This is a genomic window from Saccharothrix sp. NPDC042600 (assembly GCF_040647305.1).
Taxonomy (GTDB): Bacteria; Actinomycetota; Actinomycetes; order Mycobacteriales; family Pseudonocardiaceae; genus Actinosynnema; species Actinosynnema mutabilis.
In genome coordinates this window covers 1-55784 of the sequence record NZ_JBEZBW010000053.1, presented here as the reverse complement: position 1 = coordinate 55784, position 55784 = coordinate 1, and the positions used below count along the sequence as shown (strand labels likewise).

Here is a 55784-nt window from a genome sequence, read left to right as displayed (position 1 = left end):
GTCGGTGCGGCAGAGCTGGCGTTGACGCCGGACCGCACCCTGCTGACCGACCCGGCGGCGACCCTGCCGATCACCATCGATCCGCATCGCCGCTCGTCGCCCGCGTCAGCCTCCGACCGTCGGCAGGTCGGCCAGGAGGCGGTAGGAGTCGAGCAAGGCGGCGCGGTCGTACGTGCTCGTGGTCACCAGGACCTCGTCCGCCCCCGTCCGCGCCCGCAGCCCGTCCAACGCCTTCGCGACCTCCGTGGGCGTGCCGAAGACGTGGCCCCGCAGGGCCTCCTCGAAGTACCGGCGTTCCCGCGGGCGCATCGCCAACGACAGGATGTCCTCGGGCGCCCGCAACGCCGGGAACTCCCCGCGGGTCCGCGAGTACGCCATCGACCAGGCCTCCGGAACCAGCAACCGCCAGGCGTCCTCCGTCGTCGGAGCCACCGCGACGGCCAACGACACCACCACGTACGGCTCGGCAGCCCAAGCCGAAGGCCGGAAAGAGGACCGGTAATCGGCGATCGCCGACACCATCGCCTCCTCCCCGCGGAACCCCCCGATCACCAACGGCAACCCCGACCGGGCCGCCACCCCCGCCCCCGCCCCGGTCGCCAGCACGAACGCGGGCACCGCACGCCCCGGCGCCGGATAAGCCCGCACCCCCGCCGTGTCGGCGAAGTACGACAGCAGCTCACCCACCTGCTCCTCGAACCCGTCGGCGTCCACCGGCCCCAACGCCCGCCGCACCGGCTCGGTGAACCCCACCGACCGCCCCAACCCCATGTCGATCCGCCCCGGGAACAGCGAATCCAGCACCCCGAACTGCTCGGCCACCACCAACGGCCGGTGGTTGGGCAACATCACCCCGCCGGTCCCCACCCGGATCCGGGACGTCGCCGCAGCGACCGCCGCCGCCAGCACCGTCGGCGCCGACCCGGCCACCCCCGGCACCCCGTGGTGCTCGGACACCCAGAACCGGTGGTACCCCAACGCCTCCACCGCCCGCGCGAACGCGACCGTCTCCCGCAACGCCTCGGCGTGCCCCACACCCGTCCGCGTCCGCGACCTGTCCAGCACCGAGAGCTTCACACCAAGGACAACACCCCCGCCGGCCGCGCGATTTCACAACCGGCTCGTGTCCACCGCCACCCCCAACCGCACCGCCCCGTAGGTCTCGAACAACCGCCGCGACACCAGCCCGTGCTGCGCCGCCACGTGCGCGTCCCGCAGGCACCGCTGCAACGGCGAGTCCGCGAACACCGCGCTGCCGCCACCCAGGTCGAACGCCAACCGCGTCACCGAAGCCGCCTCCGCCGCCGCGTGCGAACAGGCCAACCGCAGCCGCGCCCGGTCACCCACCCCCACCGGCACGCCCGCCACCGCGTCGGCCCACCGCGCGGCCGTCTCCGCGTGCAGGAACGCCCGCGCCGCGGACAACCGCGCCTCCGCCGTCGCCAGGTCGATCTGCGCCGACGCCTGCGCGGCCGGCACCGTCGAGGTGTACTGCGGGGTCTTGACCACCGCCAACGCCGCCGCCTCCTCGACCGCCCGCGCCGCGATGCCCAACCCGACCGCCGCCACCCCCAACGCCAGGAACGCGATGAACGGGAACCGCGCCAGCGGCGCGTCCACCTCGGCGGCGGCCGGCCACACGGACCGCCGCAGCGGCACGAACTCCCCGGACACCTCCCACTCGTGCGACGCGGTGGCCCGCAACCCGGCCGCGTCCCAGGTGTCGTGCACGGTCACCGCCGACCGGGGGAACAGCACGAACCGCGGACCGTCCGGCGTCACCGCGCCGCCGGCCACCCAGGTGCACAGCGGCACCGCGCTGCCCCACCCCCACCGGCCGGTGACCCGGTAGCCGCCGTCCGCCGCCACCGCGCGCCCCACCGGCGCGGCCGTCCCGGCGACCACCGACGTGGGCGACCCGAACACCTCCGCGGCGCCGTCCGCCGGCAGGTACCAGGCCAGCGCCGACGTCGCGCTGGTCGTCATCGCCGTCCACCCGGTGGACCCGTCGGCCCGCGCCAGGCCCTCCACCGCCACCAGCCACGACGGCAGGTCCATCTCCCCGCCGCCGAGCGAGGCGGGCGCGAGCATGCGCGTCGCACCCGCCTCGACCAGGGCCGCCACCACCGGCGGGGTCACCACCCGGTCCCGTTCGGCGGTCGCGGCCTCGGCGCGGATCAGTTCGTCCATCCACCGATCATGCCGCAACGGTCCACTTCTGGTTGGCGCCGCCGGTGCACGTCCACAGCTGCAACCTGGTCCCGTTGGCGGACGAGGCGTTCTGCGCGTCCAGGCACTTGTTCGCCGGGATGTTCACGATGTCGTTCGCCCCGCTGACCGCCCACTGCTGCGCCCCGGTCCCGTTGCAGTCCCACAACTGCACGAGCGTGCCGTCCGCCGTGCCGGCCGCCGCCGCGTCCAGGCACTTGCCCAGGGCGCGGATCGTGCCGTCACCGGGACGCGTCCACTGCTGCGCCGCCGTCCCGTTGCAGTCCCACAGCTGGACCGGCGTGCCGTTCGCGGTGTTCGCGCCCGCCACGTCCACGCACTTCCCGCCCACGCCCGTGATCCGGCCGCTCGTGCCACTGTCCGGAGTGGACACTCGCACGTAGTCGATCACGAACTGCTGCGGGAACACCGTGGACGCGTCGGGGTAGCCGGGCCACTCGCCGCCGACGGCGAGGTTGAGGATGATGAAGAACGGCTTGTTGAACACCCACTGCCGCCCGCCCAGGTCGGCGGGCGTCCGCCGCTGGTACACGTGGCCGTCCACGGACCACGCGATGCCCTGCGGCGTCCAGTCGACGGCGAAGGTGTGGAAGCCGTCGGCGAAGTTCGGGCCGTTGTAGGCCATGCCGATGCCGCCGGCACCGGAATAACCGGGGCCGTGGATCGTCCCGTACACCGTGTTCTGCTGGTGCCCCAGGAACTCCATGATGTCGATCTCGCCGCTGTTGGGCCAGCCGACGCTGCCGATGTCCTGGCCGAGCATCCAGAACGCGGGCCAGATGCCCTTGCCGCGCGGCATCTTCATGCGCGCCTCGACCCGGCCGTAGGTGGTGGTGAACTTGCCGGAGGTGTTGATCCGCGCGGAGGTGTACTGGCAGCGGCCGTACCAGCAGTTGTAGTTGCCCGGGTTCTCCTTGCGGGCGGTGATCACCAGGTTGCCCGCGCCGTCGAGCGCCGCGTTGGACGCCGAGGTCGTGTAGTACTGGTGCTCCCGGTTGTTCCCGCCGTTGTCGCCGACCTCGGTGTTCCACTTGGCGCCGTCGACGCGCGTGCCCGCCGGGCCGTTGAACTCGTCGGCGAACGTGACGGCCAGCGGCGCGGGCCCCGCGGCGGGCGCGGCGTGCGCCGCGGGCGCGGCGAGCCCTCCCAGGGCCAACGCGACCGCGCTGACCAGCACTCGTGTCCTCATCGACACCGGTCCCTTCCGTGAAAAAGGCGGCCTTTCGGTGCAGCGGCGTGGCCCGAAGTTACTGCATCGCCTTTAATCAAGTCACGATGAAAGTACGGGCGCTTTACTGTCGCTAGGCCGGGACACCCACCGGCACCCGACGAGGAGGTCGAGACCCGATGGCCATGCTCCGCAGCTACGTGTCCGGTCAGTGGCACACGCCGTCCGTCGAGGGCGTCCCGCTGCACGACGCGGTGACCGGCGAGGAGATCGCCCGCATATCGTCGGCGGGCGTCGACATGGCGGCGGCCCTCGACCACGGCCGGCGGGTCGGCGGTCCCGCGCTGCGCGAGCTGACCTTCCACCAGCGCGCCGCCCTGCTCAAGGCCCTCGCCTCGCACCTGCGCGAGCACCGCGACGAGCTGTACGCGCTGTCCGCCCGGTCCGGCGCGACCAGGACGGACTCGCTGATCGACGTGGACGGCGGCATCGGTGTGCTGTTCGGCTACGCCGGCAAGGCCAAGCGCGAGCTGCCCAACGCGTCGGTCTACGTGGACGGCGGCGTCGAACCGCTCAGCCGGGGCGGCACGTTCCTGGGCCAGCACATCGCCACCCCGCTGCGCGGCGTCGCCGTGCAGATCAACGCCTTCAACTTCCCCATGTGGGGCCCGCTGGAGAAGTTCGCGCCCGCGTTCATCGCCGGCGTCCCGTCGCTGATCAAGCCCGCCTCGCAGACCGCGTACATCACCGAGAAGCTGGTGTCGCTGATGCTGGACTCGGGCCTGCTGCCCGAGGGCTCGGTGCAGTTGGTCTGCGGCAGCGCGGGCGACCTGCTCGACCACCTCACCGAGCAGGACCTGGTCGGCTTCACCGGCTCCGCGTCCACGGCCCAACACCTGCGCACGCACCCGGCGGTGGTCCGGTCGTCCGTGCGGTTCAACGCCGAGGCCGACTCGCTGAACTGCTCGATCCTCGGTCCGGACGCCGAGCCGGGGACGCCGGAGTTCGACCTGTTCGTCAAGCAGTTGGTCAGCGAGATGACCGTGAAGGCGGGCCAGAAGTGCACGGCCATCCGCCGCGCCCTGGTGCCCGCCGGCCTGCTGGACGCCGTCGCCGAGGCCGCCCGGGAGCGGCTGGCGAAGGTCGTGATCGGCAACCCGGCGAACGAGTCCGTGCGCATGGGCGCGCTGGCGGGACTGGAGCAGCGGGAGGAGGTGCGGCGGTCGCTCAAGGCGTTGCTGGAGGCCGGCGACGTCGTGTACGGGTCGCTGGACCGGGTCGACGTGGTGGACGCCGACGCGGAACGCGGTGCGTTCATGTCGCCCGTGCTGCTCAAGGCCGACCCCGACCGCGCGCAGCCGCACGAGGTGGAGGCGTTCGGGCCGGTGTCCACGTTGCTGCCCTACGACGGTGTGGAGCAGGCCGTCGAGCTGGCGGCGCGGGGGACGGGCAGCCTGGTCGGGTCCGTGGTGACGTACGACGCGGACTTCGCGCGCGACGTCGTGCTGGGCGTCGCGCCGTGGCACGGGCGGCTGCTGGTGCTGGACCGGGACGACGCGAAGGAGTCCACGGGCCACGGCTCGCCGCTGCCGGCGCTGGTGCACGGTGGTCCGGGACGGGCCGGTGGCGGTGAGGAGATGGGCGGCATTCGTGGCGTGCTGCACCACATGCAGCGGACGGCCGTCCAGGGCAGCCCGCGGGTGCTGACCGCGGTGACGGGGCGGTGGGTCGCCGGTGCCGAGCGGAACACCGAGGGTGAGCACCCGTTCCGGAAGTCGTTGGCGGAGTTGCGGATCGGCGACACGGTGGTGGCCGGGCCGCGCACGGTGACGTTGGAGGACATCGAGCACTTCGCGTCGTTCACCGGGGACACGTTCTACGCGCACATGGATGAGGAAGCGGCGGCGGCGAACCCGTTCTTCGGGGGGCGCGTGGCGCACGGGTACCTGGTGGTGTCGTTCGCGGCGGGGTTGTTCGTGTCGCCGGAACCGGGGCCGGTGTTGGCGAACTACGGGTTGGAGAACCTGCGGTTCCTGACGCCGACGTTCCCGGGGGACGAGCTGACGGTGACCCTGACGGCGAAGCAGATCACGCCGCGCGAGGACCAGGAGTACGGCGAAGTGCGTTGGGACGCCGACCTGGTGAACCAGAAGGGCGAGTCGGTGGCCAAGTACGACGTCCTGACCCTGGTAGCAAAAACCCGCTGACCCCAGCCGCCCGAGCCTGTCGGCTCAGGGCACATCACTCCGCCACGCTCGCTTGGTGCTCGTAGGATCGTCGGATTGCTCAACAATCCGACGATTCTACGAGCACTTCGCCGCGCTGGCCCGAGCCCGGCGCTACCCGTCCGCCGCGCCTGGTCCGCTCGCCCGTGCCCGCTCCGCCTGGCCGTCGGACTCGCCTGAGCGGTGCGGTCAGACCGAGTAGCCCACGATCGCCGGGTCCAGCCAGTCGCTGGACACGATGGTCGCCCCCTTGCCCGCGAGCAGGCGGACGCGGGCCTGGGCGTCGGCCACGGACGGGGTGCGGGCGTCGATGGCCGGTGCCACGGAGTGGGCGTCGGTCATGACCACCAGGTAGTGGCCACCCAGGTAAGAGTCCCCAGGGTGGCTCGCGTAAGCGCTCGCGCTGCCGTCGAACGCCACGAACCACGGTGCCCGCGCCCCACCTCGATCACCGACCCGCGGATCCGACTGCGACGCCCCGTTGATCGCGGGGAACGCCAGCGCCGACGACAGGGTGCCGCTGTTCCGCGCGGCGATCAGGCGGTCCGCGTACTCCAGGTCCGTGTCGTAGTTGTCGAACGGGTTCTGGGCCTCGAACGTCCCGACCTCCACCAGGATCAAGAACTTCCCGGTCAACGCCGCACGGCTCGGCCACGCGCCGGCGCGGGCGGCGGCGTCCAGGGTCGGGTGGGTGCCGATCAGGTGGGCCGGGCCGAAGACGGATCCGGCGCCCAGGTGCTCGGCCACCAGGCGGTCGAACTCGTCGGGGCCGTAGCCGCCCCGGTCGTCGAAGCCGTTCTTGAACTCGACCTTGAGCACGACCGGCGGGTGGTTCGGGTTGCGGTCGTGCCAGAGGCGGATGTTGCGCAGGCAGCCCGCCAGGTTCTGGTTGCGCGAACCCGTGCGCAACTCCTCGTACGTGGTCGCGCGGGCGCAGTTGTTGGTGTTGCCCGGGTCGTGGCCGACCTGGAAGTCGCGGCTGAAGAGGAAGTTGGTCCAGACGTCGATCTCGACCATGCCCGGTTTCTTGTCGAGCACGTCGACCAGGTACGGGGCGGCCTGCTGGGTGTAGGCGTTGTGGACACCGACAGCGGTCCCGCCGGTGGCGGTCCCGGTCGAAGCCGGTTCGGCGACGGCCGTGCCGGCGAAAGCCGATCCGGACAGCACGGGCAGGAGCAGGGTCACTGCGGCTATCAGACGCTTCATGGTGGTGGCTCCTCGATCGTCTCGACGACGAGCCTAGGGACATGAAGAATATTCGCGATGTCCGCCGGATGGACGAAGCGCCGATTTGTTCCGACCATCTCTCTCGGCGAAACGGGGAACACCTCCCGACTCCGTCAGGTTGGCGAGAGGGAACGTCACCTGACAAGAGGAGCACCTGAGGTGTCCGAGACTTTCTCGCTCGGTGGGGACCTGACCGTCAACCGCCTGGGCTACGGGGCCATGCGGCTGACCGGCGAGGGCATCTGGGGGTACCCGGCCGACCGCGACAACGCGATCGCGGTGCTGCGCCGGGCCGTCGAGCTCGGGATCGACTTCATCGACACGGCCGACTCGTACGGCCCGCACGTCAACGAGGAGTTGATCAAGGAGGCGCTGCACCCGTACGCCGACGGCCTGGTCGTGGCCACCAAGGCGGGTCTGCTGCGCACCGGCCCGGGTGAGTGGCCGATCCTGGGCAAGCCCGAGTACCTGCGCGCGTCCGCCGAGGCCAGCCTGCGCCGGCTGGGCGTCGAGCGCATCGACCTGTTCCAGCTGCACCGGATCGACCCCGACTACCCGCTGGAGGACCAGGTCGGCGAGCTGCGCAAGCTCCAGGAGGAGGGCAAGATCCGGCACATCGGACTGTCCGAAGTGGACGTCGAGCAGCTCAAGGCGGCACAGGCCGTCGCGCCGATCGTCAGCGTCCAGAACCTCTACAACCTGGCGAACCGGCAGCACGAGGCCGTGCTCGACTACACGACCGAGCACGGCATCGCGTTCATCCCGTGGTTCCCGGTGGCCAGCGGCGAGATCGCCCGACCCGGCGGCGTCCTGGACACGGCCGCGCGCGAGCACGGCGCCACCCCGGCGCAGCTCGCGCTGGCGTGGCTGCTGCGGCGCGCGCCGAACGTGCTGCCGATCCCGGGCACCTCCTCGATCGCGCACCTGGAGGAGAACACCGCCGCGCGGACGATCGAGCTGACCGACGAGGAGTTCGAGAAGCTCTCCGCGCTGGCCTGACCCGACACGGCCGGTCGGGTGCGGTCGGTCAGGCGGGTTTGCCGGTCAGGCGGCGCTCGACGCGGTCGCGCAGGTTCTCCGGGAGGTGGTCGCCCGCGTCGAGCAGGCGCGGCAACAGGGCCGGTTCCAGCGTGACGGCGCGGAAGGTGAGCCCGATCGTGACGTCGTGGCCGGGGCGGTCGAGCAGGACCGCCTCGTCCCCGGCGGCGACCAGCCCCGGTTCGAGGACGCGGAAGTACGCGCCGGGCGTCGCCTTCGCGGTGAACGCCTTCACCCAGCCGTCCCGCTCCATGATCCGCGCGAACGTCGAGCACGGGATGCGCGGCCCGGTGACCTGCAGGACCGCCGTGCCCACGCGCCACCGTTCGCCGAGGACCGCGCCGGTCAGGTCCACGCCCTCGGTGGTCAGGTTCTCGCCGAACAGGCCCGGCGCGAGGTCGCGGCCCAGCTCGGCGGACCACACGTCGAGGTCCTCGCGGGCGTAGGCGTAGACGGCCTTCAGCTCGCCGCCGTGGTTCTTGGTGTCGGCGACGAAGTCGCCCTCGACGCCGCTGCCGGACTCCGGCGCGTGGACGTGCACCGGGCCGGTGACGGGTCGCTTGGCGATGCCGGTGTGGTCGAGCGTGGCGGCGTTGAAGTCCATGCGGGTGCCGGTGTTGACCGAGAGCACGTGGGGCATGGTCGCCACGGTAGTCGAGCCGCCCGGGGAGCCGGGGCGTCGGTGGACTTTGGTGGTTCCCGCGCGGGGCCGGGGGCGGGTGCGCAAGGATGGGAGGCGTTCACCGTTCCGTGGGGGAGTCATGCGCAGGTCCCTGGTCCCGTTGCTGCTGTGCCTGGTCTTGTCGGCGGGCTGCACGACCAGGACAGCCCTGCCGACACCGACCCTCGGCCCGCCCGCGCCCGACGCGGGGACGCTGGTCAGGACGCTGGTCGACCGGTCGGCGGAGCAGTACTCGGTGCGGTTCGAGGCCGAGCAGACCATGTCGAGCCGGCGGATCCGCCAGGAGGGCGGCCTGGTCCGCTCGCGGGACGCCCGGCTGGTGTCGCTGCGCGAGGACTCGGTGGACGTCGTGGTGCTCGCGGACGCGGGCTACTCGCGGTCCGGTGGCGGTGGCTGGACGCGGCTGAGCCGGGTGGACCGCGCGCCGATCAAGTCCGGCGCGCCGGTCGAGGCGGTGGCCGACGAGGTGGACCCGCGGTCGGTGGTCGGCTCGCTGCGCGGGTCGCTGCTGGTCCAGACGGGCGAGGAGACGATCGACGGCACCCCCACCCGCCGCTACACGCTGCTGGTGGACCTGCGGGTGCAGGCGGACCAGACGACGGACCCGACGCGGCGGACCCAGCTGATGGCGGCCTACGAGTCGGGCTTCACGGCGACCGCGACGGTGTGGGTGGGGCCGGGCGACCTGCCGGTGCGCGTCGAGCAGACCCTGAAGACGCTGGAAGACAAGACCTTCCAACAGACCGAGCACACGTTCCGGGACTGGAACGCCGACATCCGGGTCACCGCGCCCGCCTCCTGAGCCCAGCGCCCGGGCCCCGCCAACCCCCGCCCGGCCACGACGCACCCCGCGCCCGGGCCTCGTGAACCCGCGCCCGGCGGCGACGAGCCCCGCGCCCGGCGGCGACGAACTCGGCGCCCGGCGGCGACGAGCCCCGCGCCCGGCGGTCAGACCCGTGCCCCGCGCCGTGCCGTGGTTCCCGCGTTCCTTGTTCTACGGGACGCGCGGGGAGCCGGTTGGTCGCGGATCCTGTATGTCGCACGATCGGGTGATCATCCCCGGCCGGTCGCCACAGCCACCCTACCAGCGGTTTCCGGTCTCAGCAGGTGCGCTTGGCCCGGCTGATGTCCACCGGCTCGGCCGGTCGCCCGTCCACCGGGGCCGGGTTGTCCGGGGTCGGCGCGATGCCCTTCGCCGCGATCCGGTCCAGCGTCGCGAGCCCCGCCTCGTCGATCCGGCCGAAGACCGTGTAGTTCGGCCGCAGCACCGAGTCCGACGTCACCAGGAAGAACTGGCTGCCGTTGGTGTTCGGTCCCGCGTTGGCCATGGCCAGCGTGCCCCTCGGGTAGATCCGGCGCTGGCCGGTCGGGTCGCCGGGGGCCGGCTGGAGGTTGGTGGGCAGCTCGTCCTTGTACTTGTACCCCGGACCGCGCTCGCCGGTGCCGCTCGGGTCGCCGCACTGCAGGACCTTCAGCGTCGGGTACGCCGTGAGCCGGTGGCACGTCGTGTCGTCGTAGAACTTGTTGCGCACCAGGTGCAGGAAGCTCTGGACGGTGCACGGGGCCGCCGCCCGGGTCAGGGTCAGCCCGATGGGGCCCTGGGACGTGGCGAGGACCACCGACGCCGTGCCGTGCGACGGCGTGCGGCGCGGGTCCGGGGGCAGCTTCACGGGGCGGGCCGCCGGGTCGTCCGGAGTGGCCGTGTACGCGCACGGGCCGCGGGTGACGTCGGACGCCGCAGACGATTCCGCCGCAGACGACTCCGCCACGAAAGTCTCCGCCGCAGACGACTCAGCCGCGCCGGAGGCGGCGGCCGTGCCGGGAGCGCCGACCGCGAGAAGTGCCGTTGCCACCGCAAGTGCCAGGAAGGTCCTCACGCCCACCAGTCCTAGCGAACGGCGATCCCGCGCACTAGGGCCGGTCGGAGGGTGAGAGGTCGGCGGCCAGCGTGCTCAGCGACTCCCGGTCCGGCTGGCACGTCTTGGTGATCAGGCTGGCGACGTGCTTCTCCACCGTCCGCGGCGAGATGTGCAACCGGGTCGCGATCGCCTTGTTCCCCAACCGCCCCGCCAACAGCCGGAACACTTCGAACTCCCGCACGGTCACGCCCAGCGCCCGCAGCTCGCGCGGCACCTGCTCGACCCCGGTCCGCCGCTGCGGCACCGACGCCCCCACCTGCCGCAACAGGCCCCGGCACGCGCTGGCCACCGCCGTCGCCCCGCCGGCGTGGAAGTACTCCTCCGCCCCGCGCAGCCACGCCACCGGCTCGCCCCACCCGTCGCGCACCGCCGCCTCGGCCACCAAGCGCAACCCCAGGAACCGCGCCAGCGGGTAGATCGCCGCCGCCTCCCGCGCCTCCCGCACGGCCGCCGCGGCCTCCTCCTCCCGCCCGTCGCGCCCGAGCAGCACCGCCAGCGCGAACTGCCCGAACACCCGGTTCCACCGCATCCCGGCCGCCGCCGACCGCGTGATCTCCGCATAACCCGCCAGGTCGAGCGCACCGCTCAACGCCCCGAGCAGCAGGCGCAACCCGTGCGTCCCGGACAGGTGGAACGTCGTGGGCGTCTCGGCCTCGTAGGCCATCGCCCGCGCGACGTCCTGCTCCGCGAGGTCCCGGTCCTCCTCCAACAACGCGCAGAACGCCCGAGCCAGACCGAAGCACAACGGCCGTTCCTGCGACCCGATCCCGCCCAGCTCGTGGAACCGCGCGACCGCGCTGTCCACTTCGGACCGCTTGCCCTGGTGCGCGGCGGCGGTCGCCTGGGCCATCAGCACGTACAGCGTCATCGGCTTGAGCTGCAACCGCCGCGTGCCCTCGCCGCACACCGCGAGCTTCTCCTCGGCCACGGCGTACTCGCCGCGCAGCACCGCGTCCAGCCCGAGGATCGCGTCCACGTTGTACGCCACGGTGATCGCGCCGACCCGCAACGCCTCCTCACGCGCCTCGACCAGCTCGACCACCGACCCGTCGGCCAACCAGTCGATGCCCGCCAGCCGCACGGTCGCGTACGTCCGGTGGATCGGCAGCCGGTTCTCCTCCGCCAACTGCCGCGCCCGCAGGAAGTGCCCGGTCGCCTCGCCGAGGTCGCGGTCGCGCGCCAGGATCCCCAGCAGCTGCAACGCCTCGCACGCCACCTCCGGCAACGACGCCCGCGACGCGGCCTCGGCGGCCCGTCGCGCCAACGCCTCGGCGGCGGAGATCCGGTCGGGCCGCTGCGCCTCCAGCGCCAGGAACGCCGCCACCGCGTCCACCCGCGCCAGGCGCGAGTCGTCGGCGTCCGGACCCAGCAGGGCGCGGGCCGCGTCCACCTGCGCGCCGCCCTCCGCCAACCGCCCCGACAGCCACGCCACGCGCGCCAGGATCGTGTGCAGCTCGGCCCGCCGCACCGGCGGCAACCCGGCCGCGCTCAGCTCCGCCACGGTGTCGGCCAGCGCGAACGCCCGCTCGAACTGCCCCGCCTCGCCCAGCGCCGGCAGCAGCGACCGCAGCACGTCCGCCCGGATCGCCACGTCCACCCCGCTGGCCAGCAACCGGTGCGCGTGGTCGAGCAGCCGCACCGCCGACCCGGCCGCGCCGTCGGCCAACGCCCGCCGCCCCGCCTCCGCCAGCAACTGGCCCGCCTCCGCGGTCTGCCCCGCGTCCAGCCGCAGCGACGCCACCAGCGGGCACCACTCGCCGGGCAGCTCGGGGTGCAGCCGCAGCACGGCGTCCGCGGTGCGCCGCGCCAGGTCCGCCCGGTGCGTCGGCGTCAACTGCGCCAGCAGCGCCTCGGCGGTCAACGGGTGGCGGAACGCGTACCAGTCCGGCACCGGCTCGTCCGGCGTCACCAGCTGCGCCGCGACCCCGGCGTGCAGGTGCGACAGCAGCGCCCGGTCGTCCAGGCCGGTGACCTCGCGCAGCACCGACAGCGGGAACCGGTGCCCCAGCACGGCCGCCGCCGACAGCAGCTCACGGCCCTGCGGCCCCAGCCGGTCGGTGCGGTGCGCGATGGCCCGCACCAGCGCCGTCGGCACGTCGATGCGCAGCTCGCCCAGCACCTGCCAGCCGCCGGGCCCGCGCACCAGCGACCCGCCGCTGACCAGCCCGTGCAGCATCTCCTCGACCACGAACGGGATGCCGGCGCTGTCGGCCCACAACCGGTCGGCGACCGCGTCGGGCACCTCCCCCGCGGTCACCTCCAGGCAGGAGGCGACCATCTCGCGCACCATCGGCTCGGTCAGCCGGCGCAGCTCCAGCAACGTCCCCGCGGCCCGCTGCGCCGCCAGCCGGACCACGTCCAGCGCCGGGCCGGGGTCGGCGCGCATGGTCACCAGCAGCGCGACCGGCGCCTGGTCCAGGTTGTCCACCAGGTAGTCGATGACCGCGAGCGTCTCGGCGTCCGCGTCGTGCAGGTCCTCCAGCACCAGCAGGCACGGGTGGGTCCGCCCGACCAGCGCCAGCAGCCGCAGCACCGCCTCGGCCAGCACGACGATCGAGTGGTTCTCGCGCGGCTCGGCACCCCACTCGGGCACCAGCCGGCCCAGCGCCGACTGGTAGGGGCCCAGTTCCCGCAGGTCCGGCGCGTCCCCGCCGCGCAGCAGCGACATCAGCGCCTCGGCCAGCGGCCGGAACGGCACCAGCGGCCCGATCGTGGACCCCCGGCCGCGCAGCACCCGCATGCCGCGGTCGAACGCCGACCCGGCGGTCACCCGGGCCAGCCGGGTCTTGCCGATGCCGGGTTCGCCGACGAGGAACACCGCCCGCCCGCGACACGCCGCCGCGTCGGCGAGGGCCTGGTCCAACACCCGGAGTTCGTCGTCGCGGCCGACCACGACCGGCGCGCGGGTCTGCATGGCCCGACCTTAGTCAAGCGCACGCCGAACTGCCCGCACCCCCAGTGTCCGCGCGGGCAGTTCGGCTCCTTCGTGCGGTGTTACCCGTTGACGCGGGTCACCGGATGACGGGCGCGCTCACCGACGTGCTGTCGGCGAGGCTCGCGGCGACCACCGCGTACGCGCCCACGGCCAGGGTCAGGCCGGCCAGCGCGCGAGCCCGGGCGCCGGTCTTGTTCTTGCGGGTCAGCGCCATCTCCCCGGCGGGGTGGTCGCCGTCCTGGTCGTCGCGCCAGGTGGGGACCTCGTCGTGGTTGGCGTCGCTCATCGGGGGTTCTCCTTGGAGGGGTAGGGACTTGCGGTGGGGTCGAGCACCAGCACGGAGGGCGTCCGCTCGGGGAAGCCCAGGCGCAGCAGGCCGTAACCGATCCCCGACAAACCGGTCAACAGTCCCGCCGACGGCACCCCGCCCGGGGTGCCGCACCGCGCTCCGTACTGGTCCAACGCGCCGAGGACGAGCCCGGCGCGCCGGGTGAGCATCGCCGACGCGAGGTCGTGCCCGCGTTCGGCGAGGACGGACAGGGGTTCCAGCACGCCCAGCTCACCATGGCACAGGCTGAGGTCGCGCAGCGGTTCGTGCACCGCCAGCGCGTTGAGGCACCGGTCGAGGTGCAACGTGTGGGCGTCGACCGGCTGATCCGGGTGCGCCGAATGCGCGAGCACCGCGCCGGCCAGCCCGGAGCACCAGCTGTGGTCCGCTTCGCCCACGTCCAGGAGGCGTTGGCGCAGCGCGTGGTCCGCCCGCAGGTGGGACCGCCCGGCGACGGCGTAGCGCTGGTCGTGCGCCAGGCGCGCGTAGCGCAGCAGCGCCCAGCCGACCCCGGCCCGGCCGCGGGCGAACCCGTCGCCGGTCGGGGTAGCGGCGAGCAGGCGGTCGGCGTAGGAGCGGGCCAGCCGTTCGGCCGCCGGGAGGTCGCTTTCCGCGTGCACGGCGGTCATCGCGGCCAGTCCGCCGGCGCAGCCCTCCACGATGTTCGCGGGGTCTTCACCGAGCGCTTCCACGGCCGCCGCGATCTCGACGGCTTCGGTCAACCAGCCCGAGATCTCGGCGTCGTCGAGCAGGTTCGCCAGCCGTGCCAACGCGTAGCAGATGCCGCCCAGCCCGTGGAACGCGCCGCTGCCCACCGCGACCGCCAGTTCCGCGTCCGCCGCGAACGACCGCAGCAGCGCCGGCACCGGGGCGAGGGCGTCGCGGGCGTACTCGGTGTACCGGCCGGCGCCGGTGAGCGCGCCCAACTGGGCCAGGAACAGCGCCACGCCGGTGTAGCCGTTGGACAGGCCCGCGCCCATCGCCGAGACCGCCCAGTGCCGGTCGTCCACCAGTTCCAGGCCCACCCAGTTGACCCGGCGGCCGTCCGCCGTGGCGTGCGCGAGGACCTCGTCGGCGATCCCGCACGCGGCGACCAGGAGCCGTTGCGGGTCCGGGACGCCGGCGTCGAGCCGGGCCGGGACCGCCGCGCCCGAGCGGTGGTCCACCGGCCGCGGGCGGCTGGCCAGGGCGGCGGTGATCAGCCATTGCTGGTCGTGCCGGTCCACCTCGTCCAGCTCGGCGATCTTGCGCTCGACGGCCTCGATCCCGGTGGCGGGCAGCAGGTCCGCGATCCGCTCGCCGCACGCCGTCCACACGTCCCGGCTGCCCGGCCGGGTGGTGAACAGCGGCACGTCACCGGCCCACAGGTCGGTCAGCTCGTGCGGCACCAGCGCTTTCAGGACGGCCTCGTCGGACTCGTCCCACAGCAGGTCCATCGCGGCTTCCCGGTCCCGGGCGGCGCGCAACGCGTCCGGGTGGGTGGACTCGTCCAGGAGGGTCGCGTAGAGGTGGGTCATCCGCGGCACGAACCGCACCGGCAGGTCGGCGAACGCCCGCAGCAGGCCGCGGTCGCCGAGGAGTTCGTGGCGGTGGTCGTAGAGCGCGTCGTAGCCGCGGCGGAACCCGGCCAGCAGCGCGCCCTCGTAGTCCGCGGGCTCCGCCTCGGCCTCGCCGACGCGCGGCCGGTTCACCGCGGGCGGCAACGGCGCGGGCCGGCGCACGAGCCGCATCCGGTCCGTCCCCGGGTGCTGCCAGGTGACCCCGACCGCGGCCTGGTGCTCGTCCCCGCCGACCCCGCCGATGTCCAGCGCGCCGTGCTCGCCGAGCAGCACCCGCGGCAGCACGGCCGTCCGGTGCACCGACCGGGCCAACGCCCGCACGGCCGGGTCGCTCGGGATGCCGACGGTCGGGTGGAACAGGGTCTCGACGTCGATCAGCACCGGCTGGTCGCCGTGCGCGATCAGGTTCTCGTAGTGCATGTCCGTGCCGTCGACCGCGTACAGCAGGGCGAGCAGCGCCCCGAGCCGGTGGTAGAACCGCCCGACCCCTTCGACGTCCGCACAAGCCTTGTGCTCGACGAACTCCAACCACCCGTGCGTGTCCCGCGCGACCACGGCCGGCGTGCGCAGGTCCAACCCGGTGTGCCCGTCGAACCAGCCCAGCAGCCCGCCGAAGGCCTGGTGCAACCCGACCGGCCGGGGCTTGTAGACGACCTTGCGCCCGTCGGCGAACGTCACCACGGCCACCGCGCGCCCGCGCTGGTGCACGTCCCCTTTGCTCTCCACGACCGCGATCGGTCCCGGGTCGCGGTTGTCGAGCAGGGTGCGGACGATCTCCGTGCGGTCCTGGGAGAGCCGGTCCAGCAGCTCGCGGTGCGCGTGCGCGGCGTGCAGCCCGGCCTGGCCGAGCAGTCGGGCCAGCACGGGGTAGCGGCGCAGGACGTCGGCGAGATCGACGTTCTCCACGAAGTGCGCGAACCGGTCCTGCGGGGTGTCGCCTTCCAGGCGGCCGGCCAGCCGCGCGAGGTTCAGTTCGAGGACCAGCGTGCGGGCGGCGATCCGCGCGAGCCGGTGCCCGAGGTCCTTCGCGAACGAGCGGTCGGCGGCGAGCCGGGGATCCAACGCCACGGCCCCGCGCACCAGCGGCCGGAGCGCGAACGCGAAGGCGTCCAACCAGTCCCCACCGGGGAAGTTGGCATGGGCCGCGGTCGCGGTGGCGCGTTCCACGAACGCGGCCCATGCCGGCCGCCCGAGCGGGGCGACCAGTTCGGGGGCGGTCCCTCGCACACCACCTCGCCACCAGGAGGCGGGGAGCGCGTCTAAGGCGGAAGGGATCACCCTCCCAACCTGACACCCCCACCCCCACCCGCACATGGGGGCACACCCCCCAGATTCCTCCCGACCCAGCATCCACACCGCACCAATGCGGAAAGGCCGGTACAAGCAGCACCCCTTCCGACACGCAGCACCGCTCGACACGCAGCGCCGCTTCGACGCGCGCAACTCCGCTTCGACGCGCGCAGCGCGGAGCACAGGGGCCTGGTGAGGTCACACCCCAACCCGGGCTTCTTGCTTGTGTCATCTCCGTATGGCCTGCCCGAAGGGCTACCACACTTTTGGTCGGGTGCAGCCGAATTTTTTGTGAGGAACGAGCAAAAAATTTAGCGGCACCCGGCCAAAAGTGTGGTTGGCTCCGCCAGGCCATACGGAGATGACACAAGCAAGAAGCCCCCGCTCTTTCTTTTGCTTTTGTCATCTCCGGCGGCCTGCCCGCCGGCGAGGCTCTTTTAAGCTCTTAAACCCAACGCTCACGCTCTCAAGCCCTCGCTTCGCGGGTCTTCACGCAACGCGCTCCGCGCTCTCAAGCTCGGACGCGCTTCGCGCTCGAAAGATCAAAAGCGCCTCGCCGGCGGGCAGGCCCCCGGGGGTGGAAGGGCGTCGGTTCGTTCCCCGTACGGCCTGCCGGAGGCAACCACCCTTTGGGGTTCTTGGCAACCGGAAAAGCTGGTTGCCAAGAACCCCAAAGCGCGGTTGGGCTGCGCCCAGGCCGTACGGGGAACGAACCGAGGCCCTTCCTTGGGCTAAATAGCCCTGCAAAAGCGCGCGCCTTCGGCCGCGAAAAAACAACGCCTACGGCGTGTGGCCGTAGGCGTTGGGTTTGCCGCGTGCGCTAGCCGGCGGGTGGGGCCTCGCAGACGATCTTCGGCGACGGGTCGTACTTGACCGTGCGCGACTCCGACCGGGTCTGGCCCGTCCGACGGTCGGTGATGGTCCGGGTGTCCGTCACCGTGAAGCCCTGCGCGCCGTTGCTGGGCACGCACGGCTGGGTCGTCTTCTTGATCTCCTGCGGCTCGGTGAAGTTCGTCCGCTCGCTGGTCGAGCCGCTGACGTCGTAGTTCTTCGTCCCCCACAGCACGATCTTCAGCGAGGACGGGGTCCAGATGGTCTGGATCGCCACGCCGGTCTGGTCGGGGTTGGTGAACTTGATGTCGATCAGGCTGTTGCCCGCCCCGTCCATGAACACCGTGGCCTCGCGGCCCGCCGGGTAGCGGGAGATCCAGTAGCTGTGCTCCTTGTGGCCGGCGTCCTTCATGCCCGCGTGGTACGCCGCGTTGTAGAGCGTCGTCGCGAACTGGGAGATGCCGCCGCCGACCGCGCGGCCGGGAGCGCCGTTCTCGATGATGCCCGCCTCGACGTAGCCCTGGGCGGTGCCGCGGGGGCCGGTGAAGCCGTTGAGGGAGAAGGTCTCGCCGGGCTTCACGATCGCGCCGTTGACCTTCTGGGCCACCACGCGGATGTTCACGCCCGAGTCGGCCGCGAAGCCACCGGTCTGGAACTCGCCGATGACCTCCTTGATGCCCATCTGGTTGGCCTGCTCGGTGGTCACCTTGGCGGGCGACTTCTTGTACTCCGCCTTGATCTCCCGCTGGTCGGCGCGCTTGAGCACCTCCAGGTACGGGACCAGCGACTTCTCCCAGTCGATGGTCAGCCCGTCCACGGACGGCTTGACGGTGGGCCGGCCGCCCTCGAACACGATCTCGGCGTCCTTGCCCTCCTTCTCCGTGTCCTTGAGCTGCGGGCCGGCGGCCTCCACGACCTTGTTGTTGTCCACCTTGACGGTCAGGCTGCCGTCGTCGGCGGGCTCGAAGACCAGGGTGGCGAAGAGCTGTTCGGGCGTGAGCGTGGCGTCCTTGCCCTCGCCCTTGACCACGACCGGGGACGCGACGGCGGGCTTGGCGACCTCGTCCAGCGCCTTGCGCACGCCCTCCTTGGTCGTCTTGACCGGGGTGAGCGCGACCGGCAGCTCGACGGTGCCGCCGTCGGCCCAGTCGGCGAGGAGCTTCTCGCGGGCGCCGTCGGCGTCGAGCTTCTGGCCCTGCTTCGGGTCCACGGCGACGGCCGTGCCGCCCTCGAACTTGATGGTGCCCTCGGCCGGCTCGTGGTCGGTCTTGACGCGCAGGCCCTCGACCGCGGCGGACAGCTTGCCCTGGTCGCTGCGGGTGGCGAAGCCGACCTCGCGGGAGGTGAAGAACGACGTGACGCGGGTGATCGGGGACAGCGGCTGGTCGCCGGCCCGCTCGAAGGTGCCCGCCCAGTCCAGCTCCAGGCCCGCGGCCTTCGGATCCACCTCGGTGTCCACGTCACCCGCGCGCGCCTTGACCGGCTTCTCCAAGCGGGGGCCGATCTCGGCGCGCAGCTTCTGCTCGGCGTCCTGGTGGCTCATGCCGCCCACGTCGACGCCGGCCACGGTCACGCCGCGCGGCACGTTGCCGCTGGAGACCAGGATGTCCAGGCCGTAGAGCAGGACGAGCAGGCCGAACACGCCGGCCGCGACGAGCGCGACCTTCTTGCGGCTCTTGCGGCGCTGGTCGTCCTCGTCGGCCTGCGTCTCCTCGTCCACCATCACCGGGCCGAGGACGGTCGCCTCGGGCTCGCCGACCGGGGTGGCGAAGACCGTGGTCTGCTCGGACGGGGACGGGTTGCGCGGACCGTCCTGCGGGCCGCCGAACGCGCGGGTCTCGTCCATCGCGCCCCGCGGGCCGTTGAACGCGTGCGTCTCGTCGTACGCGCCCTGCGAGCCGGTGAAAGCGCGGGTCTCGTCGGACGCGGCCTGCGGGCCGGGGAAGGCGCGGGTCTCGTCGGCGGGCGGGGTCAGCTTGCGGGTGACCTCGTCGGGGTGGGGGTTGGGCACATCGTGGGTGACGCCGGCGGAGGCCTGGAGGTTGCCGCTGTCGATGTACTGGGTCGCCTCGGAGGGTGCGACGTCCCGCACGGTGCGCGCGGCGGGCTCGTCCGGCTCCTCCTGCGGCCAGGCGTCCTCCTCCTGGGGCCACTGCGCCTCACCGGCGGACGGCGCGGAGCCGTTCGTCGGGTGCTCCGAACCGGTGCCCGACGGGCGGACCGGCTGGAACGCCGTGGTCCGCTCAGCGTCGTACTCCGGTCGCTGGTTCTCCGGCACCGCTCCCCCTCTTGCCTCTCCGCAAGGTCCTGGGACTGCTTACCCGACCGCCGTCACACGACGATCACGGTCGGGCGGTTCTAGAGGTAAAGGCCCGTTCCGTGGTCCGACCGCTCGGTGGCGGTGGCGTGCACGTCCCGTTCGCGCATGACCAGGTAGGTCGCGCCCTGCACCTCGACCTCGAACTGGTCGTCCGGGTTGAACAGGACCCGGTCGCCGACCTTGACGTGCCGCACGTTCGTGCCGACCCCGAGCACCTCGCCCCAGGCCAGACGCTTGGCCATCTGCGCGGTCGCCGGGATCAGGATGCCGCCGCTGCTGCGGCGCTCACCGTCCTCCGGGGAGATCCGCACCATGACGCGGTCGTGCAGCATCTGGATCTCAAGCTTGACATCGGGCACCCGATGAGTCTACGTGGCGCGCTACACGCCCTCGTCCAGGCCGCCCATCATGAGCGGCAACCGGTGCGGGCCGTCCGCGCTGACCCGCACGGGGACGCCCCAGTCCTGGCGGGTGAGCTTGCACACGGGGTGCTCGACGGCGGGGTCGTCCGTGCAGCTCGCGGCCTGTGCGACGACGTGCAGGACGCCGTCGGTGAAGCCGTCCGCGATGCGCAGCGTCCGCTTGAGGTCGGTGCCGACGCCCGCGCCCTCGACCAGCAGCTCCGGCGGGGAGCTGGTGATCTCCAGGCGGGTCGACGGGCCGTAGCGGTCGTCGAGCTTCTGGCCGGTCGGCGGGGTGAAGACGACCGACAGCTCCAGCTCGCCGGGCGCGATGACCGTCGGCGGTCGCTTCACCTGGTGGGCCTCGCCGAGCACCTTCGTGCCGGGCGCGACGGGCCGCTCCAGGCGGTGGGCGGCGGAGGCGACGACGACCAGCTCACCGTCCACGAACAGCACGTCGCTGGGCTCGGCGATGTCCGTGGCGAGCGTGGACACCTCGCCGGTGGCGGGGTCGTAGCGGCGGACCGCGCCGTTGTAGGTGTCGGCGACCGCGATCGAGCCGTCGGGCAGGACGGCGACGCCCAGCGGGTGCTGGAGCAGGGCCTGGTCGGCCGCGCCGTCGCGGTGGCCGAAGTCGAACAGGCCCTTGCCGACGACGGTCGTGACCCGGCCGTCCTCCAGGTAGCGGAGGGCGGAGGTCTCGGAGTCGACGAGCCAGAGGCGGTCGCCCTGGGCGGCGAGGCCGGAGGTCTGGGCGAAGAACGCCTCCTGGAGCGGCGCGTCGCTCAGGCCCTCGACGGTGGTGCCGGCGAGGCGCTCCAGGCGGCGCTCGGCGGGCTTGAACAGGCCGAGGGTGTGGTTGCCCGCGAGCGCGATGGCGACGCCCCCGGCGGGCTCCCACCAGGCCACGTCCCACGGGCTGGTGAGGTGGATGGCGTCGGCCGGGCCGTCGGTCTCGCCGTCGCGCCACTGCTCGCCGGTGCCGGCGACGGTCGTGACCTCGCCGGTGTCGAGGTCGAGCCCGCGGAGCAGGTGGTTGACGGTGTCGGCGACGACGACGTGGTAGCCGACCAGCTCGGCCGTCGCGTCCGGCAGGAGGGCCAGGCCGGCGGGCTCGGAGAACGTGGGGGCGGTGCCGTCCCGCCGGCCGCGCTCGCCGGTGCCGATGCGGCGGACGACGGTCTCGCCGTCGGGTTCCAGCTCGACCAGGCTGTGGTGGGCGGAGTCGCTGACCAGCAGGTTCCCGTTGGGGAGGACGACCGCCTTGGCGGGGAAGCGCAGGGTCGTGTCGGCCGGGGCGGGCGGGACGTACGGGCCGTCGCCGCGGTGCAGCGTGCCCTTGGCCTCGTGCTCGGCGACGAGTTCCCGGACGACCGTGCGCAGCGCGTCGACGTGCCCCTCACCGGCGGCGACGTGCACGACGTAGCCCTCGGGATCGACCACGACGAGCGTCGGCCACGCCTTGACGGCGTAGTTCTGCCAGGTGGCCAGCTCGGGGTCGTCCAACACGGGGTGGTGCACCTCGTACCGCTCGACGGCGGCCTTCAGCGCGTCGGGGTCGGCTTCGTGGACGAACTTCGGCGAGTGGACGCCGATGGTGACCAGGACGTCGGCGAACTCGGCCTCCAGCGGGCGCAGCTCGTCCAGGACGTGGAGGCAGTTGATGCAGCAGAACGTCCAGAAGTCGAGCAGGACGACCTTGCCCCGCAGGTCGGCGAGCTTGATGTCCCGGTCACCGGTGTTGAGCCAGCCACGGCCGACCAGTTCGGGGGCGCGGACACGCGCGCGGCGGCGTTGAGCAGTCGTCACGTCCGAAGTCAACACTCCGGGACGGTCGCGCTGTTCCGGGGTCCACGATGTGGACGGGTCGCGCCGGGGTGTGCGGCCCGGCCGGCGCTTCGGATCACCGAACCGACTTCGGGCCCAGGACTTCGGCGCCCAGTTCGGTCACGCGGCGGCGGAGTTCGCGGTCGGCCGTGACGACCGCGCACGGGCGGTCGGGGGCGGTCGTTCGGACGACTTCCACGATCTTGTCGTCGCCCGAGTGCTCCGCCGCCACCACGCGGACCTCGGGGATCGATTCCACGTGGCGGGCCTTGCCCTCGACCACCAGGACGACCTCCAGCGGGCCCGGGTGGAAGGCGGGCAGGCCCCCTTCGGCGATCGCCGCCAGGGAGTCGCGCAGGCGGGTGGCCGCCCCCGCCCGGTCGCGCCACCAGCCGTCGGGGACCGAGCCCACGACGTTGGCCGCGTCGACCACCAGCAGCGGGAGCGTCATCGGGTCATGCTCTCAGGAAACCCTCAAGGAATTGTCAGACCCCGGTGGCACCATGGGTGGTGTCCATGGGGGACAAGACACATTCAGGGGGAAGCAGTGATGATCCGGCGCGCCCGCAGACAGGACGACACCTGGACCGGTTCGGCCACGTCCAAGTAGTCCGGGCACTCGGTCGGGGGACATGGGAAACCCCGCGGTGCTGCCAGGTCGGGGGTCCGACAGCATCGCGGGGTCACCAGGAACATCGAGACACGATCGTGGACTGTTACACCCTCTACCGGGTGTGACCCAGATCACGTTTCGATGTGCTCAAGATAGTCGAAGGCCCTGCCGCGCGGGAGGTGCGGCAGGGCCTTCGACGTTTCCCCCTTCGCCGATCGCGCGCGACAGCGGGGCGTGCACCCGGTGTCGATGTCGGGTGGCCGTCACGCGCGGAGGGCGGTTCAGCGGAGGGTGGTCACCTGGGCCTGGGCGATCGCCATGAGCTCGTGGCGCATGGCCGGGGTGGGCGCCTGGTCGATCGCGCGGGCAACGGCCTTCCGGTTGCGAGCCTCGACACGACGAGCGCGGAGCTTCGCAGTGAAGTTCACGGGGTTCATCCCTCTCAAAGTGCTTCTCGGTGTGTGCCTCAAGTATGCACCCTCGACCGCCTCAACGCACCCGATTGTCCGGTGAGATGGGGCACAGGCCGACGAATCTCCGGTGGCTACCTGTTCAGCACCTGCGATTCGCCTGACGGTCACCTGGTTCCACCGGACAGCCCGACGACGGCTCTCTAGCGTGACCGCTAGACGACTGGATGCGACCGGAGATCAGTCCTCACGCCCCAGCAGGAACCGCCCGAAGTGCGGCACGGTGAACGCGATCTGACCGCGTTCCGCGCTGTAGACCAGGCCTTTCTTGATGAGGCTGTCCCGCGCCGGCGACAGCGACGACGGCTTGCGCCCCAGGTGGTCGGCGACCTGCGCGGTGTTCACGCCCGCGTCCTTGCCGTCGGTCAGCTCCGCCATCGCGCGCAGGTACTCGCGCTCGGCCGGCGTCGCCCGCTCGTAGCGCGACCCGAAGAACCCCACGGCCAGCTCGGCGTCCGCCTCGGGCGCGGCGACGGCCACGTCCAGCGGGGTGATCGGGTCGGCCGGCGCGGCGTCCCACGCGGCCTTGCCGTAGGCCTGGATGAAGTACGGGTAGCCGCCGGACGCGTCGAACAGGGCGTCCAGCGCCTCGTCGAGGATGCCCGCCTGCTCCCGCTCGACCGGCGCGAGCACGGCCCGGTCGGCGTCCTCGCGCGACAGCCGGTCGATGCGCACGTACCGGAAGAGCCGCTCCGAGTACGACTTGGACGCCGACAGCACGGCCGGCAGGTGCGGCAGCCCGGCGCCGACCACCACCAGCGGCGCACCCGACTGGGACAGTTCGTGGCACGCCGCGCACAGCGCCGAGACGTCGTCCGGCCGCACGTCCTGCATCTCGTCGATGAGCAGCGCGACGCCGGTGCCCACGTCCTGCGCCAGCTCCGCGACCTCGGTGAACAGCTCCACCAGGTCGATCTCGATGTCGCCGGAGTCGGCCCGGCCCTGCGCCGCGGGCACGTCGATGCCCGGCTGCCACCGGTCGCGCAGCTTCGCGTCCTCGGGGTTGGCCTTCAGCGCGAACGCCTTGAGCACCCCCAGCACCGCCTCGACGCGGTCGGGCGCGCGGTGCCGCACGGCCAGGTCGCGGATCGCCCGGTGCAACGCGGCGGACAGCGGTCGCCGCAACCCGGCCTCCGGCCGCGCCTCGACCTTCCCCGCGCCCCACCCGCGCTTGAGCGCCATGGACCGCAGCTCGCCCAGCAACACCGTCTTGCCGACGCCCCGCAGCCCGGTGAGCACGAGACTGCGCTCCGGACGGCCGCGCGCGACCCGTTCGAGGACCACGTCGAACGCGCTCAGCTCCTTGTCCCGCCCCGCCAGCTCGGGCGGGCGCTGCCCCGCGCCGGGGGCGAACGGGTTGCGGACGGGGTCCATCCTCGGACGGTATCGAGCTGTCTACGAACGATCCAATACTCGACGCGTGTCGTGCTCTATTGCCCAATCTAGCGTTCGGGCTAGATCGACTTATCGTTGCGCATGATCCGGCATGCGGGTTGGGTGGGTGACGTGGCTGAAGTCGTGACCAAGGGCACCGGCAAGGTCGAGCGCACCGCCGACCGGGCCGAGGTGCAGGTGAACTTCGAGACCTCCGGCGCGACCCGCACGGAGGCGGTCGACCTGCTGACCCGGCGGGTGGCGTCGGTCGAGCCGCTGCTCACGCGGCCGGGCGTGGAGGTGCGGTCGCGGCAGCTCAACGTGCACGACAACTGGAACGGCCGGCGCAGGTCCGGCAGCCGGGCGTCGCAGTCGTACACGCTGCGCGTGGACGCCCTGGACCAGCTGGACGACCTGCTGGGCGCGCTGGTCGCCGCCGAACCGACGTGGCTCAACGGCCCGTCGTGGCAGCTCGCGGCGGACACCGAGGCCGTGCGCGAGGCGCAGAGGGAGGCCGTCCTCGACGCCCGCCGCCGCGCCGAGGGCTACGCCGAAGCCCTGGGCGCACGCCTGGGAACCCTGCTGCGCCTGGCCGACGGGGACAGCGAGGTGTGGGCGGCGGAGTCGATGCGCGCGATGGCGGCCTACGGCGGCGCACCGGGCGCGCCACCGCAGATGGACCAACTGAACCTGGAAGCCCAACAGATCACGGTGACCGTCCGCTGCACCGCGACCTGGTCACTGCTGGACTAGGGGCCGCCCGCCGCGCAAGCCGACGGCCCGTGCCCGCTCAGCGCTCGACGATCGCCGTCACGCCCTGGCCGCCCGCCGCGCAGATGGAGATCAGGCCGCGGCCCGAGCCCTTCTCGGCCAGGATCTTCGCCAGGGTCGCCACGATGCGCGCGCCGGTCGCCGCGAACGGGTGGCCGGCCGCCAGGGACGAGCCGTTCACGTTGAGCTTCGAGCGGTCGATCGGGCCGAGGGGGGCGTCCAGGCCCAGTTTGCCCTTGCAGAAGTCGGCGTCCTCCCACGCCTTGAGGGTGGCCAGGACCTGCGACGCGAAGGCCTCGTGGATCTCGTAGAAGTCGAAGTCCTGCAACGACAGCCCCGCGCGGGCGAGCATCCTCGGGACCGCGTAGGCCGGGGCCATCAGCAGGCCCTCGCCGCCGTGGACGTAGTCGACCGCCGCCGTCTCGGTGAACGTCAGGTACGCCAGCACCGGCAGGTTCCGGGACGCCGCCCACTCCTCGCTCGCCAGCAGCACCGCGGACGCGCCGTCGCTCAACGGGGTCGAGTTGCCGGCGGTCATGGTGGCGTCCTCGCCGCGGCCGAACACCGGCTTGAGCTTCGCCAGCTTCTCCACCGACGAGTCCGGGCGCAGGTTCTGGTCGCGGGTCAGGCCCTGGAACGGGGTCACCAGGTCGTCGAAGAAGCCCCGCTCGTACGCGGCGGCCAGGTTGTGGTGGCTCGCGGCGGCCAGGGCGTCCTGGTCCTCGCGGGCGATGCCCCACTCGCGGGCGGTGACGGCGGCGTGCTCGCCCATCGACAGGCCGGTGCGCGGTTCGCCGTTGCGGGGGATGTCCGGGACGACGTGCTTCGGGCGCAGCTTGGTGACGGCCTTGATCTTGTCGCCGGTCGACCGGGCGCGGTTGAACTCCAGCAACACCGAGCGCAGGTCCTCGTTCACGCCGATGGGCGCGTCGCTGGTGGTGTCCACACCGCCCGCGATGCCGACCTCGATCTGGCCCAGTGCGATCTTGTTCGCCACCGCGATCACGGCCTGCAACCCCGTGCCGCACGCCTGCTGCACGTCGTAGGCCGGGGTCTCGGCGGACAGGGCGCTGCCCAGCACGCACTCCCGCACCAGGTTGAAGTCGCGGCTGTGCTTGAGCACCGCGCCCGCGACCACCTCGCCGAGCCGCTCGCCCTGCAGCGCGAACCGGCTGACCAGGCCGTCCAGGGCCGCGGTGAACATGTCCTGGTTCGACGCCGTGGCGTAGGGGCCGTTGGAACGCGCGAAGGGGATTCGGTTGCCGCCCAGGATGGCAACCCTGCGGATGTCGGCCATGTCGTCCTCCCGGTACGGGTGTGTGTTGTCCATATTACCTACTCGTCAGTAGACTTACTACTGAGTAGGGAGTGTGATGTGCGCATGGATCGCTACCAGTCGTTCGCCAAGTCCGGCTTCGGGCGTCTCGTCGTCGGCAAGCTCGGCCTGCCCAACCCGTACCCCCTGCGCCGGCACACGCCCGGGAAGCCCGCGCTGGACGGCCCCGTGCTGCTCGGCGGCAGCGGGCGACTGGTCGAACCGGTCGCCGCGGTGTGCAAGTCCATCGGCCTCGACGTGACCTCCGAGGCGAAGGAGAGCGAGCGGTACGGCGCGCTCGTCTTCGACGCCACCGGCATCGGCGGCATCGAGGAGTTGCGCGAGCTGTACGAGTTCTTCCACCCGGTGATCCGGTCCCTCGGACCGTGCGGCCGGGTCGTCGTCCTCGGCACACCACCCGCCGAAGCGGCCTCGCGCATCGCGCAACGCGCCCTCGAAGGGTTCACCCGCAGCGTCGGCAAGGAGCTCAAGCGCGGCGGGACGGCCCAGCTCGTGTACGTCGCCGAGGGCGCGGAGGGCAACATCGAGTCCACGCTGCGGTTCCTCCTGTCCGGCCGCTCGGCGTACGTGTCCGGCCAGGTGGTGCGCATCGGCGCCGGCCCGCTGGAGGTCCCCGACGACTGGGAGCAGCCGCTCGCGGGCAAGGTCGCGCTGGTCACCGGGGCGTCCCGGGGCATCGGCGCGGCGATCGCGGAGGTCCTCGGGCGCGACGGCGCGCACGTCGTGTGCCTGGACGTGCCGGGCCAGGGCGACGAGCTGTCCGCCGTCGCCAACAAGGTCGGCGGGTCCACCATCCAGCTGGACATCACCTCGGCGGATGCCCCGAAGCGGATCGTCGAACACGTCACCCAGCGGCACGGCGGCGTGGACGTCGTCGTGCACAACGCGGGCATCACGCGCGACCGCACGCTCGGCCGCATGGACGCCGGTCGCTGGAACGCCGTCATCGAGGTCAACCTGGCCAGCCAGGAACGCGTCAACCAGGCCCTGTTCGACTCCGGCGCGCTGCGCCCCAACGGCCGGATCATCGGCGTCTCGTCCATCGCCGGCGTCGCGGGCAACGTCGGCCAGACCAACTACGCCACCACCAAGGCGGGCGTGATCGGCATGGTCGACGCGCTGTCGGAGACCGTCGCGGGCACCGGGGCCACGGTCAACGCCGTCGCGCCCGGGTTCATCGAGACCAAGATGACCGCCGCGGTGCCGCTGATGATCCGCGAGGCGGGCCGGCGGATGAACAGCCTGTCCCAGGGCGGCCTGCCGGTGGACGTGGCCGAGACGATCGCGTGGTTCGCGCACCCCGCGTCCTCCGGCGTGAACGGCAACGTCGTGCGGGTGTGCGGGCAGAGCCTGCTGGGGGCGTGATGGGGAACCTGACCTGGCTGTACGCCAAGGCCGCGCTGACCGGGTTCACCCGCAGCGGCTCGACGCTGCCCGACGCCGTGCGCGAGCTGCGCGTGGACGTCGATCGCGAGCACCTGGCTGCGTACAACCGCGTGTGCGGGTTCGGGGTGCGCGACGAGCTGCCGGTGACCTACCCGCACGTGCTCGCGTTCCCGTCGCAGATCGAGCTGATGACCGGGCCCGGGTTCCCGTTCCCGCTGCCCGGCCTGGTGCACGTGGCGAACCGGATCACGCAGCTGCGGCCGTTGCGGGCGGACGAGCCGTTGGACCTGGAGGTGCACCTGGAGAACCTGCGCCCGCACGAGCGTGGACGCCAGTTCGACGTGGTGTCGTCGGTGTCGGTTGACGGTGAGCAGGTGTGGGTCGACGTATCGACATATCTCCGGCTCGGCGGCGGGTCCGGGGACGGCGGCGCGCGGGAGCGGGAGGAGCCGCCGAGGCCCACCGGCGTGTGGCGGGTCGGCGGGGACGTCGGGCGGCGGTACGCGGAGGTGTCCGGCGACCGCAACCCGATCCACCTGCACGCCCTGACCGCGCGCGCGTTCGGGTTCCCGCGGGCGATCGCGCACGGGATGTGGTCCAAGGCCCGGTGCGTGGCGGCGTTCGAGGGCAGGCTGCCGGACGCGGTCACCGTCGACGTCCGGTTCAAGGCCCCGATCCTGCTGCCCGGGAAGGTGGACTTCTCCGCCGCGCCGACCGCCGACGGGTGGCGGTTCGCGCTGTGGTCGAAGAAGCCGCACCTGGAGGGCGTGATCAGCGGCTAGTCGTCCTCTGGCACCCGTCGCGACGGCGGGTGCCAGATGTTGCCCTCGACCAGGTCGCCGAAGCCCATCCAGACCAGGTTCATCAGCCGGGCGGCGACGACGCCCGCGGGTTCCTCGGGGTTGTCCAGCCACCAGTCGGCCAGCGACTCGCCCGCGCCGACCAGCGCGGCGGCGAGCGCCTCGGCCTCCTTGTCGCCCGCGCGCGGCACGTTGGGGAAGTCCGCGGAGTGCACGAGCAGCGCGGCCACGAGGCTGATCGCCCGGCCGCGCATGTCGGCCAGCTCCTGCGCGAACGGTCCGCCCTGGGAGGAGGCCTGGCGGTGCAGGACCTGCCAGCTCGACCGGTTCTCGCCGACGAACCCGAAGAACGCGCGCAGGCCGCTCCACAGCTGGACGTCCGGCGGCTGGTCGGCCTCGACGCCGTTGGCGATGGCCTCCATCATCCGCGTGGACTCGCGGCGGATGCAGGTCGCGAACAGCTCCTCCTTGGAGCCCAGGTACGCGTAGAGCATGGGTTTGGAGATGCCCGCGACCTCGGAGATCTCGTCCATCGACGCGGCGTGGAAACCCAGCCGCGAGAAGACGTCCACCGCGGCGTCCATGATCTGCCGCTCGCGCACCGCGCGCGGCAGTCGCTTGGCTCGTCCGGTGCTGACCGGCTGCTCTGCGTGCATCGCACCCCCTGAAGGCTGGCGCAAGATTACTCCGCGCCCCTTGCCGCCTTACCTACTCATCAGTAGTCTTACCGCTCAGTAGGTACGCGGAGGTGCCACCATGACCAACCTCACCACCGAGGCCATCGCGAAGCTGAGCCCGAAGGCCCTGATCAAGGCCCTGCGGGAGGTGGACCCGGCCGACCCCGCGCTGCGCGACCTGGACATCGACGTCATCGCGCGCGGCATCGACCCGAAGAAGCTCGGCCAGGACGAGTTCGCCGACCTGCTCGGCACCCTCGGCGACCTCGCCGACGCGGGCGCCGACCTCGACCTGGCGAAGATGGACCCGCAGAACTTCGCCCGGATCGTGTCCCGCGCGTCCAAGGAGCAGATCGAGGCCGTCACCGCGCGGCCGGGCCTGCGCGAACGCGTGCTGGACGAGGTCTTCCGCCGCATGGAGGCCCACTTCCGCGCCGACCGCGCGGGCGCCGCGCGGGCCGTCGTGCACTTCCGGCTGACCGGCGGCGCCGGCGCGGAGGACGTCTACGAGGTGGTCATCGAGGACGCCGGCTGCACCATCGACAAGAGCGCCACGCGGGAGTCCCGCGCGACGGTCACCCTGGGCCCGGTGGAGTTCCTCAAGCTGGCCACCGGCAACGCGTCCGCACCCGTGCTGTTCATGACCGGCAAGCTGAAGGTCAAGGGCGACCTCGGTTTCGCGGCCGGTTTCATGGGCCTCTTCGACATCCCCAAGGCGTGAGCGCGTGTTCTCCCTGGAGCTGAACGAGGACCAGCGCGACCTGCGCGACTGGGTGCACGGCTTCGCCGCCGACGTGATCCGGCCCGCCGCGTCCGAGTGGGACGAGCGGGAGGAGACGCCGTGGCCGGTGATCCAGGAGGCCGCGAAGATCGGCCTGTACGGGTTCGAGGCGCTGGCGACGTGGTTCGCCGACCCGGTCGGGCTGTCGCTGCCGATCGCGGTGGAGGAGCTGTTCTGGGGTGACGCGGGGATCGCGCTGGCCCTGATGGGCACCGGCCTCGCGGCGGCGGGGATCTTCGCGTCCGGCGAGCCCGAGCAGTTGGCCGAGTGGGTGCCCGAGTGCTTCGGGACGCCGGACGAGCCGAAGCTGGCGGCGTTCTGCGCGTCCGAGCCGCAGGCGGGGTCGGACGTCGCCGGGTACCGGACGCGGGCGGTGTACTCGCCGGCGACCGACGAGTGGGTCCTCAACGGGCAGAAGGCGTGGGCGACCAACGGCGGGATCGCCAACGTGCACGTGGTGACGGCGGTCGTGGACCCGGCCTTGGGTTCGCGCGGCCAGGCGGCGTTCGTGGTGCCGCCGGGGACGCCGGGGTTGTCGTCGCCGGGCAAGATCAAGAAGCACGGGATGCGGGCGTCGCACACGGCGGACGTGTTCCTGGACGACGTGCGCGTGCCGGGCCGGTGCCTGCTGGGCGGTCGCGAGCGCCTGGAGAGGCGCCTGGCGCGGGCCCGGGAGGGCGTGTCGGCCGGCGGGCAGGCGGCGATGGCGACCTTCGAGACGACCCGGCCGACCGTCGGCGCGATGGCCGTGGGCGTGGCGAGGGCGGCCTACGAGTACGCGCTGGCGTACGCGAAGGACCGCGAGGCGTTCGGGCGGAAGATCATCGAGAACCAGTCCATCGCGTTCGACCTGGCGAACATGAGGATGGAGATCGACGCGGCCCGCCTGCTCGTGTGGCGGGCGGCGTGGATGGGCCGCAACAACGTCCCGTTCACGGCGGGCGAGGGGTCGATGTCCAAGTTGAAGGCCGGCGAGGTGTCGGTGTGGGCGACGGAACGGGCCATCCACATCCTCGGTGGGGCGGGGTACACGCGGGAACACCCGGTGGAGCGGATGCACCGGGACGCGAAGATCTTCACCATCTTCGAGGGGACTTCCGAGATCCAGCGGCTGGTGGTGTCGCGGGCGATCTCGGGCATGCAGATCCGCTGAACGTCCGGACGGAGCGGGGTCTTTCCGGGCGCGGACGATCTCGCCCCTTTAGCCTGCTCGGGTGATCGGGAAGCTGCAGTGCGTGGTGGTGGACTGTCCGGAGCCGCGGGGGTTGGCGGAGTTCTACCGGGGGTTGCTCGGGGGTGAGGTGGACAAGCCGGGGCAGCCTTGGGAGCTGAACGACGACTGGTCCACCCTGCACCATCCCGGTGGGGTGCTGTGCTTCCAACGGGCGCGGGACCACGTCGCGCCGGAGTGGCCCGATCCCGCCAAGCCGCAGCAGTTCCACCTCGACATCGCCGTGGCGGACCTCGACGCGGGGGCGGCCGAGGTCCTTCGGCTGGGTGGGGTCCTGTTGGACGACTCCGAGGCCTACTGGCGGGTGTTCGCCGATCCCGCCGGGCACCCGTTCTGCCTGGTGTGGGAGTGATCAGCCGCTCGCCTCGGACAGCCACCGGCGTTGCGCGGTGGTGTCCGGGACCGGCGGCCAACCGTTGATCCTGGCGAGCAGGGCCCAGTAGCGCTCCGCCCTCGGGTCGCCGAACTCCTCCAGCCAGCGGGACAGCTCGCCGCCCACCGGGAGGCCGGCGGCCCGGGACCAGCGGGCCGTCACGTCCTCGGCGATGCGGCGGCCCTCTTCGGAGGTCGGCTCGACGCCGGCCGCCAGGGCCTCCCCGGCCTTGCTCATGGCGTACTGGAAGGTCTCCATCTGCTCGGCGCTCGGGCCGGAAAGGTCGGCGCCTCCCGCGCGCATCTCCTCGTGGCGCTCCGACATCCGGCGGATGGACGCCCGGAAGTCCTTGTCGCGCACCAGGTTCGCCAGTTCGATCCACGCCTCCAACTGCTCCGGCGTCGGGTCGTCGGGCAGCTCCACGCGCACCGACCGCATCCGGTCCCGGAAGCCCGGGTCCAGGTCCAGGCCACCGAAGACCTCGTCGAAGAAGTCGTCCAGGATCGCCTGGCGCTCCTCCTCCGACAGCCGCGCCAACTCGTGCACCGTCTCCACCTCCCCGGTCCGGGCCACGACCCGCAGCACGGCCCGGCGCAGCCGGAGCGTGCGCAACTGCGCGTCGATGGCCTCCGCGTGCGTCCGGGCCACCTCGGCCACGGACACCTCGCTCGCCAGCACCCGGTGCGCGGTGGGCAGGTCGACGCCCAGGTCGCGCAACGTGCGGACGAGCTTGAGCCGCGCCAACCCGTCGACGTCGTAGGTGCGGAAGCCGCCCGAGGTCCGCCCCGCCACCGGGACGAGGCCCGCGTCGGAGTAGAACCGGACCGTCCGGGTGGACAGGCCGGTCAGCCGCGCCAGATCGCCGATCGAGTAGTGCGTCACGCCGACCACCCTGGACTCTCCAGTTGCTGGAACTTCAACCGAATAACGCGATGATCCGGCACGGTCACGCCCGGTGCCCGTGTACGTCGCCATGCAAGGCCCAGCCGCGGTGGCGTTCGCGGTCACGGTGCTCGTGGTGGTCGTCCTGCGCGTCGCCCGGCGCGGGGTGGCGCTGGCGGTCGCGTACCGGCGGCAACAGGTGCCCGAGGCCGCGCACGTCAGGGATTTCGCCAGTCCTCGCGCTGCACGGCCATCATGATCATGCGGTCGAGGATCGGCTTCCAGTCGTCGGGGATCAGATCCGGGATGCGCCCGGTTGAGGCGATGTCCGGCGCGACCAGGACGGGCGCGTCCGCGACGCCGCAGTAGGCGTTGCGCGCCCGGTTGTCGTCCCCGTCGAGCACGGCCTCCGCCTGCTGCTTGAACTCACCCACGTCCGAGGCGGCGAGCAGGCTCTCCACCTCTTCCGTCGTGGGTTCCGGGAAGTCCACTCCTGGCCCTCCCGTCTCGCCTCCGACTGCGCTCCACGGAAGCATCCCGCCCACCTCCTTCCTCGTGCAAGCGTTTCGTCAACGCATGTACTGGTCGATGACACCGGCTTGGAGCCGTTGGTAGGAGCGGTGGAACTTGATCCTCCGCTCGATCAGGCACAGCGCCATCGCGGTCAGCGACAACGCGGTGACCAACAGACCTGGCTGCGAGAAGATCGCCATGACGAGAACGGGACAGGGCTCCAGGGTGGCGCCGGCGGCGACCGAGCACGTACCGCGTTGGATCATGATGGACAAAAGCGAGTAGAAGGCCGCGATTCCCACGAGGATCAGGCCCAGCCGACTGATCAGCGGGACCCTCCCCCGCACGTCCTCCCGGAACACCCTGGAGAACCAGATCGAAGCCAAACCGGGCAGGGCGATGAAGAACGCGGCGACGTCGATACCCTTGGTCTCGTTCGCGATCATCCACGGCCAGAGCGCGTGAAACAGCCACATGAAACCCATGGCCAGTAGCACCAACCACATGACCAATGCCGTGGTGCCAGGCGGGCGTTCTTGCACACGACCGTAGGCGTAGAGCTGGTCACCCACTATTGGCTTCAGATCGGTCGCATAGAGGTGCGCCACGGGGCCGCCGGCCTCATTCGCACCACTTACCGTCGCGCCGACCGCCTGGCAGTGGTTCTTGAAGAACCACTGCTGATCTTCGGTTGACCGGCTCAACGTGCGCTCGAAGATGAACCGCTGCTCGGCGAAGTACGTCGCGGGCGGAGCGGCGAGCGTGAAGTGGTAGCTGCGGCAGAGCGAATGCGCGCCGACCGGCACGCGGAGGCGGAACGGCTCCTGCCCGGAGAACCGGCGGACGCAGTCGACCGCTCTGCCCCACCGGCCCTGCACCCCCGCGTGCGCCGGTTTCGGTTTCGGCCGGTACTCGGCGGCGAAGCGGGTCCGGTACGACAGCGTCAACCGGGTCGCCTGCCCTGGCCGCCGCGCGAGACGGAGCCACAGCACGTGCCGCTTGGCGACGAGCTTCCCGAGCAGTTCGAGCCGGTCGGTGATCGTCTGGCTGAGCGAGAGCCCCGAGAGCGCGAGCAACTCCACCATCCGGTCGAGCGTCGCGCCCGCTGTGTCCGGCGGTCCCGATGCCACACTGAAGAAGGCGGACTTCGCGTACTGGACCAGGTGCTCCGCACAGCCGATCGGCGGCCTCGGCGCGAGTTCGACCGCGCTCCACAGGCTGCTCAACACCAAGCGAACGCGTTCGGTTCCCTCGTCGCGCCCGCACATGAACAGCCGTTCGCCCGTGGAATCCTCGACGCTGAGGCTGTTCAGCAATCGCCCCCGCCGGATGATGAACACCGGCACCACCAGCACGGGGTCCAACTCCTCGAATCGCGCCGCGACCGCCTCGTCGAGGTGCGGGAGCGCCTCCTTCAAGGTCGGTAGTTGCCAATCGATGGTGACTTTTCGGCGGCACTCGCCGTGGTCCACTTCGACGTGCTCGATGACCCGCGCGTAAGGGCGTTCGTTCTCGTTGAGCAAGTTCAGCGCCAGGTGCGTGGTGTAGCTCTTCGCGACACCTTCAACGGCGGCAGCGTCGATGCTCGGCGGTGGGGCGTCAGCCATGTGAATCACCACGCATAGGACGTATTGACCCAAGATCCAGGTACGCGTGTATCGAGACAGCCAAAGGGGCGTTACCCGTAGCGCAAATCAGCGGATTGTCCACGTCCGAACAGACCAACGGCCGCAGGGTTCGCGTCTGCGAGCCCTGCGGCCGTCGTCGTTTCCGTCAGTACGTCAGGGCCACGCCCGGGTCGGACAGGAGGCGGCCCACGTCGGCCAGGAACTGGGAGCCCTGTTGGCCGTCGACCACGCGGTGGTCGAAGCTGAGGGCCAGTTGGCAGACCTTGCGGGGCACCACCTGGCCGTCCACCACCCACGGCATGTCGCGGATCGCGCCGAACGCGAGGATCGCGGACTCGCCCGGGTTGATGATGGGCGTGCCGGTGTCGACGCCGAAGACGCCGACGTTGGTGATGGTGATGGTGCCGCCGAGCATGTCGGCGGGCGCGGTCTTGCCGTCGCGGGCCGTGGTGGCCAGTTCGTCCAGCGCCACCGCCAGTTCGCGCAGCGACATCCGGTCGGCGTCGCGGACCTTCGGCACCACCAGGCCGCGCGGGGTGGCGGCGGCGATGCCCAGGTGCACGTAGTCCTTGTAGACGATCTCGTTCGCCGCCGCGTCCCACGTCGCGTTGACGTCGGGGGTGCGGCGGGTCGCCAGGACCACGGCCTTCGCGCAGAACGCGAGCGGGGTGAGCTTCACGCCGCGGAACTCCGGCGTGTCCTTCAGCCGCGCGCGCAGCTCCATCATCGGCGTCACGTCGATGGTGAGGAACTCCGTGACGTGCGGTGCGGTGAACGCGCTGTCCACCATCGCCTGCGCGGTCGCCTTGCGGACGCCCTTGATGGGGACGCGACGCTCACGTGCGCCGGACTCCACGGGGGCGGCGGCCGGGGTGGCCACCGGCGCGGCGACGGCCTGCTCCACGTCCTCGCGGGTGATGACCCCGTTCGGACCGGTGCCGGTCAGCGCGTACAGGTCCACGCCCAGGTCCTTGGCCAGCTTGCGGACCGGGGGCTTGGCGAGGGGGACGTACCCGCCGGGCGAACGCGTCCCGGTGAGCGCCGCCGGCGTCTCGGGTACGACCGGAGCGGGCACAGCGGGCGCGGGCGGAGCCGCGGGGGCGACCGGAGCGGCGGTGGCCACGCCGGAGACCGGAGCCGCCGGAGCCGCCGGAGGCGTGCCCACGCGGGCGCGGCGCTTGGCCGGGCCCGACTTCGGGCCGTAGCCGACCAGGTTGGCCACCCGGCCCTCGGTCGCGTCCGGGGCCGTGCCGTTGGTGGCCGGGGCGGGCGCCGGCGTCGGGGCCGCCGCGCCGGACGGGTCGACGTCGATGGTGATGATCGGCGCGCCGACCTCCACCGTCTGCCCCACCTCGGCGAGCAGCTCGGTCACCACGCCGTCCCACGGGCACGGCAGCTCGACCGCCGCCTTGGCGGTCTCGATCTCCACGATGATGTCGTTGACCTTGACCGTGTCACCGGGCCGCACGTGCCAGGTGAGGATTTCAGCCTCGGTCAGCCCCTCCGCCGTGTCCGGCAGGGGGAATCGCTTGAACTGCGGCATCCCAAGTGTCCCCTTACCAGGCCAGTGAGCGGTCGACGGCGTGCAGCACCCGGTCGAGGTCGGGGAGGAACTCCTCCTCCAGCTTCGACGGCGGGTACGGCGTGTCGAACCCGGTCACCCGCAGCACCGGCGCCTGCAGGGAGTAGAAGCACTCCTGCTGCACCTTGGCCGCGATCTCGCTGGTGATGGACGACTCGCTGGGCGCCTCGGACACCACGACGAGCCGGCCGGTGCGCCGCACCGAGTCGTAGACCGGGGCGAGGTCCAGCGGGGACAGCGTGCGCAGGTCGACGACCTCCAGCGACCGGCCCTCCTCCTCGGCCGCCGCGGCGGCGTCGAGGGCGGTGCGGACCATCGGCCCGTACGCGACCAGGGTGGCGTCGGTGCCGGTGCGCAGCACGCGCGAGGCGAACAGCGGCGAGGGGGCGGCGGTCGTGTCGACCTCGCCCTTCTCGTAGTACCGGCGCTTGGGTTCGAAGAACAGCACCGGGTCGTCGCACCGGATGGCCTGCTGGATCATCCAGTAGGCGTCGGCCGCGTTGGAGCACGACACGACCTTGAGGCCCGCCGTGTGCGCGAAGTAGGACTCGGGGGACTCGGAGTGGTGCTCGACCGCGCCGATGCCGCCGCCGAAGGGCACCCGGATCACCATGGGCAGCTTGAGCCGGCCCTGGGTGCGGTAGTGCAGCTTGGCGACCTGCGACACGATCTGGTCGAAGCCGGGGAAGATGAAGCCCTCGAACTGGATCTCGCACACCGGGCGGTAGCCGCGGATGGCGAGGCCGACGGCGGTGCCGATGATGCCGGACTCCGCGAGCGGGGTGTCGAGCACGCGCTGCTCGCCGAAGTCCTTCTGCAGGCCGTCGGTGATGCGGAAGACGCCGCCGAGCTTGCCGACGTCCTCACCCATCACGATGACCTTGGGGTCGGCTTCCATCGCCGCGCGCAGGCCGTTGTTGATGCCCTTGGCGATGGTCATGGTCTGCACCGCGGCGGGCGCTGCGGAGGTGGGACGGTCCATCGTCGGAGCAGCCATCAGTGCTCACCTCCCGCGAACCCGGCGTGGTAGGCCAGGAACTCGTCGCGCTGCGCCTCCAGGACGGGGTTGCCCTCGGCGTAGACCTGGCTGAAGATCCGCTCGGTGGACGGGTCGGGCAGGGTCACGCAGTGCTCGCGCAACTCGATCGCCAGCTGCTCCGCGTCCGCCTCGACCGAGTCGAAGAACTCCTGGTCGGCCCACTGCTGCTTGACCAGGTGGACCTTGACCCGCTCGATGGGGTCCTTGAGCTTCCACAGCTCCAGCTCGTCGGAGAGCCGGTAGCGGGAGGGGTCGTCGGACGTGGTGTGCGCGTCCATCCGGTAGGTGAACGCCTCGATCAGGATCGGGCCGTTGCCCTGCCGGCACTCCTCCAGCGCCCAGCGGGCGACCGCGAGGGTGGCGAGCACGTCGTTGCCGTCGACCCGGATGCCGGGGAAGCCGTAGCCGCGCGCCCGCTGGTAGAGCGGCAGGCGGGACTGGCGCTCGGTGGGCTCGGAGATGGCCCACTGGTTGTTCTGGCAGAAGAAGACGAGGGGCGCGTCGTACACGGCCGCCCAGACGAAGCCCTCGTGCACGTCGCCCTGGCTGGTCGCCCCGTCGCCGAAGAAGACCATGGTGGCTTCGCTGTCGGCGTCGCCCACCTTGCCGTCGAACTTCTGGCCCATCGCGTAGCCGGCGGCGTTGAGCACCTGGTTGCCGATGACGATGGTGTAGGGGTGGAACCGGTGCTCGACCGGGTCCCACGAGCCGTTGTCGGTGCCCCGGAACATGCTCAGGATCTGGCCCGGCTTGATGCCGCGGCACCAGGCCACGCCGTGCTCGCGGTAGCTGGGGAACGCCATGTCCATGGGACGCAACGCCCGGCCGGCGCCGATCTGCGCGGCCTCCTGGCCCAGCAGCGGCACCCACAGGCCCAGCTCGCCCTTGCGCTGCAACGCGTTGGCCTCGCGGTCGGCGCGGCGCACCAGGACCATGTCGCGGTACAGCCCGCGCAGCTCCTCGGCCGTGATGTCGATGTCGAAGTCCGGGTGCTGGACGCGCTCGCCCTCGGGGGTGAGCAACTGCACCAGGTCGGCGCCGCCCTCGTCTGTCGCTCGCAAGCCTGCGATCACCTGTTCCGCGGTCGGTTTGGCGGCGGTCGCCGGTGGGCTGCCCGGCCCCGGGTGCGTCCATTTCTCAGGGGACGACATTGCGCCTTACTCCTCGTCTACGAGGCCGCCAAGTCGCTTGTGACGACCTTGCGCGGCGGCACCGCCAGTCGCCGCCACCCTGGGTCGGGGAGGTCGGACAACCGTCGGCACTGACGGTGTTCTCATCCACATCTTGACACGCGCTCACTCGACTTGGTGAGCCCCGTCCCACTTTGTAACAGGCGACGCACCCCCCTGAACAGGGACAACGGTAGGAAGGCCAATCTTCGGCAGTCCGACCGAGGCGTTCGGTGGCCGGACGTCCTTGTCCCGGTTACCGATCGTTAACCACCGTCCGTACGCCGGCGAACACGTCCGGTCGGCTTCGACGTCGCCCGAAGAGCTGCGGTTGTCGCGGTCGGCACCGGTGGACGTCCGACGGTCGGGTCCTCACGGGGTTGCCCGGCTGGTGAACGTCCCAACCCGGGATCGGATCGGCCCGCCGCGGCGGGGCCGGGGCAAGATGGCACGGTGGACCGTTCTGTGCTGACCCGTACCGTCCGTGGGCTTTGGGACGACGACATCCTCCCGAGCCTGTCCGAACTCGTCGCCGTGCCCGCGATCTCGCCGGCCTTCGACCCCGCGTGGGAGGAGCACGGCCACCTCGCCGCCGCGATCGACCACGTCCGCGGCTGGCTCGACGGCCGCGACCTGGGCGCGACCGTCGAGGTCGTGACGCTGCCCGGCCGGACGCCGTTGCTGCTGGTGGACGTGCCGGCGACGGCTTCGACCAGCGACACCGTGCTCATGTACGGCCACCTCGACAAGCAGCCGCCGGTGGCGAACTGGTCCGAGGGTCTGGGCCCGTGGACGCCGGTCGTGCGCGACGGCCGCCTGTACGGGCGCGGCTCGGCCGACGACGGCTACTCCGGCTACGCGGCCGTCGCCGCGATCGAGGCCGTGCGCGCGGCCGGTGGCTCGCACGCCCGGTGCGTCGTGCTGCTGGAGACCGGCGAGGAGTCCGGCAGCCCGGACCTGCCCGCCTACCTGGAGCACCTCAAGCCCCGGCTGGGCGAGGTGTCGCTGGTGGTGTGCCTGGACTCGGGCGGCAACGACTACGACCGGATGTGGCTGACCACGTCGCTGCGCGGCCTGACCCAGGTGACGCTCACCGTGCGGGTGCTGGACAGCGGCATGCACTCGGGCATGGCCAGCGGGATCGTGCCCAGCTCGTTCCGGGTGGCGCGGCGGCTGCTGGACCGGCTGGAGGACTCCGCGACCGGCGAGGTGCTGGTGCGCGAGATGCACGTGGACATCCCGGAGAACCGGGTCGCCGAGGTCCGCGACGCCGTCGGCAGCGCGCCCGGCGTGCTCGTGTCGTCGGTGCCGTGGGCGGGGTCCACCGGCCCGATGGCCGAGGACGAGGTGGAGCTGGCGCTCAACGCCGGGTGGCGGCCGACCCTCTCGGTCACCGGCGCGGACGGCCTGCCCGCCCCGGACGACGCGGGCAACGTGCTGCGGCCGTTCACCACCCTGGTGCTCAGCTTCCGCCTGCCCCCGACCGCCGACTCCAAGGCGGCGCTGGACGCCGTGGTGGCGAAGCTGACCACCGACGTGCCCTACGGCGCGACGGTCGAGCTGTCGCGCGTCGAGCACGCGGACGGGTGGAACGCGCCCGAACTGGCCCCGTGGCTGCGCGAGACGCTGGACGTGGTCGGCAAGGAGGTGTTCGACGCGCCGTGGCGGACGGTCGCGCTGGGCGGCTCCATCCCGTTCATGGGGTTGCTGCACGAGGCCTACCCCGAGGCGCAGTTCCTGGTCACGGGCGCGGTCGGGCCGGACAGCAACTGCCACGTGCCCGACGAGTGGCTGAACCTCGCCCACGCGGCCCGCATCACCGAGGGCGTGGCGCACGTCCTGGACGCGCACGCGAAGCGGTAGTGGACGGGGGCGCGGGCGGGCCGGTGGCGGTCGGCCGTCCGCGTCCACCGGACACGGACGAGCGGTCTCGTGCACGACTCGGGTGAGCCGACCGCGGGGAAGCGCCCACCCTGGGTAGCGGCTCGTTCGCCTTGAGCAGCGCTGCCAAACGTGATCTGTGACCCTAACCGGCCAGTAACCGCTTTACTGGATCGATGCCGCACACTGGCCCGGTGAACGAGCAACGGCAGCAGGCCGAACGGGCGCGTCTGGGCGAGTCCGACTCGCCGACCGCGCCCTGGCGGCTCTGGGGTCCCTACCTCGCCGGACGCCAGTGGGGCACGGTGCGGGAGGACTACTCCGCCGGCGGTGACGCCTGGACCTCCTTCCCGTTCGAGCACGCCCGCTCGCGGGCCTACCGGTGGGGCGAGGACGGCATCGCGGGCATCTGCGACGTGCACGGGTTCCTCAACCTCGGCATCGCCCTGTGGAACGGCCGCGACCCGATCCTCAAGGAGCGGTACTTCGGGCTGACCAACAACGAGGGCAACCACGGCGAGGACGTCAAAGAGCACTGGTGGGTCACCGACGGCACGCCCACGCACTCGTTCATGCAGGTCGTCTACCGGTACCCGCAGGCCGAGTTCCCCTACGCCGAGCTGCGCGAGATGGCCCGCGGCGCCGGCCGCAACGAGCGCGAGCCCGAGCTGTCCGACACCGGCGCGCTGGACGAGAACCGGTTCTTCGACGTCCAGGTGACCTACGCGAAGGCCTCGCCGACCGACATCTGCGTCGAGGTCACCGCCACCAACCACGGCCCGGAGCCCGCCCCGCTGCACCTGCTGCCCCAGCTCTGGTTCCGCAACACCTGGGCGTGGGGCCGGGACGAGCGGCGGCCGTCGCTGCGCGCCTGCACCGAGGACGGCTGGCGGCGCGTCACCGCCGAGCACGCCGCGCTGGGCCGGTACACGCTGCACGTCGAGGGCACCCCGACGCTGCTGGTCACCGACAACGAGACCAACGAGGTGGAGCTGTTCGGCGCGGCCGAGAACCCCACCCCGTACACCAAGGACGGCATCGACCGGTACGTCGTGCGCGGCGAGAGCCGGGCGTGCCGGGTGGTCGGCCCGCAGGAGACCAGCGACGCCGGCACCAAGGCCGCCGCCTGGTACTCGTTCGACCCGGTGCAGCCGGGCGAGTCCGTCGGCATCCGCCTGCGGCTCGTCGCGGGTGACGGGCACATCGACGCGTTCGGCCCGACCTTCGAGTCGACCGTGGACGACCGGCGGCAGGAGGCCGACGCGTTCCACGAGACCGACCTGGACCCGCTGCGCGCCAACGTCGTGCGCCGCGCCCTGGCCGGCCTGATGTGGACCAAGCAGCACTACCGGTTCCGCACGCGGGAGTGGCTGGACGGCGACCCCGCGCAGCCCGCCGCGCCGAAGTCCCGGCAGTCGCCGCACGCCCGCAACGCCCACTGGCGGCACCTGGACGTCGCCGACGTCATCTCGATGCCGGACGAGTGGGAATACCCGTGGTTCGCGGCGTGGGACCTCGCGTTCCACACCGTGCCGTTCGCGAAGGTGGACCCGGCGTTCGCCAAGGAGCAGCTGCTCCTGCTGTGCCGCGAGTGGCTGATGCACCCCAACGGCCAGCTCCCCGCCTACGAGTGGGAGTTCGGCGACGTCAACCCGCCCGTGCACGCGTGGGCGGCGTTGCAGGTCTACCAGGTGGACCACGACCGGAAGTTCCTGGCGAAGGTCTTCCACAAGCTGCTGCTGAACTTCTCCTGGTGGGTCAACCGCAAGGACGCCGACGGCAGCTACCTGTTCGAGGGCGGGTTCCTCGGCATGGACAACATCGGCCCGGTCAACCGGTCGGAGCCGATGCTGGGCCAGTGGCGGCTGGAGCAGTCCGACGCGACGTCGTGGATGGCCGCCTACTCGCTGCACCTGATGCGGATGGCGCTGGAGCTGGCGCGGCACGACGAGTCGTACGAGGACGTGGCCACGAAGTTCGTGGAGCACTTCCTGAGCATCGCGGAGGCGTCCACCCGGTTCGGTTCGGGCAAGAGCGGGATCTGGGACGAGGCCGACGGCTTCTGCTACGACGTGGTGACCCGCCGGCTGCCCGACGGCTCGGTGGAGTCCCAGCCGGTGCGGGTGCGGTCGATGGTGGGCCTGATCCCGGTGCTGGCGTGCGCGGTGCTGGAGCCGTGGGTGTTCGAGGAGCTGCCCGGGTTCACCCGGCGGCTGGAGTACCTGCTGGCGCGCCGGCCGGAGCTGGACCAGTTCCTGACCCGGCGCGACAACCGGGTGCTGCTGTCGCTGCTGGACGAGCGCAAGCTGCGCCGGGTGCTGGGCCGCATGTTCGACGAGGGCGAGTTCCTGTCGCCGCACGGCATCCGCAGCCTGTCGGCGGCGCACCGCGAGGGCCTGGAGGTCCAGGTGGCCGACCAGGAGCACCGGATGGGCTACGAGCCGGGCGAGTCCCGCACGCCCATGTTCGGCGGCAACTCCAACTGGCGCGGCCCGGTGTGGTTCCCGACCAACGCCCTGCTGGTGGAGGCGCTGCGGACGGTCGAGTCGTTCCACGAGGGTCGGTTCCACGTGGAACTTCCCACCCGTTCGCAGCGGCACGTGACGGCCGGCCAGGCGGCGGACGAGCTGGTCAGGCGGCTGGTGTCGCTGTTCCTGCCCGACCACGACGGGCGGCGGCCGGCGGACGGCAAGCGGGTGGAGGCGACCGACTCCCCGCTGTGGCGGGCGCACGTCACCTTCAGCGAGTACTTCGACGGCGACACCGGCGAGGGGCTCGGCGCGACGCACCAGACGGGCTGGACCGCGCTGGTCGCGTCGCTGTTGACAGATCGTCGTCAAACGGGCGCTCTGAGTGTATCTATTGTGTGATTTAGCCCAAACGCCTGAACATCTTGTGCCCGAAAGGCCCCTGTGACGCAAGATTCATGCGTCACTTCGGGCTGTAACACGCGCGTGCTGTGCACCACGTCACCCAAGTGGCAGTATGCCGAACACTCGACCGACACAGTTACGAGGAGTGACGCCGTGGCCCGTCGTACCAGGCACGTGCTCGCCCTGTTGCCCGCGATCGCCCTTGCGGTCGTGGCGGCGGGCTGCGCCGAAAAGGTCAACAACACCCCGTCCGGCGACAGCGGGTCGACCAACGTCTCCCTGGTGAAGAGCGGCAAGCTGGTCACCTGCACCCACCTGTCCTACAAGCCCTTCCAGTACTCCGAGGGCGACAAGACGGTCGGCTTCGACGTCGACCTGGTGGACCTGGTGGCCAAGGAGCTGGGCGTCACCCAGGAGATCTTCGACACCCCGTTCGAGAACATCACCTCCGGCACGGTCTTCGCCACCAACGAGTGCGACCTGGCCGCGGCGGGCATGACGATCACCGACGAGCGCAAGCAGGCGATCGACTTCTCCGACCCGTACTTCGACGCCTCGCAGGCCCTGCTGGTGAAGAAGGACTCGCCGATCAAGGACCTGCCCGACCTCAAGGGCAAGCGCCTGGGCGTCCAGCAGGACACCACCGGTGAGGAGTACGCCAACAAGAACGCCGCGGCCAACGGCTACACCGTCGTGGAGTTCGAGGACCTGCCGCTGATGGAGACCGCCGTCCGCACCGGCGCCGTCGACGCGGCCATCAACGACAACGGCGTGCTCTACGACTACGTCAAGGAGTTCCCGGACACCGCGGTGACCAAGGAGTTCGCCACCGGCGAGGCCTACGGCATCGGCATGAAGAAGGGCAACACCGCCCTCCAGGCCAAGGTCAACGAGGTGCTGAAGAAGGCCAAGGAGAACGGCGAGTACGACCGGATCTACGAGAAGTGGTTCGGCAAGAAGCCGGAGAAGAAGTGACCGGCTGAAACGCCCTCGGGGCCGGTGCTCACGGGCACCGGCCCCGGCTCTTGTCCGAACCCCTGCTAGGAGTGCCGAGGAATATGGCCATGTCCAAACGCCGGCGGGCGATCCTGTTCCGCCGGGCGCAGTACGCGCTGCTGATCGTGATCGTCGCGCTGATCGCGGTGTTCGCGGACTGGGAAGACCTCCGGCGGTCGTTCTTCGACGTCGACACCGCGGCCAAGATGTTCCCGACCGTCATCCAGACGGCGCTGGTGAACACCATCATCTACAGCGCCTTCGGCTTCGCGATCGGCCTCGGGCTCGGTCTGCTGCTGGCGCTGATGAAGCTGTCGCCGGTGGCGCCCTGGCGGTGGATCGCGACCGGGTACATCGAGTTCTTCCGCGGCGTGCCCGCGCTGCTGGTGTTCGTGGCGCTGAGCGTGGCGGTGCCGCTGGCGTTCGGCCTGAAGTTCGACATCAACTCGACCGCCGGGCTCGCGCTGGGCATCGTCGGCTCGGCCTACATCGCCGAGACGATCCGCGCGGGCATCCTGGCGGTGCCCAAGGGGCAGATCGAGGCGGCGCGGTCGCTGGGCATGTCGCCCGGCCGCACGCTGGTGACCGTGACGATCCCGCAGGCGTTCCGGATCATCCTGCCCCCGCTGACCAACGAGCTGATCATGCTGATCAAGGACTCGTCGCTGATCAGCGTCGTCGGCCTGACCGCGGCGGACTACGAGCTGACCAAGTTCGGCCGCGAAACGCTGAGCCGGTCGCCGTCGCTGACGCCGCTGCTGGTCGCGGGCCTGTGCTACCTGATCATCACGCTGCCGCTGGGTCAGCTGTCGCGGCGCTTGGAGAAGCGGACCGGCGGCCGGAAGATCGGCACGCCGGAGTCGAGCGGGCTGGGGGTGTCGGCATGAGTTCTCCCGTCGCGGAAGTCGCGGTGGAGATCACCGGGCTGAAGAAGTCGTTCGGGCCGCTGGACGTGCTCAAGGGCATCGACGTCACGGTCGCGCGCGGCGAGGTCGTGTGCATCATCGGGCCGTCCGGCTCGGGCAAGTCGACGTTGCTGCGGTGCGTGAACCTCCTGGAGGAGCCGACCGACGGCAAGATCGTCGTCAACGGCGTCGAGCTGACCGACCCGGACTGCGACATCGACGCGGCCCGGACCCGGATCGGCATGGTGTTCCAGGGGTTCAACCTGTTCTCGCACCTGAGCGTGCTGAACAACCTGACCGTGGCGCAGCGGAAGGTGCTCAAGCGCGGCGAGAAGGAGGCGCAGTCGATCGCGCTGCGCAACCTGGAGCGGGTCGGGCTGGCGGAGAAGGTCAACGCCATGCCGGCGCAGCTGTCCGGTGGGCAGCAGCAGCGGGTGGCGATCGCGCGGGCGCTGTCGATGGACCCGTCGGTGATGCTGTTCGACGAGCCGACGTCGGCGCTGGACCCCGAGCTGGTCGGGGACGTGCTGGGCGTGATGCGGGCGTTGGCCGACGAGGGCATGACCATGCTCGTGGTGACGCACGAGATGCAGTTCGCGCGCGAGGTGGCCGACCGGGTGCTGTTCATGGACGGCGGGTACGTGGTCGAGGAGGGCCCGGCCGCGCAGGTCATCGGGGACCCGCAGCACGAGCGGACGCAGTCGTTCCTGGCGCGCGTGCTCGACCCGACGCACCAGGGGCCTTCGGCTTAGCAGGTTCGCCGGGCGCGTGCGTTCGGCGGCGGGCGCGTGCGTTCGGCGGCGGGCGCGTGCGTTCGGCGGCGGGCGCTTGAGCTCGCCGGCGAGCGCGTGAGTTCGACGGCGTGAGTTCGGCGGCGGGCGCGGCGGGAGTTTCCGCTTTTTCGTCCGTTCGCTTGCGGGCGATCTTGGGTTGCCCGCATTGTCGATCACATGACCGAGACGGGCGCGCGCGGACTGGACGTGTTCGACCCCAGTCCGCCGCGCGCCTTCCGGATGGCCGCCGCGGACGTGTTGCGCGGGTTGGGCGAGGGCGCGTTCCGGCTGGGGTTGCGGCGGCCGTCGGTGCCGCCGGTGATCCGGGTGGAGGACCGGTTCCTGACCGGGGTCCTCGACCTGCGGGCCGTGGAGCTGAACTACCTGCTCGAATTCGTGCGGTGCCGGTTCGAGGAGGTGCCGGACCTGCGGCAGGGGCGGTTGGCCGGGGTGGTGTTCTCCGGGTGCCGGTTGCCGGGGGTGTGGGGGCGGAACCTCAGCAGCGCCAACGAGGTGTCGTTGTCCGGGAGCACCGTCGAAGGGCTCGTGGACCTGACCGACGCAGACATCGCCGGGTCGCTGGTGTTGCGGGATGCGCGGTTGGTGGCCCCGGTCGCCGGCGGGCTGGCCCTGCACGCCGACCGCGTCAAGCTGGCCGGCGCGTTGTTGGCGCAGGGCGTGTCGGTGTCCGGCGAGCTGCGGATGGCCGGGGCCCAGGTGGGCGGCAACTGCAACTTCTCCAGTGGATCGTTGAACAATCCCCATGCTCACGCGGTGAACGCGACGGGCGTGCACGTGGGCGGGAACCTCTTGTTCAACAATTCCACAATCCTCGGCACGGTCCTGTTGGCCAACGCCCGAGTCGACTCGGCGCTCACGCTGCGGGGCGCGTCGGTGGCGGCGGGGAAGGTGGACGAGGAGGCGGGCCTGGACCCGCACGCCGACCCGACGTCGACGGTGGTGCTGGACCGGGTGACGGTGGACGGGGACGTGCAGCTGGACCGGGAGTTCAGCAGCGCGGGGACGGTGCGGATGGTGAACGCGCGGCTGGGCGGCACCCTGTCGCTGTCCGGCGGCCACTTCGACGCCCAGGACCACGGGCTGGTGGTCGGGAGCGGGGACGGGCCGGCGGTCGAGCTTGATTCGCCGGAGGCGGCGGGGACGGGAGCGGAAGCAGGGGCGGGGACGGAAGCGGGCGCGGCGGCGCGAGCAGGCGCGGGGACGCAAGCGGGGGCGGCGGCGCAAGCGGGCGCGGGGACGCAAGCGGGCGCGGTGGCGCAAGCGGGGGCGGCGGGAGCGCGGGCGGGGGCCGGGGCAGGCGCAGAGGCCGAGCCGGACCCGTCCCAGCCGAACACCGCCCAGCCGAACACCGCCCAGCCGGCTCGCGGCGTGTCCGGCAGCACTCAGCCCAGGAGCGGCGAGCCTCGCAGCGCCCAGCCGGCGGCGCACCGGCCGAGCAGTGACCAGCCGACCGAGAGTCGGCCGGCCGCAGACCCGCCGGGAAGTGCCGCCGGGCCGGGCGACACCAAAGTCGGGGCGGTTGGTGATGGGACCGGTTCGGGTTCTGGTTGGGCCGCTCGGGTTGAGGCGGCGCGGACGGCCGCAGTGGGGTTGGCCGGGACCGTGCGGGCGCGGGTGGGCAAGGAGTTCGGTGAGACCGCGCCTGTGCGGGCCGAGAGTGCGCTTGAGTCGGCCGGGGGCGCTTCCGGACGAGAGCGGGAACGCGGGCCGGGGTCGGAGGCCGTTGCGGGGCGGGGCGCGGGTGCTCGTGGTGGGTCGGGCGTGGCCTCCGGCCCCCGGCTCGATCGTCTCATGGGGGACCGACAGTCCGGTGGGAAGCGGGTCGCTGAGCCGATCGGGTTCGGGCGGGCGTTGCACCTCGACGGGGCTCAGGTGGGTGGGGACGTCGTCGCTCGGCAGGCGTTCTTCCGCGGGCAGATCCGGATGGTGGACCTCCAGGTCAAGGGCAGTCTCACCCTGGACGGGTCGGCGCTGGACAACCCCCGCGCCGACGCCGTGCTCGGCAACCGGTCGCACATCGGGAGCAACCTGACCGCTCGGGAGGTCGAGGTCACCGGTGGGCTGGAGCTGCGGGGTGTGCAGATCGGCGCGAACCTCGATCTGCGGGGCAGTCGGATCACGCAACCCGGCCGGTACCGGCACATGCCCGCCGGGAAGCCCTCGCTGGACGTCGGGGGCGGGACCATCGGGCGGGACCTGATCTGCGCCGGTGGGGCGAAGGAGTTCGTCGCGCACGGCGGGGTTCGGGCTCGGCGCGCGCAGGTCGGGCGGATGGCCAACTTCAACGGGGCCGTGTTGGGCGACAAGCTCGACAGCCACGCGCTGAACGCGCTCGGGTTGCAGGTCCAGGAGCTCGTGCTCACGCCGGTCAGTCCGCCGCGCGGGGACGTGACGCTGCGGCAAGTCCGCTGCACGTCGCTGGACGACAACGAGACCTTCTGGTCCGCCACCGGCTGGATCGACCTGGAAGAGTTCCGCTACGACTCGCTGCGCAACCCGATCGACCTGCGTGACGACGACGAGGTCGACCGCCGCCTGCGCTGGCTCCGCCAAGCCATGCGGCGCAGCTACCGGCCCGGCCCTTACGACCAGTTCGCCGAGATGCTCCGCGCGTGCGGCAACGACGAGCACGCCGCGACCGTCCTGGTCGAGAAGCAGCGCCTGCGCTACCGGGCCGTCGCCGAGGGACGCCGGTGGCTCCGGCCGCTCGTGCTGCTGTGGAGCTGGCTGCAGCGGTCGATGGTCGGGTACGGGTACCGGCCGGCTCGCGCGCTCGCGTGGCTCGTGGTGTCCTGGGTGCTGGGCAGTGTCTGGTTCTCCGTCGGCCCGCCGCTGGAGGTGATCAACTCCGATGACCGCCTGCCGTGGAACCCGTGGCTGTTCACGATCGACCTGGTGGTGCCGATCGTGGACTTCGGCAACAAGAACCGGTGGCAGCTGGCCGGCGCCTCGCAGTGGATCGGGGCCGGGTTGATCGTCACCGGGTGGGTGCTGGCCACGACGGTCGCGGCGGGTCTGACGCGAATGCTCAAGCGCTGACCGCGTTTTTGCGGGTGCGGGGTGCCGGTTTGGGGGATTTCCACATCGGACGTTCCAGTGCTGAGGTCGAACCATGGTCGTCGTCGAGTCCACCGACTTGTTCGTCGGCTCCCTGCAGATCGTCCGCGTGCGCACCGCCGAGAACGAAGGGCCGGTGCACGTCCACGTCGAGGGTGCGGGAGTCCGAAGTGCCCGCCACGGCGCGGACGTCGAACCGGGGCTGTTCGGCTACGAGGTCCCGGTCGACGTGTCGCACCACCCGCCCGGCACCGTCCTGCCCGCGCGGGCGGTCGTGCGGCACGGCGACGAGCAGCACGAAGTCGACTTCGACCTCACCGTCGCGGAGCGCGGCCGGACGCTGCACCTGGTCGCCCAGGCCACGGCCGTGCCGGAGGTCCGCGCGCACCTCGAACTCGCGCTGGCCGACCCGTCCTACCGGTTCGGCCTGCTCGCGAGCGTGGTCGAGCCCTACCTCGACACGCGCCCGCAGGACCGCGAACCGCTGACCGCCCTGGTCGACCAGAACCGGGTGCAACTGGTCGACCGGCTCCTGCCCGCGAACAGCGCGCCGGTCGAGGACGCCGACACCCTCGCCGACGCCGAGCGCGCCGCCTACGAGGGGTTGCGCAACGGCCAGTCCGCGCTGGTCGGCGCGGGGCGTTGGTTCGCCCGGATCCACCACGACTGGAACTCGCGCTACTCGTCACCGCGGTTCGTGTGCTCGCTGCCGCAGGACGTGCCGGTGCCGCAAGGGATCGAGGTGCGCGCGGCGACGCGGGTGGTGGCGGAGGCGGAGGCGTTCGCGTCGCTCGTCGCCGAACCGCCGGAGGACGTCCTGGCCCACGCCCGCGCCCGGCTCGCGGACGACGCGGACCCGCGGGTGTCGTTGCGGGAGGCCCACTTCCTCGCCACCGAAGTGCGTTCCCAGGTCCTGCACCGACTGTCGTCCATTGTGGACACGGCTGGTGACGGCGTTCCGGTGGTCGTGTGGAACCCGTTGGCGCGCAGGCGGTCCGGCATGGTCGAGGTCCGGCTGGAGGACGACCTGGCCGAGGTGTCCGTGGTGTCGGCGGACGGCGTGCACCCGTGCGTCCACGAAGGCCACACGGTCGTCTTCCACGCCGGGGACGTGCCCGCCCTGGGGTGGAAGGTGTTCCACCTCGCCGGCGGCACCTCGCAGGGCTGGACGCGCGGCGGCGGCACGCAGATCGCCAACTCCGCCCACCTCCTGACCGTCGACCCGGCGCGCGGCGGTGTGGTGACCAGCCTGGTGCGACTGGTGGACGAGGCCGAACTGCTCGCACCCGCCGTCGGCAACGACCTCGGCACGACGACCCCGGCGACGGTGACCGTGTGGCACAGCCCGGTCGGCGAACGCGTCGTCGTGCGCGGGCGGACCGGGGGCGTGGCGTACGCGCAGACCCTGACGCTGTGGGAGGGCGTCGACTGGGTGGACTGCGTGACGTCGGTGGACGACCTCGCGGACGAGGTCCGGATCACCTGGCCCGGCGTCGAGGAGGTGGTGCGGCCGGCGGACTTCCCGCAGCAGCAGACCATCGAGTACGCCGTCCCGTGTGGCGATCCGGCGCGGGCGGCCGAGGAGTGCGCGCACCCGTTGACGGCGGTGGTGGGCGTGGACGGGTCGGGGCGGCTGCCCGCGTTCGGGTCGTTGGACGAGCCGGTGGACGTCGGTCCGGTCGTCGTGTCGAGCGAGCCCGAGATCCCCCTGTTCGCCGACCACCTGCGGCACGAGCGGGGTCCCGCGCTGGGTCGACCGCCGGTGGGCGTGCGGTTCCGGGGTGCCGACGAGGTCGTGGTGACGGCGTCGGCCGAGGTGTCGGGCGAGGTCCGGCTGGTCGCGCCGCCGGGGTGGTCGGTCGAACCGGCGGAGGTGCCGTTCGCGCTGCCACCCGGCGGGTCGGCGCGGTCGGCGGTGTCGGTGGGGCGACCCCGGTCGGCCGCGCCCGGCCTGTACCCGGTGCGGGCGCGGGTGGCCGCCGGGCGGGTCGTGGAGGACGTGCTGCTGGTGGAGGTGCCGGAGTGGGGCGGGTCGCCGCTGGACGACGGGCCCGTGCAGCCGCTGTGGTTCGCGCGGGCGCCGGAGCCGCTGCGGCTGCGCCCCGGCGAGCGGGCCGAGGTGGCGGTGGCCGTGGCGTCGGCGCTGTGGGCGGCGGTGGCGGTCGAGGTGCGGCTGGTGAGCCCGTGGGAGACGTGGGACTTCGTGCGGCCGCTGGCGCGTGGCGGCGAGGTGCCGGCGCGGGGGCGGGTGGAGTTCGGGTTCGAGGTCGTGGCGCCGCGGTGGGCCACGACCGGGCGCTGGTGGCTGTTCGCGAAGGTCGCCGGGGCGGGGCTGGTGCGGCGGTCGCCGGCCGTGCCGCTGGAGGTCGTGGACTAGCGCCGCGCGAGGCCGCTCAGGAGGGCGTCCAGGCCGTACTCGAAGGTGTGCTCGGGTGAGGCGTTGTACTCGGCGGCCGGGCTGTCGAGGCGCTCGCGCAGGCGGGGGAACGCCGTCGCGGTCTCGCGGGCCTGAGCGATGACGGCGTCGAGGCGCTCGCGGGCGTCGTCGCCCTCGCGTTCGATGCGGCGGGTGATGGTGATCAGGGCGGACGCGCCCAGCACGTTGCCGAGCACGAAGGTCAGGACGGCGGCGGCGGCGCGGTCCGCCTCGGGGCCCGGGAAGCCGGCCGCCTCGAAGACGGCCAGGGCGCGGTCGTCGTAACGGGCTTTGTTGGGGCCGTGGAACAGGTGCGTGCCGAACGCCTGCACGAGCCAGGGGTGCCGGGACAGCATCGCGTGCAGGCTGCGGGCCATCTCGTGCGCGGCGGTGCGCCAGTCGGTGTCCTCGGGCGGGAGGGCGATCTCCGCCCACACCTGGTCGCCCGCCAGCACGACCAGGTCGTCCTTGTTCTTGACGTGCCAGTACACGGCGGTGGCCGCCGCGCCGAGCCGCTTGCCCAGGCTGCGCATGTTCAGCCCGTCGAGGCCTTCGTCGTCCAGGAGGTCGATCGCGGTCCGGACGATCTGGTCCTTGGTCAGCGTCTCGCGCGGCATGGCGACACCCTAGCTGAACTTAGTTCAAGAGCGCTCTTGCACTTTGTTCAAGTCGGCGGCTACGGTCTCCTTGTACTTAGTTCAAGTCTAGTTCGGGGAGCACCGATGAACACCGTTGTCGCCGTCATGCAGCTGCTGGTCGCCGCCGCTTTCGTGTCCATCCCGCTGGTGCGCCACCGTTTCGGCCCGACCGCCACGGTGACCGCCCACGCCGAGCTGGTGCGCCAGGGCGTGCGGCCCGGTGTGCTGGCCGAGAACGGGATGCGGTTCGACGCCGGCGGGCACGAGACGGCCGTCCCGGTCACCGTCGCCGCCGTGATGACCGCCCTGGCCGCGCTGAACCTGGCCGGCAGCGGGTGGGCCGAGCCGCTGACCTGGGTGTTCCAGGCGATCGTGCTGCTGGGCAACGGGGTGATCCTCTACAGCAACCTGACCGCCGCGAAGTCCGTGCGCGCCGCGTTCCTGCGCAAGGGCGACCCGGAACTGGCCCGCGTCGACGTCCCGGCCCTGCTCAAGGCCGCCGAGGACGGGTTCCCGGCGTGGACGTGGGTGCTGCAGGACGTCCGCCACGTCGTGGTGTTCGGCGCTTCGCTGGTCGCCCTCGCCGTCCTGGCCTGACCCGCTGCCGGGAAGCAGCGAGCCCGCCCGGCGTGGTGGCCGGGCGGGCTCGACGGTGGTGCGACCGTCCTCAGTGGACGGCGACGGGCTTGACCCTCGGGTTGTCCTCGTCCACGTGGTAGTCCTCGGCGTCGGTCTCGTCGGTGCCGTTGAACACCCGCAGGCGCTTGGCCACGACCGTCACCAGGACGGCGACCAGCAGGTTGGCCACGACGGCCACCGCGCCCACGTAGATCTGGGTGGTGGAGCCGGCCAGCGGGTGCCAGCCGAACAGCGACAGCTTGTCCAGCGCCAGCGCGGAACCACCGAAGTGCGGGCGCTTCCCGTCGGCGCTGGGGATGCCGTAGAGCAGCCACATGCCCCAGCCCATGCCCACGACCCAGCCCGCGATGAGGCCGTAGACGTGGAACCAGCGGGTGTAGAGCGCGATCGCCACGGCGGGCAGCGTCTGGAGGATCATGACGCCGCCGATGAGCTGCAGGTCGATGGAGAACTGCGGGTCGATGAACACGATGAACGCGACCGCGCCGAACTTCACCACCAGCGACGCGAGCTTGGCCTGCTTGGCCTCCTGCGCCGGGGTGGCGTCCTTCTTCAGGTACTCCTTGTAGATGTTGCGCGTCCACAGGTTCGCCGCGGCGATGGACATGATCGCCGCCGGCACCAGCGCGCCGATGCCGATCGCGGCGAACGCGACCCCCGCGAACCAGGACGGGAACTCCTGGCCGAACAGCTCCGGCACGATGGTGTTGGTGTCCGGGCGGCCGGTGGCCTGGTTGGTGATCGGCTTGACGCCCGCGGTGATCGCGACGAAGCCCAGCATCGCGAGCAGGCCGAGCAGCAGCGAGTACGCGGGCAGCGCGACCATGTTGCGCTTGATGACGTTGCGCCCGCGCGAGGCCAGGATGCCGGTCAACGAGTGCGGGTAGAGGAACAGCGCCAGCGCGGAGCCCAGCGCCAGGGTGGCGTACTGGAGCTGGTTGTTGGCGTTGAGCAGGATGCCGTCGCCCTTGGCCGGCGTCTGGTCGAACTTGGCCTGGGCGCTGTCGAAGATCGCGCCCCAGCCGCCGAACTTGGCGGGCAGGTAGACCACCGCGACCAGGATCACGACGTAGATCAACGTGTCCTTGACGAACGCGATGAGCGCCGGCGCGCGCAGGCCCGACTGGTAGGTGTAGAGCGCCAGGATGACGAAGGCGATGAACAGCGGCGCGTGGCCGAGGACGCCGGCGCCGTTGAGGCCCATGCTGCGCAGCACGGCCTCCAGGCCGACGAGCTGCAGCGCGATGTAGGGCATGGTGGCGACGATGCCGGTGATCGCGACCAGCAGCGCGAGCCAGTGCGAGCCGTAGCGACCGCGCACGAAGTCCGCCGGCGTGACGTAGCCGTGGACGCGGGACACCGACCACATGCGGACCAGCGGCAGGAAGACAATCGGGTACAGGATCACCGTGTAGGGCAGGGCGAAGAAGCCCATGGCGCCCGCGCCGAACACCAGCGCGGGGACGGCGACGAACGTGTACGCCGTGTAGAGGTCGCCGCCGACCAGGAACCAGGTGATCCACGAGCCGAACTTCCGCCCGCCCAGGCCCCACTCGTCGAGGTGGTCGAGCGTGTCGCCCGCCTTCCAGCGCGCCGCGACGAAGCCGAGCACGGTGACCAGCAGGAACAACGCGCTGAACACCACGAGTTCGGTCCAGTCCATCTACTTCGCCCCCTCGTCCAGGTCGTCCACGCCGAGCAGGTCGGGCTTGCCCGTCACGGCCGGCCGGTCCTTCGTCTTGACGTAGACGATGCCGACGCAGATGACGCCCAGCGGGACCCAGACGAACTGGTACCAGTAGAAGAACGGGAGCCCGAGCAGCCGCGGTTCGTCGGAGTTGAACCACGGGGTGATCAGCATGAGCAGGGGAACCAGGAGGAGCAGGTTCCACCAGCTCCAGCGCAGGCTGGTTTGTCGAGCAGACGGCATGGGTGCCCTCCGTGCGGCCCGGATGACAGGGTGTCGCGCGATGCTAGGCCTCGGGAGGGACGGTCGTCACGGTGTCCGGTGGATTACCTACCGGTGACGTAGTTGAATCGTGATCCTTTTTCACTCACCGCGCAGGGCGGTCACCAGTTGGTGTTCGGCCGTCTCAAAATAGGACTCCAGGGCGTCGACGGCCTGCTGGGTGGCGCCCTTCTCCAGGTGGGCGGCGATCTCGACGTTCAGCGGCAGGTAGGCCTCGTGGAAGCGCTTGGGGTCGTCCATGACGTGGAAGGCGAGGCGCAGTTCGGCGAGGAGGCGCTCGGCTTCCTCGTTGAGGCGGGAGCTGCCGGCCAGGGCGGTGAGGGCCTGGTGGAACTTGATGTTGTGGGTGCCGACGGCGGTCCAGTCGCCCCTGGTGGCGGCTTCGACGGCGTTGTCCACGGCGGTGCCGACGGCTCGTTTGGCGTCGTCGGAGGCGCGGGGGTAGGCGCGCGCGGCGCCGCACTCGATGACGCGGCGGGCGGCGTAGAGGTCGGCGATGTCCTGCCAGGTGGGCTTACGGACGAAGACGCCCTTGCTGTACTCGTGGACGAGCAGGCGCTCGTGGGTGAGCAGGCGGAAGGCTTCGCGGAGGGTGTTGCGGGAGACGCGGAGGGCGTCGCCGAGGGCCTTCTCGTTGAGCTGCCGGCCGGGGCGGATCTCGCCGTCGAGGACGCTGGCGCGGAGCTTGTCGGCGACCTTCTCCGCCGTGCTGGACCGGTCGATGTCGGCGCGGTCGCCGGCGAGGGTGCGCAGCCAGTCGTCCGCGTCCAGGCTCGTCATGCGGTGAGTCTATCGGTGAACAGGTCAATCGGAGTATTGCTGGATTGTTGAACAATCCCTACATTGAACAATGCTGAATGGGATGGCGGGGCGGCGGCTCGGCGCGGACTTGATGGGCGGCTGAGCTGGGGCGGGACGGCGGCAGGACTCGGGCGGCGCGGCCGTCGGGGCGGTACGGCGGTCGGGCGGCGCGGCCGTCGGGCGGCGCGGCCGTCGGGCGGCGCGGCCGTCG

The 55784-nt window shown here is 71.8% G+C and carries 44 protein-coding genes; 17 read left to right on the top strand and 27 right to left on the bottom strand.

What is annotated here, in order from left to right; genetic code table 11:
• Nucleotides 1–105: 105 nt before the first annotated feature.
• The 3 genes from AB0A74_RS27100 to AB0A74_RS27090 are packed head-to-tail and all read right to left on the bottom strand — an operon-like array spanning nucleotide 106 to nucleotide 3418.
• Entirely contained in the window at nucleotides 106–1077 is a 972-nt protein-coding gene (locus AB0A74_RS27100; protein WP_358253689.1) for an MsnO8 family LLM class oxidoreductase, read from the bottom strand.
• Nucleotides 1078–1110: 33 nt separating this feature from the next.
• Nucleotides 1111–2190 (bottom strand): acyl-CoA dehydrogenase family protein, encoded by a 1080-nt coding sequence (locus AB0A74_RS27095; protein ID WP_358253687.1) that lies wholly within the window; start codon nucleotides 2188–2190, stop codon nucleotides 1111–1113.
• A gap of 7 nt (nucleotides 2191–2197) precedes the next feature.
• Nucleotides 2198–3418, bottom strand: a complete 1221-nt coding sequence (locus tag AB0A74_RS27090; RefSeq protein WP_358253685.1) for a family 16 glycosylhydrolase — start codon at nucleotides 3416–3418, stop codon at nucleotides 2198–2200.
• A 158-nt stretch (nucleotides 3419–3576) separates the two neighbouring features.
• Here AB0A74_RS27090 and paaZ point away from each other — a divergent pair, with 158 nt between their 5' ends.
• The gene (gene paaZ, locus AB0A74_RS27085) at nucleotides 3577–5604 is read left to right on the top strand and encodes a phenylacetic acid degradation bifunctional protein PaaZ (protein ID WP_358253684.1); all 2028 of its coding nucleotides are present in this window, start codon (nucleotides 3577–3579) and stop codon (nucleotides 5602–5604) included.
• A gap of 207 nt (nucleotides 5605–5811) precedes the next feature.
• On the opposite strand, the gene AB0A74_RS27080 is transcribed toward paaZ, so the two are convergent.
• The gene (locus AB0A74_RS27080; protein ID WP_358253682.1) at nucleotides 5812–6828 is read right to left on the bottom strand and encodes a phosphatidylinositol-specific phospholipase C domain-containing protein; all 1017 of its coding nucleotides are present in this window, start codon (nucleotides 6826–6828) and stop codon (nucleotides 5812–5814) included.
• Between the two features lie 180 nt (nucleotides 6829–7008).
• On the opposite strand from AB0A74_RS27080, the gene AB0A74_RS27075 reads away from it, so the two are divergent.
• On the top strand, nucleotides 7009–7848 hold the full coding sequence (locus AB0A74_RS27075) for an aldo/keto reductase (RefSeq protein WP_358253680.1): 840 nt from the start codon (nucleotides 7009–7011) through the stop codon (nucleotides 7846–7848).
• Nucleotides 7849–7876: 28 nt separating this feature from the next.
• On the opposite strand, the gene AB0A74_RS27070 is transcribed toward AB0A74_RS27075, so the two are convergent.
• Nucleotides 7877–8527 carry an MOSC domain-containing protein gene (locus AB0A74_RS27070; protein ID WP_358253679.1) on the bottom strand — a complete coding sequence of 217 codons (651 nt, stop codon included), beginning with the start codon at nucleotides 8525–8527 and terminating at the stop codon, nucleotides 7877–7879.
• Nucleotides 8528–8648: 121 nt separating this feature from the next.
• Between AB0A74_RS27070 and AB0A74_RS27065 the strand changes: the two genes are divergently transcribed.
• Nucleotides 8649–9371 (top strand): hypothetical protein, encoded by a 723-nt coding sequence (locus AB0A74_RS27065; protein WP_358253677.1) that lies wholly within the window; start codon nucleotides 8649–8651, stop codon nucleotides 9369–9371.
• Between the two features lie 298 nt (nucleotides 9372–9669).
• On the opposite strand, the gene AB0A74_RS27060 is transcribed toward AB0A74_RS27065, so the two are convergent.
• The 10 genes from AB0A74_RS27060 to AB0A74_RS27015 form a co-directional block, all read right to left on the bottom strand.
• Nucleotides 9670–10338 (bottom strand): peptidylprolyl isomerase, encoded by a 669-nt coding sequence (locus tag AB0A74_RS27060; protein ID WP_358253675.1) that lies wholly within the window; start codon nucleotides 10336–10338, stop codon nucleotides 9670–9672.
• A 142-nt stretch (nucleotides 10339–10480) separates the two neighbouring features.
• Nucleotides 10481–13402, bottom strand: coding sequence for an AAA family ATPase (locus AB0A74_RS27055; RefSeq protein ID WP_358253673.1), 2922 nt, complete (start codon nucleotides 13400–13402; stop codon nucleotides 10481–10483).
• 97 nt (nucleotides 13403–13499) lie between these two features.
• Nucleotides 13500–13709 carry a hypothetical protein gene (locus AB0A74_RS27050; protein WP_358253671.1) on the bottom strand — a complete coding sequence of 70 codons (210 nt, stop codon included), beginning with the start codon at nucleotides 13707–13709 and terminating at the stop codon, nucleotides 13500–13502.
• Nucleotides 13706–16537, bottom strand: coding sequence for a type 2 lanthipeptide synthetase LanM family protein (locus AB0A74_RS27045; protein ID WP_358253669.1), 2832 nt, complete (start codon nucleotides 16535–16537; stop codon nucleotides 13706–13708). Before AB0A74_RS27045 ends, AB0A74_RS27050 begins: the two co-directional genes overlap by 4 nt.
• 883 nt (nucleotides 16538–17420) lie before the next feature.
• Nucleotides 17421–19709 carry a VanW family protein gene (locus tag AB0A74_RS27040; protein ID WP_358253667.1) on the bottom strand — a complete coding sequence of 763 codons (2289 nt, stop codon included), beginning with the start codon at nucleotides 19707–19709 and terminating at the stop codon, nucleotides 17421–17423.
• A gap of 80 nt (nucleotides 19710–19789) precedes the next feature.
• Nucleotides 19790–20083: a co-chaperone GroES gene (locus AB0A74_RS27035; RefSeq protein WP_121231684.1), complete on the bottom strand. Its 294-nt coding sequence runs from the start codon at nucleotides 20081–20083 to the stop codon at nucleotides 19790–19792.
• Nucleotides 20084–20131: 48 nt separating this feature from the next.
• The gene (locus AB0A74_RS27030) at nucleotides 20132–21961 is read right to left on the bottom strand and encodes an NHL domain-containing thioredoxin family protein (RefSeq protein WP_358253665.1); all 1830 of its coding nucleotides are present in this window, start codon (nucleotides 21959–21961) and stop codon (nucleotides 20132–20134) included.
• Nucleotides 21962–22055: 94 nt separating this feature from the next.
• Nucleotides 22056–22430, bottom strand: a complete 375-nt coding sequence (locus tag AB0A74_RS27025) for an NTP pyrophosphohydrolase (protein ID WP_358253663.1) — start codon at nucleotides 22428–22430, stop codon at nucleotides 22056–22058.
• 443 nt (nucleotides 22431–22873) lie between these two features.
• Nucleotides 22874–23020 (bottom strand): hypothetical protein, encoded by a 147-nt coding sequence (locus AB0A74_RS27020; RefSeq protein ID WP_170199033.1) that lies wholly within the window; start codon nucleotides 23018–23020, stop codon nucleotides 22874–22876.
• Nucleotides 23021–23242: 222 nt separating this feature from the next.
• On the bottom strand, nucleotides 23243–24436 hold the full coding sequence (locus AB0A74_RS27015; RefSeq protein WP_358253662.1) for an ATP-binding protein: 1194 nt from the start codon (nucleotides 24434–24436) through the stop codon (nucleotides 23243–23245).
• A gap of 132 nt (nucleotides 24437–24568) precedes the next feature.
• Between AB0A74_RS27015 and AB0A74_RS27010 the strand changes: the two genes are divergently transcribed.
• The gene (locus AB0A74_RS27010; RefSeq protein WP_358253660.1) at nucleotides 24569–25189 is read left to right on the top strand and encodes an SIMPL domain-containing protein; all 621 of its coding nucleotides are present in this window, start codon (nucleotides 24569–24571) and stop codon (nucleotides 25187–25189) included.
• A 37-nt stretch (nucleotides 25190–25226) separates the two neighbouring features.
• Here the strand turns inward: AB0A74_RS27010 and AB0A74_RS27005 are convergent, their stop codons facing one another.
• Nucleotides 25227–26504 (bottom strand): acetyl-CoA C-acetyltransferase, encoded by a 1278-nt coding sequence (locus tag AB0A74_RS27005; protein WP_358253691.1) that lies wholly within the window; start codon nucleotides 26502–26504, stop codon nucleotides 25227–25229.
• Between the two features lie 84 nt (nucleotides 26505–26588).
• Between AB0A74_RS27005 and AB0A74_RS27000 the strand changes: the two genes are divergently transcribed.
• Both AB0A74_RS27000 and AB0A74_RS26995 read left to right on the top strand, forming a co-directional pair.
• On the top strand, nucleotides 26589–27908 hold the full coding sequence (locus AB0A74_RS27000) for a 3-oxoacyl-ACP reductase (RefSeq protein ID WP_358253658.1): 1320 nt from the start codon (nucleotides 26589–26591) through the stop codon (nucleotides 27906–27908).
• Nucleotides 27908–28711, top strand: a complete 804-nt coding sequence (locus AB0A74_RS26995; protein ID WP_358253656.1) for a MaoC/PaaZ C-terminal domain-containing protein — start codon at nucleotides 27908–27910, stop codon at nucleotides 28709–28711. The genes AB0A74_RS27000 and AB0A74_RS26995 overlap by 1 nt, the downstream gene beginning before the upstream one ends.
• Here AB0A74_RS26995 and AB0A74_RS26990 read toward each other — a convergent pair.
• Entirely contained in the window at nucleotides 28708–29385 is a 678-nt protein-coding gene (locus tag AB0A74_RS26990) for a TetR/AcrR family transcriptional regulator (RefSeq protein WP_343933927.1), read from the bottom strand. The genes AB0A74_RS26995 and AB0A74_RS26990 overlap by 4 nt on opposite strands.
• A gap of 100 nt (nucleotides 29386–29485) precedes the next feature.
• Here AB0A74_RS26990 and AB0A74_RS26985 point away from each other — a divergent pair, with 100 nt between their 5' ends.
• The 3 genes from AB0A74_RS26985 to AB0A74_RS26975 all read left to right on the top strand — a co-directional run bounded on the left by AB0A74_RS26985 (nucleotide 29486) and on the right by AB0A74_RS26975 (nucleotide 31770).
• A complete protein-coding gene (locus tag AB0A74_RS26985) occupies nucleotides 29486–30127 on the top strand; it encodes an SCP2 sterol-binding domain-containing protein (RefSeq protein WP_358253654.1) in 642 nt (213 codons plus the stop codon).
• A gap of 4 nt (nucleotides 30128–30131) precedes the next feature.
• A complete protein-coding gene (locus tag AB0A74_RS26980) occupies nucleotides 30132–31340 on the top strand; it encodes an acyl-CoA dehydrogenase family protein (RefSeq protein ID WP_358253652.1) in 1209 nt (402 codons plus the stop codon).
• Between the two features lie 61 nt (nucleotides 31341–31401).
• Nucleotides 31402–31770, top strand: coding sequence for a VOC family protein (locus AB0A74_RS26975; RefSeq protein WP_358253650.1), 369 nt, complete (start codon nucleotides 31402–31404; stop codon nucleotides 31768–31770).
• On the opposite strand, the gene AB0A74_RS26970 is transcribed toward AB0A74_RS26975, so the two are convergent.
• From AB0A74_RS26970 to pdhA, 6 genes are all read right to left on the bottom strand, one after another.
• Nucleotides 31771–32673, bottom strand: a complete 903-nt coding sequence (locus AB0A74_RS26970; RefSeq protein WP_358253648.1) for a MerR family transcriptional regulator — start codon at nucleotides 32671–32673, stop codon at nucleotides 31771–31773. It abuts the gene before it with no gap.
• 218 nt (nucleotides 32674–32891) lie between these two features.
• A complete protein-coding gene (locus AB0A74_RS26965; RefSeq protein WP_358253646.1) occupies nucleotides 32892–33164 on the bottom strand; it encodes a hypothetical protein in 273 nt (90 codons plus the stop codon).
• 78 nt (nucleotides 33165–33242) lie between these two features.
• Nucleotides 33243–34793: a hypothetical protein gene (locus AB0A74_RS26960; protein ID WP_358253644.1), complete on the bottom strand. Its 1551-nt coding sequence runs from the start codon at nucleotides 34791–34793 to the stop codon at nucleotides 33243–33245.
• A gap of 166 nt (nucleotides 34794–34959) precedes the next feature.
• Nucleotides 34960–36357, bottom strand: coding sequence for a dihydrolipoamide acetyltransferase family protein (locus AB0A74_RS26955; protein ID WP_358253642.1), 1398 nt, complete (start codon nucleotides 36355–36357; stop codon nucleotides 34960–34962).
• Between the two features lie 13 nt (nucleotides 36358–36370).
• A complete protein-coding gene (locus AB0A74_RS26950; protein WP_358253640.1) occupies nucleotides 36371–37393 on the bottom strand; it encodes an alpha-ketoacid dehydrogenase subunit beta in 1023 nt (340 codons plus the stop codon).
• Nucleotides 37393–38586 carry a pyruvate dehydrogenase (acetyl-transferring) E1 component subunit alpha gene (gene pdhA / locus AB0A74_RS26945; protein WP_358253638.1) on the bottom strand — a complete coding sequence of 398 codons (1194 nt, stop codon included), beginning with the start codon at nucleotides 38584–38586 and terminating at the stop codon, nucleotides 37393–37395. The genes AB0A74_RS26950 and pdhA overlap by 1 nt, the downstream gene beginning before the upstream one ends.
• Nucleotides 38587–39057: 471 nt before the next feature.
• On the opposite strand from pdhA, the gene AB0A74_RS26940 reads away from it, so the two are divergent.
• The 7 genes from AB0A74_RS26940 (at nucleotide 39058) to AB0A74_RS26910 (ending at nucleotide 51487) form a co-directional block, all read left to right on the top strand.
• Nucleotides 39058–40467: a M20/M25/M40 family metallo-hydrolase gene (locus AB0A74_RS26940; protein ID WP_358253637.1), complete on the top strand. Its 1410-nt coding sequence runs from the start codon at nucleotides 39058–39060 to the stop codon at nucleotides 40465–40467.
• A 212-nt stretch (nucleotides 40468–40679) separates the two neighbouring features.
• A complete protein-coding gene (locus AB0A74_RS26935; RefSeq protein ID WP_358253635.1) occupies nucleotides 40680–43355 on the top strand; it encodes a glucosidase in 2676 nt (891 codons plus the stop codon).
• Nucleotides 43356–43511: 156 nt separating this feature from the next.
• Nucleotides 43512–44333, top strand: a complete 822-nt coding sequence (locus AB0A74_RS26930) for a transporter substrate-binding domain-containing protein (RefSeq protein ID WP_358253633.1) — start codon at nucleotides 43512–43514, stop codon at nucleotides 44331–44333.
• 83 nt (nucleotides 44334–44416) lie between these two features.
• On the top strand, nucleotides 44417–45241 hold the full coding sequence (locus AB0A74_RS26925; protein WP_343933906.1) for an amino acid ABC transporter permease: 825 nt from the start codon (nucleotides 44417–44419) through the stop codon (nucleotides 45239–45241).
• A complete protein-coding gene (locus AB0A74_RS26920; RefSeq protein WP_343933905.1) occupies nucleotides 45238–46011 on the top strand; it encodes an amino acid ABC transporter ATP-binding protein in 774 nt (257 codons plus the stop codon). The genes AB0A74_RS26925 and AB0A74_RS26920 overlap by 4 nt, the downstream gene beginning before the upstream one ends.
• A gap of 198 nt (nucleotides 46012–46209) precedes the next feature.
• Complete coding sequence (locus tag AB0A74_RS26915; protein WP_358253631.1) at nucleotides 46210–49092, top strand: hypothetical protein; 2883 nt, start codon at nucleotides 46210–46212, stop codon at nucleotides 49090–49092.
• 73 nt (nucleotides 49093–49165) lie between these two features.
• Entirely contained in the window at nucleotides 49166–51487 is a 2322-nt protein-coding gene (locus tag AB0A74_RS26910) for an NEW3 domain-containing protein (protein WP_358253630.1), read from the top strand.
• On the opposite strand, the gene AB0A74_RS26905 is transcribed toward AB0A74_RS26910, so the two are convergent.
• Complete coding sequence (locus AB0A74_RS26905; protein WP_358253628.1) at nucleotides 51484–52143, bottom strand: TetR/AcrR family transcriptional regulator; 660 nt, start codon at nucleotides 52141–52143, stop codon at nucleotides 51484–51486. The two genes, AB0A74_RS26910 and AB0A74_RS26905, sit on opposite strands and share 4 nt — an antisense overlap.
• A 105-nt stretch (nucleotides 52144–52248) precedes the next feature.
• On the opposite strand from AB0A74_RS26905, the gene AB0A74_RS26900 reads away from it, so the two are divergent.
• Entirely contained in the window at nucleotides 52249–52761 is a 513-nt protein-coding gene (locus AB0A74_RS26900; protein WP_358253626.1) for a hypothetical protein, read from the top strand.
• A gap of 70 nt (nucleotides 52762–52831) precedes the next feature.
• On the opposite strand, the gene mctP is transcribed toward AB0A74_RS26900, so the two are convergent.
• The 3 genes from mctP to AB0A74_RS26885 form a co-directional block, all read right to left on the bottom strand.
• On the bottom strand, nucleotides 52832–54466 hold the full coding sequence (gene mctP / locus AB0A74_RS26895; protein ID WP_358253624.1) for a monocarboxylate uptake permease MctP: 1635 nt from the start codon (nucleotides 54464–54466) through the stop codon (nucleotides 52832–52834).
• Complete coding sequence (locus AB0A74_RS26890) at nucleotides 54467–54733, bottom strand: DUF3311 domain-containing protein (RefSeq protein ID WP_343933899.1); 267 nt, start codon at nucleotides 54731–54733, stop codon at nucleotides 54467–54469.
• Between the two features lie 120 nt (nucleotides 54734–54853).
• Nucleotides 54854–55552: a GntR family transcriptional regulator gene (locus AB0A74_RS26885; RefSeq protein ID WP_358253623.1), complete on the bottom strand. Its 699-nt coding sequence runs from the start codon at nucleotides 55550–55552 to the stop codon at nucleotides 54854–54856.
• Nucleotides 55553–55784 lie beyond the last annotated feature (232 nt).

Excerpts from the sequence above, each read along its gene's own strand:
- AB0A74_RS27095 (WP_358253687.1), bottom strand. The coding sequence starts at position 2,190 with ATGGACGAACTGATCCGCGCCGAGGCCGCGACCGCCGAACGGGACCGG.
- AB0A74_RS27090 (WP_358253685.1), bottom strand. The coding sequence starts at position 3,418 with ATGAGGACACGAGTGCTGGTCAGCGCGGTCGCGTTGGCCCTGGGAGGG.
- paaZ (WP_358253684.1), top strand. The coding sequence starts at position 3,577 with ATGGCCATGCTCCGCAGCTACGTGTCCGGTCAGTGGCACACGCCGTCC.
- AB0A74_RS27080 (WP_358253682.1), bottom strand. The coding sequence starts at position 6,828 with ATGAAGCGTCTGATAGCCGCAGTGACCCTGCTCCTGCCCGTGCTGTCC.
- AB0A74_RS27070 (WP_358253679.1), bottom strand. The coding sequence starts at position 8,527 with ATGCCCCACGTGCTCTCGGTCAACACCGGCACCCGCATGGACTTCAAC.
- AB0A74_RS27065 (WP_358253677.1), top strand. The coding sequence starts at position 8,649 with ATGCGCAGGTCCCTGGTCCCGTTGCTGCTGTGCCTGGTCTTGTCGGCG.
- AB0A74_RS27055 (WP_358253673.1), bottom strand. The coding sequence starts at position 13,402 with ATGCAGACCCGCGCGCCGGTCGTGGTCGGCCGCGACGACGAACTCCGG.
- AB0A74_RS27050 (WP_358253671.1), bottom strand. The coding sequence starts at position 13,709 with ATGAGCGACGCCAACCACGACGAGGTCCCCACCTGGCGCGACGACCAG.
- AB0A74_RS27035 (WP_121231684.1), bottom strand. The coding sequence starts at position 20,083 with ATGCTGCACGACCGCGTCATGGTGCGGATCTCCCCGGAGGACGGTGAG.
- AB0A74_RS27025 (WP_358253663.1), bottom strand. The coding sequence starts at position 22,430 with ATGACGCTCCCGCTGCTGGTGGTCGACGCGGCCAACGTCGTGGGCTCG.
- AB0A74_RS27015 (WP_358253662.1), bottom strand. The coding sequence starts at position 24,436 with ATGGACCCCGTCCGCAACCCGTTCGCCCCCGGCGCGGGGCAGCGCCCG.
- AB0A74_RS27005 (WP_358253691.1), bottom strand. The coding sequence starts at position 26,504 with ATGGCCGACATCCGCAGGGTTGCCATCCTGGGCGGCAACCGAATCCCC.
- AB0A74_RS27000 (WP_358253658.1), top strand. The coding sequence starts at position 26,589 with ATGGATCGCTACCAGTCGTTCGCCAAGTCCGGCTTCGGGCGTCTCGTC.
- AB0A74_RS26995 (WP_358253656.1), top strand. The coding sequence starts at position 27,908 with ATGGGGAACCTGACCTGGCTGTACGCCAAGGCCGCGCTGACCGGGTTC.
- AB0A74_RS26990 (WP_343933927.1), bottom strand. The coding sequence starts at position 29,385 with ATGCACGCAGAGCAGCCGGTCAGCACCGGACGAGCCAAGCGACTGCCG.
- AB0A74_RS26985 (WP_358253654.1), top strand. The coding sequence starts at position 29,486 with ATGACCAACCTCACCACCGAGGCCATCGCGAAGCTGAGCCCGAAGGCC.
- AB0A74_RS26960 (WP_358253644.1), bottom strand. The coding sequence starts at position 34,793 with ATGGCTGACGCCCCACCGCCGAGCATCGACGCTGCCGCCGTTGAAGGT.
- AB0A74_RS26955 (WP_358253642.1), bottom strand. The coding sequence starts at position 36,357 with ATGCCGCAGTTCAAGCGATTCCCCCTGCCGGACACGGCGGAGGGGCTG.
- AB0A74_RS26950 (WP_358253640.1), bottom strand. The coding sequence starts at position 37,393 with ATGGCTGCTCCGACGATGGACCGTCCCACCTCCGCAGCGCCCGCCGCG.
- pdhA (WP_358253638.1), bottom strand. The coding sequence starts at position 38,586 with ATGTCGTCCCCTGAGAAATGGACGCACCCGGGGCCGGGCAGCCCACCG.
- AB0A74_RS26925 (WP_343933906.1), top strand. The coding sequence starts at position 44,417 with ATGGCCATGTCCAAACGCCGGCGGGCGATCCTGTTCCGCCGGGCGCAG.
- AB0A74_RS26920 (WP_343933905.1), top strand. The coding sequence starts at position 45,238 with ATGAGTTCTCCCGTCGCGGAAGTCGCGGTGGAGATCACCGGGCTGAAG.
- AB0A74_RS26915 (WP_358253631.1), top strand. The coding sequence starts at position 46,210 with ATGACCGAGACGGGCGCGCGCGGACTGGACGTGTTCGACCCCAGTCCG.
- AB0A74_RS26910 (WP_358253630.1), top strand. The coding sequence starts at position 49,166 with ATGGTCGTCGTCGAGTCCACCGACTTGTTCGTCGGCTCCCTGCAGATC.
- AB0A74_RS26905 (WP_358253628.1), bottom strand. The coding sequence starts at position 52,143 with ATGCCGCGCGAGACGCTGACCAAGGACCAGATCGTCCGGACCGCGATC.
- AB0A74_RS26900 (WP_358253626.1), top strand. The coding sequence starts at position 52,249 with ATGAACACCGTTGTCGCCGTCATGCAGCTGCTGGTCGCCGCCGCTTTC.
- mctP (WP_358253624.1), bottom strand. The coding sequence starts at position 54,466 with ATGGACTGGACCGAACTCGTGGTGTTCAGCGCGTTGTTCCTGCTGGTC.
- AB0A74_RS26890 (WP_343933899.1), bottom strand. The coding sequence starts at position 54,733 with ATGCCGTCTGCTCGACAAACCAGCCTGCGCTGGAGCTGGTGGAACCTG.
- AB0A74_RS26885 (WP_358253623.1), bottom strand. The coding sequence starts at position 55,552 with ATGACGAGCCTGGACGCGGACGACTGGCTGCGCACCCTCGCCGGCGAC.